The organism is Desulfatitalea alkaliphila (assembly GCF_022968795.1).
Taxonomy (GTDB): Bacteria; Desulfobacterota; Desulfobacteria; order Desulfobacterales; family Desulfosarcinaceae; genus Desulfatitalea; species Desulfatitalea alkaliphila.
Genome location: NZ_JALJRB010000018.1, coordinates 57,672 through 108,082 on the forward strand (window position 1 = coordinate 57,672; position 50,411 = coordinate 108,082).

47 protein-coding genes (1 of these 47 only partly in view) are annotated in these 50,411 nt (G+C 61.4%); 28 read left to right on the plus strand and 19 right to left on the minus strand.

Annotated features, from left to right (window positions below):
- Positions 1-598 carry the 5' portion of a polysaccharide deacetylase family protein gene (locus tag MRX98_RS14930; RefSeq protein WP_246911199.1) on the minus strand. Its footprint begins 425 nt before the window's first position, so 598 of the gene's 1,023 nt are visible here — the first part of the coding sequence; the start codon lies at positions 596-598; its stop codon lies off the left edge, out of view.
- Positions 588-2,324, minus strand: a complete 1,737-nt coding sequence (locus MRX98_RS14935; protein ID WP_246911200.1) for an adenylate/guanylate cyclase domain-containing protein — start codon at positions 2,322-2,324, stop codon at positions 588-590. Before MRX98_RS14935 ends, MRX98_RS14930 begins: the two co-directional genes overlap by 11 nt.
- A gap of 243 nt (positions 2,325-2,567) precedes the next feature.
- Between MRX98_RS14935 and MRX98_RS14940 the strand changes: the two genes are divergently transcribed.
- The 4 genes from MRX98_RS14940 (at position 2,568) to MRX98_RS14955 (ending at position 5,122) form a co-directional block, all read left to right on the plus strand.
- Positions 2,568-2,828 (plus strand): hypothetical protein, encoded by a 261-nt coding sequence (locus tag MRX98_RS14940; protein WP_246911201.1) that lies wholly within the window; start codon positions 2,568-2,570, stop codon positions 2,826-2,828.
- Positions 2,829-2,908: 80 nt separating this feature from the next.
- Entirely contained in the window at positions 2,909-4,294 is a 1,386-nt protein-coding gene (locus MRX98_RS14945; RefSeq protein ID WP_246911203.1) for a class II fumarate hydratase, read from the plus strand.
- A gap of 74 nt (positions 4,295-4,368) precedes the next feature.
- Entirely contained in the window at positions 4,369-4,578 is a 210-nt protein-coding gene (locus MRX98_RS14950; RefSeq protein ID WP_246911204.1) for a hypothetical protein, read from the plus strand.
- Between the two features lie 70 nt (positions 4,579-4,648).
- Positions 4,649-5,122: a ferritin-like domain-containing protein gene (locus MRX98_RS14955; protein ID WP_246911205.1), complete on the plus strand. Its 474-nt coding sequence runs from the start codon at positions 4,649-4,651 to the stop codon at positions 5,120-5,122.
- A 98-nt stretch (positions 5,123-5,220) separates the two neighbouring features.
- Here MRX98_RS14955 and MRX98_RS14960 read toward each other — a convergent pair whose 3' ends face one another.
- Positions 5,221-5,910: a Crp/Fnr family transcriptional regulator gene (locus tag MRX98_RS14960; protein WP_246911206.1), complete on the minus strand. Its 690-nt coding sequence runs from the start codon at positions 5,908-5,910 to the stop codon at positions 5,221-5,223.
- 471 nt (positions 5,911-6,381) lie between these two features.
- Between MRX98_RS14960 and hcp the strand changes: the two genes are divergently transcribed.
- The 6 genes from hcp to MRX98_RS14990 all read left to right on the plus strand — a co-directional run bounded on the left by hcp (position 6,382) and on the right by MRX98_RS14990 (position 11,806).
- On the plus strand, positions 6,382-8,007 hold the full coding sequence (gene hcp, locus MRX98_RS14965; RefSeq protein WP_246911209.1) for a hydroxylamine reductase: 1,626 nt from the start codon (positions 6,382-6,384) through the stop codon (positions 8,005-8,007).
- A 238-nt stretch (positions 8,008-8,245) separates the two neighbouring features.
- The gene (locus tag MRX98_RS14970) at positions 8,246-8,947 is read left to right on the plus strand and encodes a phosphohydrolase (RefSeq protein WP_246911211.1); all 702 of its coding nucleotides are present in this window, start codon (positions 8,246-8,248) and stop codon (positions 8,945-8,947) included.
- Positions 8,948-9,063: 116 nt separating this feature from the next.
- Positions 9,064-9,807, plus strand: coding sequence for an ATP-binding protein (locus tag MRX98_RS14975; protein ID WP_246911212.1), 744 nt, complete (start codon positions 9,064-9,066; stop codon positions 9,805-9,807).
- Positions 9,808-10,205: 398 nt separating this feature from the next.
- Positions 10,206-10,829, plus strand: coding sequence for an RNA polymerase sigma factor (locus MRX98_RS14980; RefSeq protein ID WP_246911213.1), 624 nt, complete (start codon positions 10,206-10,208; stop codon positions 10,827-10,829).
- Complete coding sequence (locus MRX98_RS14985) at positions 10,826-11,365, plus strand: anti-sigma factor (protein WP_246911214.1); 540 nt, start codon at positions 10,826-10,828, stop codon at positions 11,363-11,365. Before MRX98_RS14980 ends, MRX98_RS14985 begins: the two co-directional genes overlap by 4 nt.
- 12 nt (positions 11,366-11,377) lie before the next feature.
- Entirely contained in the window at positions 11,378-11,806 is a 429-nt protein-coding gene (locus tag MRX98_RS14990) for a periplasmic heavy metal sensor (protein WP_246911230.1), read from the plus strand.
- 439 nt (positions 11,807-12,245) lie between these two features.
- On the opposite strand, the gene MRX98_RS14995 is transcribed toward MRX98_RS14990, so the two are convergent.
- From MRX98_RS14995 to lepA, 3 genes are read right to left on the minus strand one after another with little or no spacing between them, the layout of a single operon-like run.
- Entirely contained in the window at positions 12,246-12,770 is a 525-nt protein-coding gene (locus MRX98_RS14995; protein ID WP_246911233.1) for a 3-isopropylmalate dehydratase small subunit, read from the minus strand.
- Positions 12,771-12,781: 11 nt separating this feature from the next.
- A complete protein-coding gene (locus MRX98_RS15000) occupies positions 12,782-14,083 on the minus strand; it encodes a 3-isopropylmalate dehydratase large subunit (protein ID WP_246911244.1) in 1,302 nt (433 codons plus the stop codon).
- 19 nt (positions 14,084-14,102) lie between these two features.
- Positions 14,103-15,899, minus strand: a complete 1,797-nt coding sequence (gene lepA, locus MRX98_RS15005; RefSeq protein WP_246911376.1) for a translation elongation factor 4 — start codon at positions 15,897-15,899, stop codon at positions 14,103-14,105.
- A gap of 139 nt (positions 15,900-16,038) precedes the next feature.
- Between lepA and MRX98_RS15010 the strand changes: the two genes are divergently transcribed.
- From MRX98_RS15010 to MRX98_RS15020, 3 genes are all read left to right on the plus strand, one after another.
- Complete coding sequence (locus MRX98_RS15010) at positions 16,039-16,980, plus strand: GGDEF domain-containing response regulator (protein WP_246911247.1); 942 nt, start codon at positions 16,039-16,041, stop codon at positions 16,978-16,980.
- Between the two features lie 86 nt (positions 16,981-17,066).
- On the plus strand, positions 17,067-18,107 hold the full coding sequence (locus tag MRX98_RS15015; protein ID WP_246911250.1) for a DUF6599 family protein: 1,041 nt from the start codon (positions 17,067-17,069) through the stop codon (positions 18,105-18,107).
- A complete protein-coding gene (locus MRX98_RS15020; protein ID WP_246911253.1) occupies positions 18,104-19,105 on the plus strand; it encodes a DUF362 domain-containing protein in 1,002 nt (333 codons plus the stop codon). The genes MRX98_RS15015 and MRX98_RS15020 overlap by 4 nt, the downstream gene beginning before the upstream one ends.
- A 65-nt stretch (positions 19,106-19,170) precedes the next feature.
- Here the strand turns inward: MRX98_RS15020 and MRX98_RS15025 are convergent, their stop codons facing one another.
- Positions 19,171-20,715, minus strand: a complete 1,545-nt coding sequence (locus tag MRX98_RS15025; protein ID WP_246911270.1) for a spermidine synthase — start codon at positions 20,713-20,715, stop codon at positions 19,171-19,173.
- Between the two features lie 315 nt (positions 20,716-21,030).
- On the opposite strand from MRX98_RS15025, the gene MRX98_RS15030 reads away from it, so the two are divergent.
- Positions 21,031-22,962, plus strand: a complete 1,932-nt coding sequence (locus MRX98_RS15030) for a 4Fe-4S binding protein (protein WP_246911272.1) — start codon at positions 21,031-21,033, stop codon at positions 22,960-22,962.
- 151 nt (positions 22,963-23,113) lie between these two features.
- Positions 23,114-24,349 (plus strand): aldo/keto reductase, encoded by a 1,236-nt coding sequence (locus MRX98_RS15035; RefSeq protein WP_246911278.1) that lies wholly within the window; start codon positions 23,114-23,116, stop codon positions 24,347-24,349.
- A gap of 15 nt (positions 24,350-24,364) precedes the next feature.
- Here the strand turns inward: MRX98_RS15035 and MRX98_RS15040 are convergent, their stop codons facing one another.
- The 9 genes from MRX98_RS15040 to MRX98_RS15080 form a co-directional block, all read right to left on the minus strand.
- Positions 24,365-26,536, minus strand: a complete 2,172-nt coding sequence (locus MRX98_RS15040; RefSeq protein ID WP_246911281.1) for an acetyl-CoA hydrolase/transferase C-terminal domain-containing protein — start codon at positions 26,534-26,536, stop codon at positions 24,365-24,367.
- Between the two features lie 32 nt (positions 26,537-26,568).
- Positions 26,569-26,910, minus strand: a complete 342-nt coding sequence (locus tag MRX98_RS15045; RefSeq protein WP_246911283.1) for a hypothetical protein — start codon at positions 26,908-26,910, stop codon at positions 26,569-26,571.
- A gap of 113 nt (positions 26,911-27,023) precedes the next feature.
- Complete coding sequence (locus tag MRX98_RS15050) at positions 27,024-27,407, minus strand: YajD family HNH nuclease (protein WP_246911284.1); 384 nt, start codon at positions 27,405-27,407, stop codon at positions 27,024-27,026.
- Positions 27,408-27,423: 16 nt separating this feature from the next.
- Complete coding sequence (locus tag MRX98_RS15055) at positions 27,424-27,867, minus strand: DnaJ domain-containing protein (RefSeq protein ID WP_246911286.1); 444 nt, start codon at positions 27,865-27,867, stop codon at positions 27,424-27,426.
- Positions 27,868-27,893: 26 nt separating this feature from the next.
- The gene (locus tag MRX98_RS15060) at positions 27,894-28,289 is read right to left on the minus strand and encodes a phage holin family protein (RefSeq protein ID WP_246911288.1); all 396 of its coding nucleotides are present in this window, start codon (positions 28,287-28,289) and stop codon (positions 27,894-27,896) included.
- Between the two features lie 18 nt (positions 28,290-28,307).
- A complete protein-coding gene (locus MRX98_RS15065; protein ID WP_246911292.1) occupies positions 28,308-28,691 on the minus strand; it encodes a response regulator in 384 nt (127 codons plus the stop codon).
- 236 nt (positions 28,692-28,927) lie between these two features.
- Complete coding sequence (locus MRX98_RS15070) at positions 28,928-29,701, minus strand: RNA methyltransferase (protein ID WP_246911295.1); 774 nt, start codon at positions 29,699-29,701, stop codon at positions 28,928-28,930.
- A 1-nt stretch (position 29,702) separates the two neighbouring features.
- Complete coding sequence (ndk, locus tag MRX98_RS15075; RefSeq protein ID WP_246911378.1) at positions 29,703-30,116, minus strand: nucleoside-diphosphate kinase; 414 nt, start codon at positions 30,114-30,116, stop codon at positions 29,703-29,705.
- A 562-nt stretch (positions 30,117-30,678) separates the two neighbouring features.
- On the minus strand, positions 30,679-31,170 hold the full coding sequence (locus MRX98_RS15080; RefSeq protein ID WP_246911298.1) for an FmdB family zinc ribbon protein: 492 nt from the start codon (positions 31,168-31,170) through the stop codon (positions 30,679-30,681).
- Positions 31,171-31,653: 483 nt separating this feature from the next.
- Here MRX98_RS15080 and MRX98_RS15085 point away from each other — a divergent pair, with 483 nt between their 5' ends.
- The 7 genes from MRX98_RS15085 (at position 31,654) to MRX98_RS15115 (ending at position 38,178) form a co-directional block, all read left to right on the plus strand.
- On the plus strand, positions 31,654-31,821 hold the full coding sequence (locus MRX98_RS15085; RefSeq protein WP_246911300.1) for a hypothetical protein: 168 nt from the start codon (positions 31,654-31,656) through the stop codon (positions 31,819-31,821).
- A 148-nt stretch (positions 31,822-31,969) separates the two neighbouring features.
- Positions 31,970-32,881: a TIGR01777 family oxidoreductase gene (locus tag MRX98_RS15090; RefSeq protein ID WP_246911309.1), complete on the plus strand. Its 912-nt coding sequence runs from the start codon at positions 31,970-31,972 to the stop codon at positions 32,879-32,881.
- Between the two features lie 40 nt (positions 32,882-32,921).
- Positions 32,922-33,095 (plus strand): hypothetical protein, encoded by a 174-nt coding sequence (locus MRX98_RS15095; protein WP_246911311.1) that lies wholly within the window; start codon positions 32,922-32,924, stop codon positions 33,093-33,095.
- A 40-nt stretch (positions 33,096-33,135) separates the two neighbouring features.
- Positions 33,136-33,681: a nitroreductase family protein gene (locus MRX98_RS15100; RefSeq protein WP_246911322.1), complete on the plus strand. Its 546-nt coding sequence runs from the start codon at positions 33,136-33,138 to the stop codon at positions 33,679-33,681.
- Positions 33,682-33,691: 10 nt separating this feature from the next.
- Positions 33,692-35,317, plus strand: coding sequence for a SagB/ThcOx family dehydrogenase (locus tag MRX98_RS15105; RefSeq protein ID WP_246911325.1), 1,626 nt, complete (start codon positions 33,692-33,694; stop codon positions 35,315-35,317).
- A gap of 93 nt (positions 35,318-35,410) precedes the next feature.
- Positions 35,411-37,231 carry a thioredoxin domain-containing protein gene (locus MRX98_RS15110; RefSeq protein ID WP_246911326.1) on the plus strand — a complete coding sequence of 607 codons (1,821 nt, stop codon included), beginning with the start codon at positions 35,411-35,413 and terminating at the stop codon, positions 37,229-37,231.
- A 137-nt stretch (positions 37,232-37,368) separates the two neighbouring features.
- Positions 37,369-38,178 (plus strand): rhodanese-like domain-containing protein, encoded by an 810-nt coding sequence (locus MRX98_RS15115; RefSeq protein ID WP_246911328.1) that lies wholly within the window; start codon positions 37,369-37,371, stop codon positions 38,176-38,178.
- Between the two features lie 28 nt (positions 38,179-38,206).
- Here MRX98_RS15115 and MRX98_RS15120 read toward each other — a convergent pair whose 3' ends face one another.
- Positions 38,207-39,862, minus strand: coding sequence for a response regulator (locus tag MRX98_RS15120; RefSeq protein ID WP_246911333.1), 1,656 nt, complete (start codon positions 39,860-39,862; stop codon positions 38,207-38,209).
- 209 nt (positions 39,863-40,071) lie between these two features.
- On the opposite strand from MRX98_RS15120, the gene mutY reads away from it, so the two are divergent.
- The 6 genes from mutY to MRX98_RS22195 all read left to right on the plus strand — a co-directional run bounded on the left by mutY (position 40,072) and on the right by MRX98_RS22195 (position 48,166).
- The gene (mutY, locus tag MRX98_RS15125) at positions 40,072-41,148 is read left to right on the plus strand and encodes an A/G-specific adenine glycosylase (RefSeq protein ID WP_246911338.1); all 1,077 of its coding nucleotides are present in this window, start codon (positions 40,072-40,074) and stop codon (positions 41,146-41,148) included.
- Positions 41,149-41,510: 362 nt separating this feature from the next.
- A complete protein-coding gene (locus MRX98_RS15130) occupies positions 41,511-42,962 on the plus strand; it encodes a hypothetical protein (protein WP_246911350.1) in 1,452 nt (483 codons plus the stop codon).
- Positions 42,963-43,025: 63 nt separating this feature from the next.
- Positions 43,026-43,520, plus strand: coding sequence for a hypothetical protein (locus tag MRX98_RS15135; protein WP_246911352.1), 495 nt, complete (start codon positions 43,026-43,028; stop codon positions 43,518-43,520).
- Position 43,521: 1 nt separating this feature from the next.
- Positions 43,522-45,219 (plus strand): C10 family peptidase, encoded by a 1,698-nt coding sequence (locus tag MRX98_RS15140; protein WP_246911354.1) that lies wholly within the window; start codon positions 43,522-43,524, stop codon positions 45,217-45,219.
- Between the two features lie 170 nt (positions 45,220-45,389).
- Positions 45,390-46,619: a YcjF family protein gene (locus tag MRX98_RS15145; protein ID WP_246911357.1), complete on the plus strand. Its 1,230-nt coding sequence runs from the start codon at positions 45,390-45,392 to the stop codon at positions 46,617-46,619.
- Complete coding sequence (locus MRX98_RS22195; RefSeq protein WP_246911360.1) at positions 46,616-48,166, plus strand: GTPase family protein; 1,551 nt, start codon at positions 46,616-46,618, stop codon at positions 48,164-48,166. Before MRX98_RS15145 ends, MRX98_RS22195 begins: the two co-directional genes overlap by 4 nt.
- Positions 48,167-48,197: 31 nt before the next feature.
- Here the strand turns inward: MRX98_RS22195 and MRX98_RS15155 are convergent, their stop codons facing one another.
- Both MRX98_RS15155 and MRX98_RS15160 read right to left on the minus strand, forming a co-directional pair.
- The gene (locus tag MRX98_RS15155; RefSeq protein ID WP_246911363.1) at positions 48,198-48,887 is read right to left on the minus strand and encodes an SOS response-associated peptidase; all 690 of its coding nucleotides are present in this window, start codon (positions 48,885-48,887) and stop codon (positions 48,198-48,200) included.
- A gap of 58 nt (positions 48,888-48,945) precedes the next feature.
- Positions 48,946-50,199, minus strand: a complete 1,254-nt coding sequence (locus tag MRX98_RS15160; RefSeq protein ID WP_246911365.1) for an integron integrase — start codon at positions 50,197-50,199, stop codon at positions 48,946-48,948.
- Positions 50,200-50,411 lie beyond the last annotated feature (212 nt).

Below are 50,411 nucleotides of genomic sequence, written 5' to 3' on the forward strand. Positions count from 1 at the left end.
CGACAGGCGCGAAAAGGGCGGCGGTGTGGCCGTGGCGTTCCAGAATCGGGTAGGCCACCTCGTGTACCCAGGTGTGAGCGGTATCGAATGTGATCACCACCGCCTTGGGCGGCAGCGGCTCCCCGCGATCGAAAAAGGCGTGCAAGCGATCCAGGGAGACAGTGACATAGCCCTTTTCGCTTAAGACGCGCACCTGTTCTTCGAAGGCCGCGGCGTTAAGGGCGTCCCCTTGCGCTCCGTCCGTTTGAAGGTCGGGGTAGTGCAAGACCGGGACGATTTGGTATCCGTCGCTGCGCAGACCACCGAAGGCCAAAGGGATCTTGGGAATCACCAGCCGCTGACCCGGCACCACCCGATCGATTTGGTGGTAGTCGGCGATCCAGCCGGCCCGGTCGCTGTGGCCCAGATGGGTTTGAGCGAGGCTTGCCAGGGTGTCTTGGGCGGTGACGGTGACGATGACAAATTCCGCTGTCTGGACGGGGTCGGTAGGGGGGGACACCGGGAGTAAGTGGCCCGTACAACTGGATAGCGCGAAGGCCCACCAGAAGGACAGCAAGAGACCGCCCGCCCAACGATACAAGTCGCGTTCAGGCCTCATGACGCGATCCCCTGATGCGTAGGATCTTGAACACTTCCACGGCATCGGCGCGGCCCTTGACCGCCTGCGGACCCAGGGAGTGGACATCGATCAGTCGCTCGATACTTTCCACCACCCGGCGGCTGACAACCACTTCCGACGGACCAGCAAAGGCATTGAGGCGCGAGGCCAGATTGACGCTGTCGCCGATCACGGTGTATTCCATCTTGGTTTGGGATCCCACGTTGCCGGCCAACACCTCGCCTGTATGGACGCTGATGCCCACCGCGGCCAGCAGGGTGTTGCCGTTGCGGCTCTCTTGCAGGAGGGCCTCCTGCAGGGCGACGGCGGCACGTACGGCGCGCTCCACATGGTCCTGGCGATACACCGGGACGCCGAACACCCCCAGGATGGCGTCTCCGATGAACTTGTCGATGTACCCGCCATGCTTGATGATCACCCGGGTGGCGATTTCCAAGTAGCAGTTCAGGGCGTCCACCACTTGCTCCGGCGGTTGGTCCGCCGCGTAGGCCGTAAAGCCGCGCACGTCGCCGAACAGGATGGTGGCCTCGTTGCGGGTGCCCTTGAGCCATCCGGTCTCCGGGTTGGCCAGAATCAAATCCAGCACCTCCGATCCCACGTACTTGCCGAAGGACTTCTGGGCCATCGCATTTTTGTACAGCTCCTGGCCCATGCGGTTGAAGGCGCCGGCCAAGGTGCCCAGTTCATCCTTGCGGCGAATGGGCACCCGATATTGGTAGTTGCCCATGGCGATCTCTTCGGTGGCACGCACCAAATGGGAGACCGGCCGGGTGAAGCGGATGCCGTAGAAAATGGCGATGGACAGGCCCACCACCAGCAGCAGCAGGGTCAAGAGCAGGATGGAAAGCCTTTCCTGGCGGATCAGCGCTTCGATGAAGTCCAGGGAGATGCCCACATGGACCTGCCCCAGCGCTTTTTCCTTGAACTGGATGGTGCGATACAAATTGATCAGCCGTTCGCCGTCCGGGCGGTTGTAACGGTAGTGGATCACCTCGTCCTGCTCCCGGGTGACCGGGTCTTCGACGAAGTGTTTGAAGGGCAGCCCGATGAGGTTCACGTCGGTGTGGGCCTTGATCAAGTTGTCCGGTCCCACGATCAGCGCATAGCGCAATCCCTCCACGCGGGCCGCTTCGCGGATCAGGGTGTTGAGGCGTAGAATATCGTCCTCCAGAAGGGGGATGGGCGCGTTGTTGGCGAAGTAGTTGATGCTCACCGTGCCCAGGCGAACCGTCTGGTCATAGAGCCGATCCTTTTGCTGATTCAATACCACCATGCCGAGCGTGAACATGGTCAGAACGATGATGATGCTGACGGCCGCCGCCATTTTGGCCCACATGGGCAGCCGCGGCTTGGGCAGTCGTTCGAAATAGGCCCCGTACTTGCCGGCCAGCAGCTCGCGAATATCATCGGCCAGCGATGTGACCTCTATCTGGTATTCGGCGTTGATGGTGCGGATGATCTCCGCTTCGTCGGCCAGCCCCAGATCCACGATCACCTGGCCCAGCCGCACGGCCCGGCCCCGTTGCTTGAGGATCTCTTGTTGACTTTCAAGGGCCTGTTTCAGTTGAAAATCGGTGATGACTTGGTTGCGTTTGAGCACTGCGCCGATGAACAGGTCATCGCGGGTGACCTGGCCGCGCTGCATGCGACCTCGCGCTTCCCTGAAAAGGGTGGTTATTTTGTGGAAAAGGGATTGCTTCCCCATGGCGGCTCCGCTGAAACGTTTTCAATGGTATCGGCGGTTTTCTTAAAAACTATAGGTGGATTCTACGGTTGTTGTCAAAGCAAAGGGCACTATTAAGGGCCATAATGGTTCCGTGTGTCCCCCGTCGGCGCGTCGGCTGTGGTGGTGGAAGCGGTAAAGTGGCGCGCGGGGCTTTCGTCGGGAGCAATCGTGATTATTGTGGTGGTCAATGACCGTTGACCCCCATAACGAAGGAGGACGACCATGATATCGAAAGAGGAGCTGTGCCAAAAAATCAGAGACATATATCCCGATATCGGTGAGTGCGGCATCGACGTGGATGTGGACTACGACAATGACCAAGGACGTTGGGTGGTGGATTTGAAAAAGGACAACCACGAGTTGAAAACCTACCTGGAAGACGGGGATGCCGAGCTGTGCCTGACCGGCAAACAGTGTGTCGGATTGGGTATCGAGATCGCCCAGTTGCGGGACAGCATCGAACGGATGCCGCCGCGGCCTTGAACACCGGAGCAAGGCAAATTCCCTGGTTTCCGCACGCCGCTTATGCTATCTTGCCGCATGGTTGAAGGGTGGATGGAGCAATGACCGTAGACACCGATTCGCAATCGTACCGTGAAGAACAAGACAGCATGGGCACGGTCCGGGTGCCCGCGGATGCCTATTACGGTTCACAGACCCAAAGGGCGGTGGACAACTTCATGCAAAGTGGTTTGAAGCCGCCCTTGGCCTTGATCCGCGCCTTGGCGCTGATCAAGCGCCTGGCCGCCGAAACCAATCTCGCCCTGGGCTTGCTGCCCGACCAATCGGCCCGAGCCATTGTGCAAGCGGCCCATGAGGTGGCGGCGGGTCGATGGGACGACCAGTTCGTGGTGGATCTGTTCCAGACCGGATCGGGCACCTCCACCAACATGAACATGAACGAGGTGTTGGCCGGCCGGGCCAACGAAATCCTCACCGGCCGGCGGGGCGGGCGCGCCCCTGTGCATCCCAACGACCATGTGAACCTGGGGCAATCGAGCAACGACCTGATTCCGTCAGCCCTGCACGTGGCGGCGGTGATGGCGATCCACAATGCACTGTTGCCCGCATTGACCCATCTTCAATCGGCGCTGGCGGAGAAGCGGGACGCTTTCGCCGCCATCCGCAAGATCGGGCGTACCCATCTGCAGGATGCGGTACCCATGACCTTGGGTGAGGCCTTCTCGGCCTTCGTGCGCCAGATCGAGCTGGGTGGGCGCCGGGTGGAGGGGGTGCTGCCGCGGTTGACCGAACTGGCCCTGGGGGGCACCGCCGTGGGCAATGGGCTCAACACCCATCCCGAATTCGCCGCCCGCACCATCGCGGCCCTTTCCAGCGAGACCGGCATCGTTTTCAAGGAAGCCGCTAACCGCTTCGAAGCCCAGGCCGCCCGTGACGCGGCGGTGGAAACCAGCGGCGCGGTTAAAACGGTGGCCGTCAGCCTGATCAAAATCGCCAACGACATTCGCTGGATGGGTTCCGGCCCACGCTGCGGCATCGGGGAGCTGCAGCTGCCGGCATTGCAGCCCGGGTCGTCCATCATGCCCGGCAAAGTCAACCCGGTGATTCCCGAGGCGGTGATCCAGGTGGCCTACCAGGTGATGGGCAACGATACGGCCATCGCCCTGGCGGGACAATCGGGTAATTTCGAGTTGAATGTGACCCTGCCCCTGGTGGCCCACAACCTGCTTCAATCCGTGGAACTGCTGGCGGGCGCCGCGCGGCTGCTGGCCGACAAGTGCGTACGGCATCTGGCGGCCGATCGGCAGCGTTGCGAGGGCTATATCGAACAGAGCCTGGCCCTGGCCACGGCCCTGGTGCCCCACATCGGCTATGACCGGGCCGCGGAGCTGGCCAAACGGGCCTACGAATCCGGCCGGACGGTGCGTCAGGTGGCCGCGGCCGAAAAGCTGTTGCCCGAGGAGACTTTGAATCGATTGCTGGGCTGACGGGATCGGTTGCAATCCCGATCCAACGGCCCGGCCCGAACCCATTTCGGAAAACCCCAAACAAGGAGGCGTGCATGAGTGCAAAACGCTATCGTATCGAATCGTCCTGCCCCCAGTGCGGCTGTAGTTTCGCCACCCATCTGACTCCGGAAGAACTCAAGAAAAAGTATGGTGACTTGCCCAATATCGAACTGGAGTGCGGCGAGTGCATGATCAAATATACCAAACCGCGGGAAGAAGCCTGCCCCGAGTGGGACAAGGAGTGCCGGATGAAAGGCCAATAGGCCGCATGACGTTTCCATATGTAAAACGGATCAAAAATATCAAAGGATTCACAGAAAGGAACACATTCAGATGATGTATGATTTCAACGCCGACGACATTTTCGAGATCGCCCTGCAGTTGGAGCGCAACGGGGCCGAATTTTACCGCACGGCCGCCGAGGCGATGAAAGATGAGGCCCACCGCAAGCTGCTGTTGGAGCTGGCGGCCATGGAAGACGACCACGAAAAGACCTTCGCCGCCATGCGCGATCAGCTCAAGGAGGCCGAAAAATCCGCCACTGTTTTCGATCCCGACGGCGAAGCCGCACAGTACCTGCGGGCACTGGCCGATACGCGGGTCTTTTTCCAGAAGCAGATCGACACCTCCTCCATGGAGGCGATTCTCAAGGATGCCATCACGGCCGAGAAGGATTCCATCGTCTTTTACCTGGGCATGCGCGAAGCGGTGCCTCCGGAGATGGGTCGCGAACGTTTGGATGATGTGATCAAAGAGGAGATGGGGCACATCCGGCTGTTGAGCAAGGAGTTGACGGCCCTGCGGTAGCGGCGGCATACGGCAAGCGGCTTCCCGGCGCACCGGTCGGTGCGCTTTCAGCAAAGCGGAAGCCGCTCGCACCGCTCGCAAACGAAACCACCACCACCTCAGGCAACCAGACGGCCGGTTTCGGCCAGCTCCTCCAGCGCCTGATGATCCCGCAGCACAATTTCCGCTCCCTGCACCTCGATATACCCTTGGGCCGACATCTTGTTGAAGATGCGTGACAGCGTTTCCGGAATGGTGCCCAGCAGACTGGCCAACTGCCCCTTGGACACCGGCAAGCGCACGCTGTCGGGGTTGTCTTGCTCCTCGGCCAGATAGATCAAATAGGAGGCCAGGCGTCCCGGCACCTCTTTCAAGGACAGATTCTCCACCTGCACCGTGAACTGGCGCAGCCGCATGCTCAGCACCGCCAACATATTGAGCGCCAAGGAAGGGTGGGCCGTGATCAGGTCGATGAAGTCCCGGCGCGCAATGAAGAGCAGGCGGCTCTTCTCCACCGCCAATGCGTTGGCCGGATAGTGCTGCCCGGCGAAGACCGGCACCTCTCCGAAGGGCTGGCCGGGGCCGTAAATATGCAGGATCTGCTCTTTGCCCTCGGCCGAGGTTTTGAAAATCTTCACCGTGCCTTGGACCACGATGTAAAACCCCGTGCCCGCCTCTCCCTCATGAAAGATGGGGGCGCCGCGGTCAAAATCCACGGTGCGTGCGATGGCGCGAATACGGGCCTGCTGCGCCGGGCTCAAGCCCTTGAACAGGGCGCTGTCGGCGATGATGGCGTCGATGGTGGTCATGGCCTTCTTTTGATCGATTGTCGGCGGGAAGTCAAGTTTTTGTATTTGTTGGTTGCGTCGGGTGTTGTGGGGTTGATTTGACAATGGAGGTGATTGGAGCATCGGGGTTGATAAGAGTTTTAAGTGTTAAGTGTTAAGTTTTAAGTTGAAGGTATGCTGTCGATTAGATTTGGTGGGTTGGAGGGGGTGGTGGTGTTTGGGTCCATCGAAGTCGAAATCGGTATTGCAATCGAAATCGAAACGCGGCGCAAAAAGAAGCGTAATCGATTTCGATCCCGATCCCGCTAGCGATTTCGATTTCCAACGGGGCAAGCCCCAACTTGGGTTTTGTGCATCACCGCAAAAAAATGGGGGGTTTTGACTTAGGTCAAGGTGTTTGGTTGGGGGACGGGGTAGGGTGGCGGTAAATCGAGCGGGTAAAAGGTTGGCGCAACGCAACTGAATCATCCACATAAATGAAGGAGGCAGACCATGTTTTGTTTTCAATGCGAACAGACGGCAAAGGGCGAAGGGTGCACCAAGATCGGCGTATGCGGCAAGCAACCCGACACGGCCGCCTTGCAGGATCTTTTGATTTTCGTGACCAAGGGGTTGTCCCAGGTGGCCCTGGCCGCCCGCCAGGCCGGGATCAAGGATCCCGAAACCGATCACTACATCTGCGAGGCGATTTTTTCGACCCTCACCAACGTGGATTTCGATCCGGACCGCTTTGTGGAACTGGTGCGCGAAGGGGTTCGCTTGCGGGACGGCTTGAAGGACAAGGTGCAGGCTGCCGGCGGGCGGGTACCGTCGGTGGGGCCGGCCGCCTATGTGCCGGGCGCCGACCGCCAGGCGATGGTGACCCAGGGCGAGCAGGTGGGCGTTCCGCCGGCCGATGCCCTCGATCCCGACGTTCGCGCTTTGCGGGAATTGCTGGTGTACGGCATCAAGGGTGTGGCCGCCTACGCCGACCACGCGCGCATTCTCGGCCAGGAAGACGATGCAGTGTACCAGTTCATCTATGAAGGCATGGCCGCCACTTTGAACGATGCGCTGGAGGTTAACGATCTGGTGGGGTTGGCGCTCAAGTGCGGTGAAATCAACCTGCGGGCCATGGAGTTGCTGGATGCCGGCAACACAGGCACATACGGCCACCCGGTGCCCACGGCCGTGCCCCTGGGACACAAGAAAGGCAAGGCGCTGCTGGTCTCGGGTCATGACCTGAAGGACTTGGAGATGATTCTGCAGCAAACGGCCGGCAAGGGCATTTACGTTTACACCCACGGTGAAATGCTGCCCACCCACGGCTATCCCGGGCTCAAGAAGCATGACCATTTCTACGGCCACTACGGCACTGCCTGGCAGAACCAGGCCAAGGAGTTCGCCAAGTTTCCGGGGGCCATCGTCATGACCACCAACTGCATCCAGAAGCCCCAGGAGAGTTACAGCGACAACATCTTCACCACCGGCCTGGTGGGATGGCCCGGCGTGCGGCACATCGCCGACAAGGATTTCGCCCCGGCCATCGAAAAATCGCTGGCCATGGAAGGGTTCAGCGACGACGACCCCGGCAAGAGTGTCATGGTGGGATTCGGGCGCAATGCCGTGTTGGGCGTGGCCGGGCAGGTGATCGAGGCGGTCAAGAACAAGGCCATCCGCCACTTTTTCCTGGTGGGCGGCTGTGACGGCGCCAAGCCGGGACGGGATTACTACACTCGATTGGTGGAGCAGATCCCAACGGATTGTGTCGTGCTGACCCTGGCCTGCGGCAAGTTTCGTTTCTTTGACAAGGATCTTGGCGACATCGGCGGCATTCCGCGCCTGCTGGACATCGGGCAGTGCAACGATGCCTACTCGGCGGTCAAAATCGCCGTGGCCCTGGCCGAGGCGTTCGAGTGCGGCGTTAACGACTTGCCCCTTTCCATGATTCTGTCCTGGTACGAGCAGAAGGCTGTCGCCATCCTGCTGACCCTGCTCCACCTGGGGATCAAGGACATCCGCCTGGGGCCCAGTCTGCCGGCCTTCATCACGCCCAATGTGCTCAACGTGCTGGTGGAGAACTTCAACATCATGCCCATCTCGACACCGGAGCAGGATTTGAAGGCCATATTGGGATAAGTGAAAAATGCCCGGCGGCAAGGGAGAGATCTTCCGGCCCCCTTGCCGCCGGTTGAACCGGCGCGACTTCGCCCATGTGTGCAAGAGGCCATGTACTTCAACCGCATGTTGCCATCCGGAAAATGTCTTGATGCATGCTTGCCCTGATTTCCGCGAAACCAAGCGATCATGACCTTCTGCCCAAATCGGCGAAGCAAGCGTAAAACGCAAAACAGTGTTGCCAAAACGGAGGTGACCGATGAAATGCCCCGGACAAGATACCCAGTTCTGGACCCAGAATGCGATTTTCGAAGCCCAATGCCCCGAATGCGGCCGCGCGGTGGAATTCTTCAAGGATGACACCACCCGCAAATGCGGCAACTGCGGCCATCGCTTCATCAATCCCAAAATGGATTTCGGTTGCGCTGCGTACTGCCCCTTTGCCGAGCAATGTCTGGGGGATCTGCCGCCGGAGTTGGTGGCCCAGCAGGAAAATCTGCTCAAGGACCGGGTGGCGGTGGCCGTCAAACGGCACCTGAAGGCGGATTTCAAGCGGATCGGCCGTGCCGGGCGGCGCGCCTACCACGCGGAAAAGATCTGCCCCGCGGAAGGCGGCCATCTGGCCCCGGTGCTGATCGCCGCCTTCCTGTACGATCTGGATGCCGATCCCGGCGCCGACGGCGATCTCCCCGTGGCACGCGACATATTGGCCGATTTGCGGGCCCCTGAGCCCCTGGTGGACAAGGTGGCGGAACTGATCGCGGCGGCCCGCGGCCGACGCCGTAACGGTGACGGAAATCCCGCTATCGTTGCCGATGCGGCCGCCATCGCCGACTGGGAAGAGACCCAAAAACAATCGGCCCGGCAGGCCGCTGAAACCGCGGCCGCCACCACGGACGCCCTGCAAACGGCGCAGGCCAAAAAGTACTTCCAGGAACTGAGCGCCAAAAGCATCAATTAGTCCAACGGTCAGGAAGCAGATCGCCAAAGGTGCACGGCGCAAATGCAAACAATTCCGACCTCGGCTGCAAATTTGAATGGAACACGTCCGGCTCCGCCGGAGAACAGGAGTCCCAAATGAAAATCAAGCGCAAAATCATCCAGATCGACGAAGAAAAATGTGACGGCTGCGGCAACTGCGTCATCGGTTGCGCCGAAGGTGCCCTGGCCATCGTGGACGGCAAGGCCAAAGTGCTTTCCGATAATTTGTGCGACGGTTTGGGCGCGTGTATCGGCGAGTGTCCCCAGGATGCCTTGAAAATCATCGAACGGGAGGCGGCACCCTTTGACGAGGAGGCGGTGGAGGCCCATTTGAAATCTGTTGAGAGCGAACAAGCGGCGCCGTCAAAAATGGCCTGCGGTTGCCCTTCCACCCAAATTCAAAGTTTTTCTCCCTGTGCGCAGGCCAATCCGCCGGTGCAACGGCCGGCGGGCGGTGAATCGGCCTTGTCCCACTGGCCGGTGCAGATCCACCTCGTTCCCCCCAACGCGCCTTTTTTGAAGGGCGCCGATCTGTTGGTGGCGGCCGACTGCGTACCCGTGGCCTTTCCCACCTTCCACCAGGACTTTCTGCAGGGCCGGACGGTCATGTTGGGATGTCCCAAGCTGGACAACGCCCAAGCCTACGTGGAGAAGTTCACCGACATCTTCAAAACCGCCGGCATCAAACGGATCACCGCAGTGGTGATGGAAGTGCCCTGCTGCGAAGGATTGCCCCGCATCATCCAAAAGGCCTTGGATGCGGCCCAGGCAACCATACCGTTTCACCAGGTGGTGGTCAGCACCCGTGGACGCATTCTGCAGGAGCGCAAAGTGGCTTGAACCGGTGTTCGTACCAATACCAAAACCGGCAACGGTTCGGCAGCGCCATGAAACACTGCCGCCCGATCGCATAGGACGGGAGTGCCGCTCCGGCGGCACTCCCTTCGTTCCGCATGATCCGCCGCCCCATCTTTCACCACATCCCCTGCACAACGCCAACTCACCCACGACCACCCACCGGCGGTCGCCGTTTCCATGCCGCCGACTTCCTTGCGTGCATCATCCGTAAACAAACCGTTGCCGCCGCTCGTCATATAAAACGAAGTCGTCGCGAAGGGTGCCATCGGAAGGTTTACACTGTGGATCCGGCTCCCCCGAACTTGACAAATGCGCCTTATTACCGGAAAAGGTGACTCCAGGTATCTTCAGGTGATGAACAGCCAAGGCGGATATGCGGGATGGGCCGGACGGACGCAGCGGACAACAAGGGCGCCAACAAGGACGGGTTCGATCCCGCGCCGCTGGTGATGCAGGCCCGCAACGGGGATCGGCAGGCGTTTCACCGCTTGGTGGATCATTACCAGCCGCAGATCTTGCGCATGATCCACTACCGGACAAGATCCCGGATGGATGCGGAGGATCTGACCCAGGATGTGTTCTTGAGGGCTTACAAACACATCGGCCGGCTCGAAGCGCCCGCCCTGTTCCGCAGTTGGCTCTATCGGATCGCCCTCAATCGGGTCCGGGACCACCATCGTTCGCAGCGGGTCAAGTCGCTGATCGGTTTTGTCTCCACGGCCTCGGACGATTTCAGGGAAACCGAAGCCACGGCGGATGCGCCCGAGGCGCCGGAGCGGCTGGAAGCGCATGCTTTCCGGGAACGCATGGCGCAACTGATGGAAAGTCTGTCACGCAAGGAAAAAGAAGCGTTCATGCTGCGTTTCTTCGACGAACTGAGCATCAAGGAAATGACCGCCGCCATGGGTAAGAACGAGAGTACCGTCAAAACCCACCTCTACCGCGCCTTGCGCAAGGTGAAAGCGGCGGCGGGGGATGGAGAGGCGTTTTGGGAGGTCCCATGAAAAATATGAAACCGGAAGATACCCATCTGAACCACGAAGAGTTGCTCCTGGCAGTGGTCGACCGTGCCGACCTGCCGCCGGTCCGGCGGCAACATCTGGAACAGTGTGCCCGGTGTCACCAGGCATTGGCGGACGCCGAGGCGGGATTGGCCCGCATGGGGCGCCGTGCCCGGGAACTGGCGCCGGCGCCCGGCCGACCCTTTCGATTGCCCGCATCCGTGGGCAGGGAAAGGGGGCGCCGCTGGATCCCGCTGTGGCTAACGGCGGCGGCAGCGGTCTGCGCGCTGTTCATCGCTGTTTGGGGACCCTCCTGGTGGGCCCGGCAAACCTTGCCCGAAGGGCCGACCGTGGCGGCCGTCGACGACGAACAATTCTTTCAGGTCGTGGATCAATTGGTGGCCAATGCGTTGCCGGCCTCCTACCAGGGGTTGGCCTCCCCGGGTGCGCCTGCTGTGCCCGTGGACCTGGATGCGGCGGATGATTTTTTCGATTGGGTGGTGCCCGCCATCGATGATGATGAGGACCTGTTGACGTAAGAGGGGGATGCAATGTTCAAACGATTGTGCGCATTGACGATGGTATTGGCCATGGTACTGGGTGTCGCCGGCACGGTGCCGGCCCAGGACAGCGCCCGGGGCCTGTGGTGGCGTTCGGCGGACACCGCAGCCGCCCTGGCGTTGACCGACAAAGAGATCCAACAGTTGGATCGCGCCTTCGAAAAAGCGCGCTTGAAAATGATCGACGCCAAGAGCCGCGTGGAAGCCGAACAGGCTAAATTGCAGGCCCTGCTCGAAAGGCGCGACCTGGACGAGGCGGCCGTCAACGCGCAGCACAAGCAACTGGAACAGGCCCGCACCGCCCTGGCCAACGACCGCCTGGCCTTCCTCATGGAAGTCCGCAAAATCATCGGTCACGACCGCTTCCAAAAGCTAAAAGAAATGCGCGAAGCCTCCCCCCGAAAACGCCCCCGACGCTAGACCGGACGAGTTTGAGGAAGAGATAGTTTTAAGTTTTAAGTTTTAAGTTGAAGGAATGCTATCGATTATAGTTGGTTAGGGTGGTCTCAGGGGGGGCTGCAAAGGTGCTGTGCTCAAACAGTGCGGTTTGAACATCCTGCGCCCACCCCATATCGGTCCCTAAGCGCTTGCACGCATCACAGCATCCCCCGCCTCCCTGCGGGCACAGACAATAATGGTTCAATAGGATGTGCTGACGAAGGAAGCGCATCAAAGCCCTGTTGAACGTTTATTGGTTTCCATACGCTTGTTGAGCGCAACCGGCCGGAAATTAGGGCACTGCGCCGGCACCCCAACAAACCCAACCATATCTAACCGCCAGAATTCCTTCAACTTAAAACTTAAAACTTAAAACTTTAAACTGCCCTATCGGGCCCGCCAGGGCCCAATAGGGCTATGGCTAATATCGTGCATCCGCATACTCCACCCAGCCGCCGGCCTGCACCAGGGCGCGGTCGAAGTCGGAGACGGTGAAGGGGATGGTTTCGCTGTCGCCTTCGCTGTGGAAGGTGAGGCGGCCGGCATCGAAGTCGGTTTCCAGGTGGGTGGGTTTGCCGGCGAATCGGCTGAAGAGGCGGTCGATTTCGGCCTCGGGCAGCTCGATGGCCAGCATGCCGCAGTTGAACATGTTCTGGCGGAAGATGCGGGCGAAGCCGGCGGCGATGACCACCGTGATGCCGTTGACTTCCAGCGCCCACGGCGCGTGTTCGCGGGAGGAGCCGCAGCCGAAATTGGCGCGGCTGACGACGGCCCGTTTACCGGCGATGTCGGTGGCGGCATCGAACTCTTCCAGGCTCAGATCCTCCAACAAGTGGGGCGCCAGTGCCTCTTTGCTGATTTCGGTCAGGTAGCGCGCGGGTATGATCTCGTCGGTATTGATGTCGGAACGGTCCAGAAAGAGGACCTCGCCGTTGAAATCTTTCATGACCCCTCCTGTTAGTTGCTTCCTTCGGTCGTCTTGAAGAGCGGTGATTGGGCGATGGCGCCGGCAATGGCGCTGGCGGCTGCCGTGGCCGGGCTCATCAGGTGCACCATGCCGCCCTTGCCCATGCGGCCGTTGAAGTTGCGGTTGGTGGTGGCGGCGCACACCTCCCCGTCGGCCAGCACCCCGTTGCTCATTCCCAGGCAGGCGCCGCAGGTGGGGTTGGTGACGCAGAAACCGGCCGCCATGAACGTGGCGATGATCCCTTCGGCCAGGGCCTGCTTGAAGATGTCGGGCGTTGCCGGCGAGACGATGCCGCGCACATTGGGATCGATCTGCTTGCCTTCGAGCACCTTGGCGGCCACCCGCAGATCGTCGATGCGGCCGTTGGTGCAGGAGCCGATGTACACCTGGTCGATGGGGGTGCCGGCCATTTCGGTCACCGGTTTGACGTTGTCCGGCTTGTAGCCGAAGGTGACCTGGGGCGCCAGCTCGGAAATGTCGTGATCGATCACCTGGTCGTAGACCGCATCCGGGTCGGGGGCGAATCGGGTGTACTCCGCCAGGGCCGCCTCGGGCGATTCGAATTCATCCTGGATGAAAGGCCACAGGTAGCCCACGGTGGTGCGGTCGGGCGGGCAGATGCCGCAGGTGGCGCCGGCCTCGATGGCCATGTTGCACAGCGTCATGCGTTCTTCCATGGTCATGGCGGTTACGGCGGGCCCTTCGAACTGGATCACCTTGTTGGTGGCGCCGTTGACCCCGATGCGGCCGATGATGGAAAGGATCACATCCTTGGCGTAGACGCCGGCCGGCAGGCTACCGTGGATGTTGAGCTTCAGGGTGGCCGGCGCCCGGAAGGCGCACACCCCTTTTAAAATGCCCACCTCCAGGTCGGTGGTGCCCACGCCGGCGGCGAAGGCACCGAAGGCGCCGTGGGTGCAGGTGTGGGAGTCGCCCATGATGACGGTGTAACCGGGGCGCACGAAGCCCTTTTCGGGAAACAGGGCGTGGCACACGCCGTTGCGGCCGATATCGAAAAAGTCCTTGATGCCGTGGCGGCGGGCCCACTGCCGCAGGATCTTGCCCTGGGCGGCGGTCTTGCCGTCCTTGGCCGGTGTCACGTGGTCGATGACCGCCTTGATCTTGGCGGGGTCGAACACCCGGTCCTTGCCCCGGGCCACCAGGTCGTTGATGGCCACCGGGGTGGTGATCTCATGGCAGAAGACCGCATCCAGGCGCAGCACCCAGGTGTCCGGCGTGGGTCGATCCACCGCGTGGGCCTCGAAAATTTTTTCGGCAATGGTCTTGCCCATATCGCTACCTCGCTGTTTGCTATTCACTATCGCTCTTGAGCACCGCCAGAAAGGCACTCTGGGGCAGCATCACCTTGCCCACCATCTTCATCCGTTTTTTACCCTTTTTCTGTTTTTCTAGAAGCTTGCGTTTGCGCGTGATATCGCCGCCGTAACACTTGGCGGTCACGTCCTTGCGAAAGGCGTTGACGGTGGAACGGGCAATGATTTTGCCGCCGATGGTGCCTTGAATGGCGATTTTGAATTGTTGGCGGGGGATCTCCTCGGCCAGTTTGTCGCAGGCCACCCGGGCGCGGGAGTAGGCGCGATCTTCGTGGACCAGCTGGGAAAGGGCATCCACCCGCTCGCCGTTGATCAGGATGTCCAGTTTGGCCAGCTTGCCGGGCCGGTATTCGATGATTTCGTAGTCGAAGGAGCCGTAGCCCTGGGTGACCGTCTTGAGGCGGTCGTAGAAATCGTAGATCACCTCGGACAGGGGCAGTTCGAAGATCATTTCCAGCCGGTTGCTGGTCAGATACTGGTAGTTTTTGTTGATGCCGCGCCGGTCGAGGGCCAGTTTCATCACCGCCCCCATGTAGCGGTCCGGCACGATGATGCTGGCGCGAATGTACGGCTCCAGGGATTGTTGGATGGTGGTGGGATCGGGGTAGAGCACCGGGTTGTCGATCATCATCTCTTCGCCGTCGTTGAGGATCAGCTTGTAACCGACCGAGGGCACCGTCAGGATGATGGATTGGTCGTACTCGCGCTCCAACCGTTCCTGGACCACATCCAGGTGCAGCAGCCCCAGAAATCCGCAGCGGTAGCCGAAGCCCAGGGCCGCCGACGTGTCCTTTTCGTAGATCAGGGAGGCGTCGTTGAGTTTGAGTTTTTCCAGGGCGACGGTCAACTCCTCGTAGGTGTCGGCCGCCACCGGGTAGATGGAGGCGAACACCACCGGCTGGGCCTCCCGAAAACCGGGCAGGGGTTGCGGGCAGGGGTTGGCGTGCAGGGTGATGGTGTCGCCGCAGCGGGTGTCGCTGACCGTCTTGATGCCGGCGATCAGATAGCCCACTTCGCCGGCGGCTATTGCGCGCTGGGGTTTGCGCACGATTTGGAACAGGCCCACCTCCTCCACCTTGTAGGTGTAGCCATTGGACAGGAACCGGATCCGGTCCCCAGGCTTGATGGCGCCCTGAAACACCCGGAAGTGCACGATGGTGCCCCGGAACGGGTCGTAGTGGGAATCGAAGATCAGGGCCTGCAGCGGGGCATCGGCATCCCCCTTGGGCGGCGGCAGGCGGTGCACGATGGCCTCCATCGCCTCGGCGATGCCGGTGCCCTCCTTGGCCGACACCAGCAGCGCCCCTTCCGGATCGAGCCCCAGGTCTTCCTTGATTTGCTGTTTGACCCGTTCGATGTCCGCCGAGGGCAGATCGATCTTGTTGATCACCGGAATGATTTCCAGGTCGTGTTCCATGGCCAGCATCAGGTTGGCCAGGGTCTGGGCCTCCACGCCTTGGCTGGCATCGATGAGCAACAGGGCCCCTTCGCAGGAAGCCAGGGCGCGGGATACCTCGTAGGAAAAATCCACATGGCCGGGGGTGTCGATCAGGTTGAGGGTGTACGCCTGGCCGTCGGCGGCCACATAGGGTAAGCAGACGGTCTGGCTTTTGATGGTGATGCCCCGTTCCCGCTCGATGTCCATGTTGTCGAGGATCTGGTCCTTGAAATCGCGGTCGGCGACGATGTGGGCCGTCTGGATCAGGCGGTCCGATAAAGTGGACTTGCCATGGTCGATGTGGGCGATGATGCTGAAATTACGGATACGTTTCATGGCCTTCAGAGACAGCGGATCCACAAGGGCGCCTTGCCAAAAGGCGATTGACTTCCCCCCGTCAACCCGCTATTATTCGATAATTGGTTAAATTTGCTTTAGTATCAAATCGTTTTGAGACATGTCAACCGATAAAGCTATGAATAACGGGGAATCCGAAGCCGTAATGGATGCGCACATCCTCATTGTGGATGACGACAGCGCTATCCGCACGGCCATGCAGGAATTCGTCGAGATGTCCGGTTTCACCTGCCAGACCGCGGCCAGCGCCGAGGCGGCACTCGATCTGCTGCGCGACGGCTGTTTCGACGTGGTGATCACCGACATCATGCTGCCCGGCATGGACGGCCTGGATTTGACCGATCGCATCAAGAACAACCACAATATCGATGTGATCGTCATGACCGGCTACAGCGGCGACTACTCCTATGAGGAGGCGGTCAGCAAGGGGGCCAGCGATTTCGTCTTCAAGCCGGTGCGCTTCGAAGAGCTGCTGTTGCGGCTGCGGCGGGTGCTCAAGGAGCGGCGCCTGACCCAGGAGCGCATCGACATGCTCGAGAAGCTCAAGCGCCTCTCCATCACCGACGGCTTGACCCAGCTTTACAACTCCCGTTACTTTTACAACCAGCTCAAGCTGGAAATTGATCGCACCACCCGCTACCAACGCCCCTTGAGCCTCTTGTTGATGGATATCGACCACTTTAAAGACTACAACGACAATTACGGACATCTGGAAGGGGACAGAGTGCTCGTGCGGCTGGGGCAGGTGATCCGCAGCTGTTTGCGTAAAATGGATTCGGCCTATCGTTACGGTGGCGAGGAGTTCACCGTCATTTTGCCCGAAACCGAAGGAGGCGAGGCGGCCACCGTGGCCGAGCGCATCCGAGCCGCCGTGCAGGCGGACCGATATCATCCCAAAGGGGATGACCAGCCCATCTCCATCACCATCAGCATCGGGGTCACCGAATACCATCGCCCCGAGGAGATCGCCCTGTTCGTCCAGCGGGCCGACAGAGCGATGTACCAATCCAAACAGGCCGGCCGCAATCGGGTTTCCTGTCTTTTCACCACCAAAGACTAAGTGACCGTTGCAGGCAACATCCTTCGCTGACCGTGCAACGGGCATCGCAAAAAAGGTTTGCCACCCCAACAGATCCCCGGACGAGCATGATGCAACCGCTTACCCACCCAACCTCCCGCAACCAACGGCAGGGGCCCACCCGCCGGGAGACCCTGTTGAGTTTCGGCATTCTGTGTGTTCTTGTGCTGATCGCCCTGGCCATGTTCGCCGCCCAGGCGCGTTACGATGCCGGTGCGTGGCGTGCCCTGTCCCACGAAACGGATCGTGCCGACGCGCCGGACCTTCCTTCCGACCGGGTGGAAGCCCTGGAACAGTCGTCCCGGGTGGCCGGCATGACACCCATGTCGCCGCCGGAACACTTCGGCGCCGAGACCCTTTCGGACAAGATCGACGGCAAGGCCGAACTCTATCTGCCTTCCGGGTTTGAGCACCTGGAGAGCCGCCGCCTGGCCATGGCCGACGATCCCGGCCGCTGGGCCGAACGGTTCGTCTACGACATGGGCGGCAGCTCCGGCGCCTTTGCCGTTTACAGCCAGCAGCGGCGCGAAGGGGCGCAACCCATGGAAATCACGCCCCATGGCTACCGCTCGGCCAATGGTATCTTCTTGGTCCAGGGTCCCTTTTACGTGGAGATCATCGGCTCCGACACCTCCGCGAGATTGATGGATAAAATGGTCGCTATGGCCGAAGCCTTTGTGGCGGCCCATCCCGCCACCGCCACCGCGGCGGCCGAGCCGGACCTGTTGCCGGCAGCCGATCGTCTGCCCGATTCGATTACCCTGACGGCTGCCAACGCCTTCGGTTTTGAAGGCTTCGACCAGGTGTACGCCGCCCGTTACCAGTGGAACGGCCGCACGGCCATGGCCTACCTGTCCCGTCGGGCGTCGGCCGAGGAGGCCGAATCCCTGGCCGATGCCTACATCGCCTTTCTGCAGGAGTTCGGCGGCCAAATCGTGGCGCCGCCGCCGGATGCGCCGCCCGTGCGCATCGTCGAAATGTTCGATCTGGTGCAGTTGATTTTCACCCATAACGAGTGGCTGGCCGGGGTGCACGAAGCCGAAACCTTGGCCGACGGGCTCCTGTTGGCCGAACGACTCCATCGCAATCTGAGCGAGGCGGCGCCATGAACCGCCCGTCCGAGCACAACAACACACTGCAAGACCGGCGCGCTTTTCTGCGACGCCTGGCATGCAGCGCTCTGGGCATTGTAGGGGCAGGGGCGTTGGGCCTGGCCTTCTGGGACCGCCAAGGGCCGCTGCCCGAGGCCGCTCGGGCCCTGGCCGCACCGATTCCTGACTTTTCCCTGCCCGAGCAGGCCGGCAAAGTAGCGCTGGTGCGGGGCATCTCCGACCGCATCCGCGGCGTGGAACTCGCCTTTCAAGCCCTGGGCGGCCTGGAAGGGTTCATCCGGCCCGGCGACCATGTGCTGCTCAAGGTCAATGCCGCCTTCGCCCTGCCGCCCGCCCTGTGCGCCACCACCCACCCCGATCTGGTGACGCGGGTGAGCCAACTCTGTTTGCAGGCCGGTGCGGACCGGGTGTGGGTGACCGACAATCCCATCAACGACCCGGCCAGCTGCTTCGCCCTCACGGGCATCGATGCCGCCGCCCGCGCCGCCGGCGCCCGCGTACTGCTGCCCACCGAGGACCGCTTCGCCCCCTACACCGTACCCGGCGCCGACCTGATTCGCCACTGGCCCACCCTGACCGCGCCGCTGCAACGCGTCAACAAGGTGATCGGCCTGGCCCCGGTCAAGGACCACCACCGCAGCGGCGCCTCCATGACCCTCAAAAACTGGTACGGACTGCTCGGCGGCCGGCGCAACATCTTCCACCAGCAAATCCACACCATCATCACCGAACTGGCCATGATGATCAAACCGACACTGGTGATCCTGGACGGCACCATGAGCATGATGCACAACGGCCCCACCGGCGGCTCTTTGGACGACCTCAAACCCACCTACACCCTCATCGCCGGCACCGACGGTGTAGCGGTAGACGCCATGGGCGCCGAACTGCTCGAGCGCACCCTGGACCACTTACCCCATTTGCGGATGGCGGAGGAGAAGGGGGTGGGGACGGTGGATTACGAAAGCTTGAAGCCGGAGGTTGTAACGATATAACGCAGTTTAAAGTTGGAGGTTTAAAGTTTAAAGCAAGGAAATGATATCATTATTATAAAAGAGGGTCACAACCGTAGCTGCCGCAACACCATGGAATCAATCAGGGGTTCAACCGGGGCCACTTGATCGGTGAAGATCACATCCGACGGTTCAAGGGGTTTGAGCCCGGCGTGAAAGACTTCCATGGCGCTTGGGATGATCTCGGTGTCATCGGTGACCAGGGCATCAAAGTTTTGTTGTACATTTTCGTGGCGGGTCGGCTTTACCGTGGCAACGATAATGGTATTGTCGCCGCGGGCGTCAATGGTATAGATGGACGGAAACACCCGCATGAGCGTTGCGACCATGGCATTTACCAGCCGGCGGTCGCGTCCGGGCCGGTAAACGTTGATCGCTATGCTGCCGCTCTCATTCAGCTTGCTCTTGACCTCCTCGAAATACTCGACGGTTGTCAAATGCCAGGGAATGTAGGGAGGCTTGTAGGCATCGATGACCACCACATCATAACCGCCCGCGAGTTTGTTCAGTTTGTAGCGGCCATCGCCCACGTGCACGTTGAGTTCGGGCTCATTCATGTCGAAGTATTTGCGCCCCACATCCACAATCTTGGGGTCCAGTTCAATGCCGTCAAAACGCATCTCGCCATAAACCCGGGTCATCAGCTTGGCAATCGTACCGGCGCCCAGTCCGACAATGGCCACATTCTGGACAGGATGATTCTGAAAGTCTTCCGGGTGGGCGAAAAGCGGGGCGATGGTCAAGGTCCTGTAAACGGAAGTTTGGGGCGGCAGGCTCCCATCGTCGCAGTAAAAGGAATGGATCGCCGCACCTTCATTGAGAAATAGATAGTAGCAGGATCGATTTTTAATCACCTCTATGTAATTGTAGGGGGATTCGGTTTCAAAAACCTGGCCCGGGGTCTGCTTGATCCCTCCCGGCGTCCATGCCACCACAAAGGGAATCAGCAACAAACAGGCGACAGCGGCGGCCGCTTTCGGCCTTACACTTTCAGCTTCTTGCCAAATGCCGATCAGCCCGACGACCAGTAGTACCGCTCCGAAGATCACTGCGGTTATGCGCGATCCGGCGACAGGAATGATCCACAATACCGGCAGGTAGGTGCCCAAAAGGCTGCCCCAGGTGGAGATTGCATAAATTCTGCCGCTGATGCGGCCGGCGTGTTCAACGTCCGGTACGCCCAGGCGGATGGCAAAAGGAGAGATGCAACCGAGCAAGGTTACCGGCACCGCAATGGCCATGAACACACCCGCAAAAGAGCCGATGATGGCGCCTGCGTTAAATTGCGTCAGGGTCAGGGTGGTGGTCCGCAAAATCAGGCTGGTCAATAACAGGAAAAAAATGCTGCTGAAACCTGCCGCGGTGATCAGCCCGTAAAACAACAGGGGCCGTGGATATCGGTCGGCAAGCCAGCCACCGATGAAATAGCCCATGGTTAAAAATAACAATGTCAGGCCGATGACGTTGGCCCAGACGATGTTTGAGGTGCCGTAAACGGTTTGGAGCATCCTGCTGGCGGTGAATTCCACCGCCAAAACGGTCATGCCGCACAAAAAGACGCTGAGAAACAGATACTTGCGGTTCTTTACCATAGGAGCTCCTATTTTAATTCAACAACACATCTACCATGCAGATGAGAATATCCTCATACCTGTAGCCTATGCCGTTACGCTCATCAATGGGAGACTTCCTAATAATTGCAGGATGAAAACCCTACTTTAGCAGAATGGAGGTCAATGCCGCATAATCTAAGGGTGTTCGGCAGCGACCAATGGCGTGAAGTTCATATTTGCTGTGTATTCAATATGGCCGGTTGCTCCTCGCACAAGCCGTGTGGTATTTATGCAAAATCGGGTTGACGCCAAATTAACTATTAATCCTTCTGCTTAAGACTTATAGCTGCCCCCATGTCTATTCTAACGGCCCGTCGCATCACTCAACTGTTCTTTTTCGCTCTCTTTCTCTGGTTTTGCATCGTCACGACCTTGGGAGAGCGGTGGTGGCAGTTGCGGGGGTGGCCGGTCAACTGGTTGCTGGAGCTCAATCCTTTGACCGGGTTGGGGGTGTTGTTGGCCACGCGGACGGTTTATGCCGGTCTGTTGTGGGGGGTGGTCACCATTGCCCTGACATTGGTGCTGGGTCGGTTTTTTTGTGGCTGGGTATGCCCCTTCGGGGCCTTGCAGCAAGCGGTGGGGTATCTGGGTAAACGGGGGTTGAACCGGGCGCGCAAGATCGCCCGCAACCGGCCCCATCCGGCCCAGCGGATCAAATATTGGCTGCTGCTGTTCATGTTGGCCGCGGCGGCCGCCGGCATGCTGCGGTGGGTGTTGGAGAGCGCCCGCCACGGCGGTTGGTGGTTCTGGGCCCTTTTGGTGGCCCTGCCGGCGGTGTTGGCGCTGCTGGCCGCTTTGCGGGTGGTTCGGCTGCGGCGGGACGCGGCGTGGGCGGCCGGCGGGGCCTTGGCGTTGGGCTTGTTGCTGGAGTGGCTGCTGCCGCGTGGCGGCTGGCTGGTGCCTTCGCTGCAGACAGGGTTGCTGGATCCCATCGCCCTGGTGCATCGTTCGGTGAACCTGGTGCTGTTGCCGCTGGCCGACGGCCCACTGAAGGTGACCGCAGCCTTGCCCCGTGTCTATCCCGGGGCCGCCCTGATCGGGATGTTCTTTCTGCTCTTTACCCTGTTGAGCCTGCGGGTGCCCCGTTTCTACTGCCGTTTCATCTGCCCCTTGGGCGCCCTGTTCGGTTTGCTCGCCCGCTGGAGTGTCTGGCGCATCGGCAAAGGGCAGACCCCCTGCACCGATTGCCGGCGTTGCGAGGCCGATTGCGAGGGAGCCTGCACCCCCACCGAGGCCTTGATTACGAGCGAGTGCGTGTTGTGCCTCAACTGTTTGGACGCGTGCCGCCACGGCATCATGGGATACCGGTTGCAGACCTCGGCGGCCGGCGAACAGTTATTGCCCGATTTGCAGCGGCGGCAGGTGGTGACGGCCATCGCCACGGGATTGGTGGCGGCGCCGTTGCTGCGGCTGGACGGGATGGCCGGCGCCGATTGGAATCCGGCCGTCATCCGCCCTCCGGGCGCCCTGGACGAGGCGGCATTTTTGGCCCGTTGCATCAAGTGCGGCCAGTGCATGCGGGTGTGTCCCACCAACGTGGTGCACCCGGCCACCTTGCAAAGCGGCCTGGAGGGGCTGTGGACCCCCATGCTCAATTTCCGTGTCGGCACCAGCGGTTGTCAGTTCAACTGCGTGGCCTGCAGCCGGGTCTGTCCCACGGCGGCCCTGCGCCCGATCAGCGTGGCGGAGCGCATGGGGACCGGCGCCTATGCCGAGGAAGGGCCGTTGCGCATCGGGATGGCCTTCGTGGACCATGGCCGCTGTCTGCCCTGGGCCATGGACACCCCCTGCATCGTTTGCCAGGAGAACTGCCCGGTCAGCCCCAAGGCCATCTTCACCCGCGATGTCCTGCAACCGGTGCGCGACGGCGCCTTCGCGCTGCATGCCGTGAACGGCGACCGTCTATCGGCGGCGGATGCCGACTGGGTGCCGGGACGATTTGCCACTGGGGACTATTTTTGCAGGGTGGATCAGATGGCGCCGCGGCCCATCGTCGCCAATACGGAACGCTCACTGACCCTGGGCGATCCGGCGGCTTGGCCGCAACACCCCGCGGCGGGTCGCAGCGCCGAGATCCTGGTGCGCCTGCAACAACCCTATGTGGATCCTCACCGGTGCATCGGTTGCGGGGTGTGTGAGCACGAATGTCCGGTGCAGGGCCGCCGCGCCATTCGCGTGACCGCGGAAAACGAGTCGCGCAACAGGGCCCACCGTTTGACCACATAGCCGATAGGGCCGGGGCCGGGCGCGTCGACCATCGCGGTGCGGCACCGTATTTATGCCCACGACCGTTTGGAAATGATGTAGGATGGAACAAAAAACGTAGGGGTGGCAACTCCGATGGCCGACCATTGGGGGGCACACCCGGGAGGGTATCATGGCTCATGACCGCAAAGGTTTTTCTCGACGGCAATTTCTCAAAACCGCCGGCGCCGTGGGCGTCGGTTCGCTGCTGGCTTCTCCGGCGGCCGCACGCAAACCGGAACCGCCCGGTTTCGGCCAACGCGCGGCGGCGGACGGCAAGGTGCCCACCCGGCCCTTCGGCAAGAGCGGCCGCCAGGTGTCCATCCTGGGGCTGGGGGGCATGTTCGATATTGCCGCCAACCAAATGATGCTGCGCCAGGCGGTGCAGTGGGGCATCACCTATTGGGACACCGCTTCCAGCTACCATGCGGGCAGCGAGACCGGCATCGGCCGCTTCTTCGACCGGCAACCCGAGGCGCGGGAGGCGATTTTCCTGGTGACCAAGTCGCGCTCCCGCGATCCGGAGGGTATCGGGCAGGAGCTGGAGCGTTCCCTGGCAAAGATGAACACCAGTTACATCGATCTCTACTTCATCCATGGGATTCGCAACATCAACGAACTCAACGATGCCACTCGCCGCTGGGCCGAGCAGGCCAAGGCCGCCGGCAAGATCCGCCTCTTCGGATTCAGCACCCACAACAGCATGGAGGCGTGCATGCTGGACGCCGCTCGCCTGGATTGGATCGACGGCATCATGATGACCTACAATTTCCGCAACATGCAATCGACCCGGATGCAAGAAGCGGTGGCCGCCTGTACCGAGGCGGGTATCGGCCTGACGGCCATGAAAACCCAGGCCGGCCCTTCCTGGTATGATTGGAGCGGCGCACGCCCCGAAACCGAGGCCCTTTCCGAGCAGTTCCGGCAAAAGGGCTGGACCGACGGCCAGGCCAAACTCAAGGCGGTGTGGGACAACCCGCGCATCGCCAGCCTCTGTTCCCAAATGGACACCATGCGCCTGCTCAAGGAGAATGCGGACGCCGCCCGCGACAGCGCCGCCCTGTCCACCGATGAGGCGCGGCTGCTGCACCGCTACGCCACCGCCACTGCCAGTCAGTACTGCACCGGCTGCGGCCGGATCTGCGAGGCGGCGCTCACCGCAGCGATTCCCGTCAGCGATGTGATGCGCTGTCACATGTACAGCCAAAGCTACGGCCGGCCGGAATGGGCACGGGAGCAATTCAATGCCCTGCCGGCAACGGTGCGCCGTCAGATGGCCCGGGCCGATTACGGCGAGGCCGAACGGCGCTGCCCCAACGGCATGCCCATCGGCCGCCTGATGCGCCAGGCGCTGGACGATTTCGCCTGAAAATAGGAAGCGTGTTTAGAAATAGCCCGCCAGGCGGAAGGCGGTCAGCAGCAACTGCCGGGATTGCTCTTCTTCGGCCGTGGTGGGATGGGACAACCCCATGCGTTCGATGAACGGCTGCAGGTCGGCCGGCGTTTCCTCGGGCAATGCTTTCATGATCGCCGGTATTTCGGCCGCCTCCGGACCGCTGGATTTGGCCTTGAGCACTTTGAGGGCGTGGGCGATCGTCAGCTCCGTGTCGGAAAAAATGGTGCCGAAGGGGAAAGCGGGAAAAAGGCCCTGCTGTTGATACTTTTTGAGGAGGCCGGCGAGCCGCTGGGGAGTGTTGTGGCGGTACGCTTCAGGGATCTGGTAATCTTCGGGGATCTTTTGGTATTTCTTGGCCTCGGCCAACAACTCTTCCTGGAAGCGGCTGTCGGTGATGTTGAGCATGGCCTTGATGATCTGCTGGTCTGATTTGCCGCGGATGTCGGCGATGCCGTATTCGGTGACAACGATATCCCGCAGGTGGCGGGGAATGGTCACATGGCCGTACTTGTAAACGATGTTGGAAAGGGTTTTGCCGCGCTCCGAGCGGGTGCTCTTGATCATCATCAGCAAGCGGCCGTCCGGCAGGGCGTGGGCCATGGAGACGAAGTTGTACTGGCCGCCCACGCCGCTGATCACGGTGCCGTCTTCCAGGGCGTCGGAGACGATGGCCCCCAGCAGGGTGGCTTTCATGCCGGTGTTGCAGAACCGGCCGTCCTTGCGCTCCAGGGAACGCAGCACCTCATCGCCGTATAAATGGTTGGCTACGTTCACGCCGGTCATCTCGAACTGCCGGCGTTCCGCCTCCGGCATTCGGCGCAGCGTTTCGTAGAAATCCTTGGGCCCGATGAAAAAGGCACCCGTGAGCAGCACGCCGTTTTTCAATCGATCCCCCAGGCAGTGGGCACTGACCGCCGCCAGGTTGGCCCCGTCGGCCAGGTTGGCAGAGTAGCGACGGTCACCGTCCACCAGGTACCCGTTGTCGTAGGCGATGGTGTCGCGGAACACGCCGAAGCGTTGCAGGCCTTCGAAATCCTTGCGCGTCAGGTAAGGATGCAGCACTTCCCGGTCGATCATCTGCTGCAGGATGTCGGCGGGAATCGTCTCCTGCAGCGCACCTTCGTTGATCAGGCGTTGAATGGCGATGTTGTGGTACACCTTGCGCTTCATGACGCCGCTGCGGTAGAGCTGCAGGAAACCGTCCACCAACATCTCCGTGGAACCGTAGAGCCCCTGCTGAAAAGGGGCCGTGCCGCCGATGGCGTCGATCAGGTCGCCGTTGCGCACCGGCAGGCCGCTGTCGGCCACCAAGGCCTGGTACGTTGCGTTATGATTCTGGCGCAGGTCCAGGGCGTATGCGATGGCATCGCCCAGGGCGCCGATGCCGATCTGCAAAGTGCCGCCATCCTTTATCAAGGTGCTGATGTTCAGGCCGATCATGTAGTCCGACGGGTTGATGGCCGGCCGCGGCGCACCGAACAAGGGATGGTGGTGTTGCGGGTCGTCGATGATCACATCGTAAAGGTCGGCGGACACTTCGGCATCGCCGTACATGAAAGGCAGCTGGGTGTTGACCATGCCGATGGTCAACCGTTTGTGCCCCTGCGCCGACAAACGGGTGAACTCATGCAATGCCTCCAAGGATGTGTCGGCGTTGCAGCTGCAACTGTAGCGGGTGCCCGTGTCCGTTTCCTGCTTGGCGATCATGTGGCAGAAGCAGTTTTCGCCCATGGCGGCGACATCACGGTGGGTGTGGGTGTAATTGACGCTCATGTAGTCCTGCTGCATCCGGGCGTCTTTGCGATAGGCACCCGCACGGCAGAACAGCTCGTGCACGGTCACGTTGGGCGGCAGCCCACCGCTGCGCAAGTCGCGCATGTAATCCAGGTCGGGCACACCGGTCCATTCCCGATCAACAATGGGTTCCAGCAAACGGCGCTCCAGGTCGCTGGACCAGTTCGGTTTCTCCAGGGAGAGGGCGGTGTAGAGGGTCAGCCGGAGCTCAGGGTTTTGTTTGACCCGCTGGTAGAGCGCGTTGACCAAGGGCACCGCCTTGCCCAGCCCCAGGGGCATCCCCATCCGGATGTCCTTGCCGAACATGCCGACGATGTGATCCACGCACTGTTCGATGTCCAGGAAAAGCGGCTTGCGGGGTTTCATCGGGATCCTACCTCACGGTGGGGCCTGACAAGCTATTTGGCGGCTTTCTTGGCCTTCTTGCCGGCTTTGGCAGCGGGTTGCGGCTCTTCTTTTTTCCGGCCCTTGGATGCACCTGCGGCCTTCTTCTCTTTTTTGGCAACGGCTTTTTCGGCTTTGGCTTCCGCTTTGCCGGCGATCAGTTGTTCCCGGGCGGCAACGGCGGCCAGGCGGCGATTGGCCTTGCGCACGTCGGCCTTGAGCTTCTTGACGATGGTATCCCGTGTCACCGCGGCGGCTTGCTCGCCTTTGGATTCGAGCAGGGCGATACGGTTGGCCAGCTTCTGTTGCGCTGTGGTTTTCTCTTCCAGAATGTATGCTTTGGCTTTGATGGTCATGCAGTTCTCCTTGTTCGTCGGGGTGGTCGTCCGGCCGGCACAGGCCGGTTGCAAAATTGCGCCAACCTACTGGGAACAGAACCGATTGTCAATATGCGATCCATCATGTGCGATCACTCTTTGTCCTTGAGCAGGGCGCCCAATGCGGCAAAAGGGTTGTCACCCAAGCCGCCGGCCGCGGGGCGGTCGGCGGCGCCGGGTGCATAGGCGTCGGCCACCTCCTGCCGGCTGTGCTCGTTGTCGTGGCAGTAAAGGCAGAGCAGCTCCCAATTGCTGCCGTCGGGAGGGTTGTTGTCGTGGTTGTGGTCCTTGTGGTGCACGGTGAGTTCCTTGAGGCGCTTGCCCTCGAATTCCCGCCCGCAGCGGGCGCAGATCCAGGGAAAGAGCTTGAGGGCCCGCTCGCGGTAGGTCTTCTCCTGGGCTTGGCGGTGTTTGCGTGCTTCGGCCACAATTTGCTGCAACCGCTCGTTATCAGTAGCTTTTTGGGTAGGGGGCATAACACTGTGTCTCCATTCAACGCCGCTTGGTCAATGTGTCGTAGGCCTGCTGGATCTCTTTGAATCGCTGTTCGGCCAGCTCTTGGAATTCACGGCCCAGGTGGGCTACTTTGTCCGGGTGATACTGGTTGGCGAGCCGTCGGTAGGCAGCGCGGATCTCGCCCGGATCGGCGCCCCGGGAGAGGCCCAGGACGGTGAAGGGATCCCGGGAGCCGTTGTTGCCTGCGGACCGGTCCTCGGTGTGTCCGCGGAACCGCCCATCTTCGGCCTGTTCCTGTGACTGCCCTTCGCCCTGGCGGTATTGCGCCGAGGATGTCTGCCGGAAGCGTCGCAGGTAGCGCCACAGCATGAAAGCGACAATGATATCGTCGATCCATCCGCGTACCGGAATGAAATCGGGTATCAAATCGTAGGGCGAAACGATATAGGCAAGCGCCAGTATGACCCAGAACCACTTCATCGCCGTGTCCGCACCGGGATCTCACTCTATTCCCAGTGATCGCCCCCTTTGTGCCGCAGATCGATGACCGTCACACGGCCGTTGTCGCTGATCAGGCTGTTGAGCCCGAAACTCACCAGGCTGATGATAAGGGCGCCGAACACCGCTGTCCAGAACCCGTGCACCTGAAAGCCGGTGATCACCCCCGAGACCATTTTCAGCATCAGCGCATTGATGATGAAAGTGAATAGGCCGAAGGTGAGGATGTTGATGGGCAAGGTGATCAACAAAGCGATGGGGCGGAAAAAGGCGTTGAGGATGCCCAGCATGGCGGCGGCGCCCAAGGCGGCGAAAAAGCCGCTCACCTGGATGCCGTTGATCAGATAAGCGGCCAGTATAATGGCCGCGGTCAGGGTCAGCCAGCGGATGAGCAGTCCGGGCATGGCAAGGTTCCTTCGAGGTCAGGCGGCGACCAGTTCGGCCACGGCATCCAGCAGGGCCTGACGGTCGACGGGTTTGGAAAAGGTGCGGTCGGCGCCCAGCTTTTCGGCGAGAAACAGGTAGTCCTCGGGCCGATTGCGGCCGCCGCCGGAGATGGCGATGACTTTGACGTCGGGGTTGCGCTTGCGTAACATGGTGATGGTTTCAATGCCTTCCATCTCCGGCATGATCAGATCGGTAATGACCACTTCGAAAGGCGCCGACACCTGCTGGTTGGACTCATAGAGCTTGAGCCCTTCGGCCCCGTTAGCCGCCGCCGCCACATCGTATCCCGCCCGTTCGAGGGTTTGTTTGAGCATGTTCTGGACATAATCGTCGTCTTCGATGATGAGCACTCGGTGCATGGGGCCCCTCTCCTTTTGCCGTGCGTTGGAAAATATAAGCGCCGCTTTACCATGGGCTGGACCTGAATGATGTTTTTCGCAAAAGGGCTGCGCCGAATGGAGCGAAGGCGACGGATCCATGCGGCGACAAACCGTGCAACTACCGGATTAAGCATGTGTGTTGGGTTCAATTAACCACAGCGGCAGGGGGATTTCAAGAGGCGAAGGGCATCGATGGCGAATGGCGATGGTGAGAATCAAACTGCGTCGTTGTTGGGCGGCGGAGCGCCCCGGACACCATCCTGATGGCATTTGCCGGCATACCAGTTCATTTGCCGGCAGATGCCGCGGATGATGCTCACTTCGCCGGCCCGCAGCTGCAGGCGGGTAAAGAAGTGACGCAGCTTGTTCATCCAGTAGTCGGGGTTTTCCGGCTGGATGTAATTGATCCGCACCAGGATATCCTTGACCTGGTCGTACATGCCGTCCAGTTCGGCCCGTGTTGCCAGGCGCGGTGCAAAACCGCCGCCGGTGGCGGTGGTGGTTTGAAACAGCTCGTAGCAGAGGACCATGACCGCCTGGGCCAGGTTGAGCGAGGAGAAGCGGTCGGTGGGGATGGTCACCAATTGGTGGCACAAGCGCAGCTCCTCGTTGGTCAATCCCCGATCCTCGGGCCCGAACAGCAGGGCGACTTCATTTTCCTGTGACAGGTCGGCCAGTTGCGCCGCCATGTGGGCCGGTGACATAACGGACCGCCGCTGTCCCCCCAGCCGCGCGGTGGTGCCCACCACATAGCGATAGGGCGCCAGGGCGGTCCGCAGGTCTTCGTGACATGCCATGTTTTCAACAACATCCATGGCGGCGTGGGTGGCGAGGGTCAATACCCGCGTCAGATCGCAATTTTCCGGTGCCACCACCGCCAGTCGGTGGATGCCCATGTTGCAGGCCGCCCGGGCCGCGGACCCGATATTCTCGGGATAGCGGGGCCGGTTGAGCACCACGGTAACGTTTTCCAGCCGCACACCGGGCATTTCAGTTGCGTTCCAACCCGCTGAAAAAGTAACCGGTTTCAAAGGCGGCGGTTTCCGGGGCATCCGAACCGTGCACCACGTTTTTCTCGATGTCGGTGGCAAAATCCCGGCGGATGGTGCCGTCGGCGGCATCCGCCGGGTTGGTGGCGCCCATCATCTCGCGCCAACGGGCGATGGCGTTTTCGCCCTGCAGGATCATCACCACCGCCGGTCCGGAGCACATGAAATCGGTCAAGTCCTTGAAAAACGGGCGTTCCTTGTGAACGGCGTAGAACCCCTCGGCCTGGGCGCGGCTCATATGGATCATCTTCATCGCCTTGATGGCCAACTGATTGCGTTCGATCCGAGCGACCACTTCACCGATCAGGTTGCGGGCCACTCCGTCGGGTTTAACGATGGCCAATGTCTGTTGCATCATGGAAATTTCCTTTTCATCGAATGGGTTCAATTTTGCGGCTGCCATAGCAGAAGGGGTAGGGCAAGTCAATGTGTGGGTGATTGGGGTGGATTTAACGGGATCGTAATTTAATGTTGGGCTTGGTGCTATTTAAGTGGTTGAAATATAGAAAAGTTTTAAGTTTTAAGTGTTAAGTTTTAAGTTGAAGGTATTCTACCGATTTATAGTATTGGTGGTTGGGGAGGGCGTTTGGGTGGGGGCGAAAAGTCTTGAGTTGTTTGAGTTGAAGGAATTCCGGCGGTTGGATGGGTTTTTTGAGTTGATTGTGCTGTCAGGTGGGTTGCACTCCGTAGGGGCACGGCATGCCGTGCCCGCGTTGCCACGATTGGCCCATTGGGGCACATCTGCAAACCGGGGATCAGCGCAATTATGACATACCACCCCCCAAACCCACCTCCCATCGTGCGAGAGCAGACAATATCACCTCAAGCCCCACCTCTGCACGCCCACCCTCAACCACCTATAATCGATAGAATACCTTCAACTTAAAACTTAACACTTAAAACTTAACACTACCTGTTTACAGGTCATACAGCGTATCGTCCCGCCGCGGCGCCGCACGCCGCGTGCCGGCCCCGCCTTTTTTGCCGGGCATCAGGAACGGGTCTTCATTTTCCAGCACATCTCCGAGCTCGGCTTCGATCTGCTCGGGGTCTTCGCCGCGCTCCATGCGCCGCAGCGCCTCCTCCATGCCGCCGCCCAGCTCCATGCCGGTCATGCGGGTCAGTTTGCGCATCAGATCGGCCGCTTGACGCGGGTCGTCCTCGTTGATCCGCTCCGCCTCGCCCGAGAGCATCTCCATGGCCTGCTCCATTTTGGAGGCATCGAATGGCGGATCGTCCGTCTCCCCGTCCTCCTTGGCCCGACCGGTGACCGCGAAGGTGGACATGCGGCGGGAGAGGGTGACGGTTTCGCACCGCGGGCATTGGGGGCGCTTGGTGGTGTTGACGCTGCGGGCAAAGAAGTTGAAAATGGTATTGCACTGGTCGCAATAAAACTCATAGATCGGCATGGCGTCACCTCTGATGAAACGTAGGTCTTTCCAAGTTTGGCATATGGTTGGTTTTCTAATAAGGTACGTCCGAAACAATGTCAATCTTGGCGCTGTCCGGTGCAATCGCGATTCCTCTGAGGGCCAAGCCGGCGCCCGGCGGTGGTATAGACCGAATTGATTTGACAAGCGAATTGGGATCGGGTATCCGAATCAGCTTGTGGCAACGTCGCTCCAATTTGACAATGTCGCCGACTGTGGTTACGTTTCCGAGCACTTCGCGACCCTATGTGTTGCCATCATGCGCCCCCGAGGCGATGAATCCAGTTTAAGGAGGATACCATCATGTTAGAAGTTACCCCTGCGGCCACCGAGCAGATCGCGGCCTACTTCCAGGGCAAGGAGATCAAGCCCATCCGGATTTTTCTCAACGAAGGCGGCTGAGGTGGTCCAGGCTTGGCCATGGCTCTGGATGAGCCGAATGACAATGACCGGGAATTTGATGTGAGCGGTTTCAAATACATCGTGAACAAGGAATTTCTGGAACGTGCCCAACCGATCAAGGTCGATTTTCACATGTACGGCTTCAAACTGGACTGCGGCATGGAGTTCAGCGCCGCCGGTGGCTGTTCCGGCTGCGGCACATCCGCTTCCAACTCCTGCGGCTGCTGATCGACGCAGCGCAGGGATCGTTGCATGAACAAACAAGCGCTCGTGTGTGCCCGCGGCACATGCGAGCGTTTTTTTTCGCGGCGGCGCGGCGCCTGGAAACGGTCCATCCATCTGATATCATACCCCATATCGGCAAAGGAGGTGTGCCATGCAATTGTTGATCACCGGTGGAACCGGTTTTGTCGGCAGCCACGCACAACACCACTTTTTGAACCAGGGACATGACGTCACACTGATCGGCACGCGTCCGGCCCCCGAGGGCCTGGACCATGCCCGCTGCCGCTACATTCGGGCCGATACCACCGCGTCCGGAGATTGGCAGGAGGCCGTCGGGCAGGCCGATTTAATTCTCAACCTGGCGGGCCGCACCATCTCCAAACGTTGGACCGCGCGTTACAAAACGCAGATTCGGGAGAGCCGCATCCTGACCACCCGCAATTTGGTCGCGGCCTTGCCCGCGGCCAGCCGCGCAGTGCTGATCAGCACATCGGCGGTGGGATTCTACGGTGACGGCGGTGAGATGGAACTGGCCGAGACTTCTCCCGGTGGCGACGATTTCCTGGCGGACCTTTCACGGGAATGGGAGGCTGCAGCCATGGACGCGACGGAGAAGGGGGCGCGGGTGGTGATCGCCCGCTTCGGCATCGTGCTGGGGCGCGACGGCGGTCCCTTGGCCGCCATGGTGCAGCCTTTCCGGGCCTTCATGGGCGGGCCCATCGGATCGGGGCGCCAATGGTTTCCGTGGATTCACATGGAAGATCTCCTGGCGGCCATCCAATTCCTTTACGACCACGCGGAGCTGCACGGTGCTTTCAACCTGTGCAGCCCCAATCCGGTGCGCAACCGCGAGTTGGCCCAAACCATTGGCAAAGTGATAGGGCGACCCGCCGTTATGCCGGTGCCGGCCCTGGCGCTCAAGCTGATGCTCGGGGAAATGGCCGAAGCGGTGATGGCCAGTCAGCGGGCCATTCCGGCCAAACTGCTTGCAGCCGGCTTCCAATTCCAGTACTCTGATCTGGAACCGGCCCTGGTCGACCTGCTGACCACGCCGGCGCGCTGACGCGCTATTCAATGACCATCAACAGGGGGCTTATCCCATTATGTTCTTTACCGTGCTCATCGTTCTGTTTGTTCTCGTGTTCGGTTTTCTCGGCTGGCGTATGATGGCCGCACCCGGCGACGCCTCCCGGGAGGAGGTGGACACCTATACTTGTCCACGCTGCAACGAACACCACTGTGACTGTTACAAGGAAGAGGAAGAGGAAAAATCCTGATCAATTCTATTCTATCCATCCTGCGGAAAGGAGCCGATGTATGTCCGACCTGATGACACTGATCCAGGAACGGCGCAGCGTGCGCAAGTATGAAGACCGGCCGGTGCCCGATGAGGCGCTGCAGCAAGTACTCGAGGCGGTTCGCTGGGCCCCCTCCTGGACCAATTGCCAATGCTGGGAAGTGATTGTGGTCAAGGATCCGGCCATTAAGGAGCAACTGCAGGCCAGCCTGCCGCCCAAAGGCAACCCGGCCGCCGGCGCCATGGTCGGGGCCCCGGTGGTGTTGGTGCTGTGCGCCAAGAGCGGCGTTTCGGGATTCTACAAGGATCAGGCGACCACCAAGTTCGGCGAGTGGATGATGTACGACCTGGGCTTGGCCACCCAGAACCTGTGCCTCATGGCCCACAGCCTGGGGCTGGGGACGGTGGTGGTGGGGCTGTTCGATCACGACAAGGCCCGCCAGGTGGTGGGGGTGCCCGACGGTTACGAACTGGTCACCATGATTCCCCTGGGCTATCCCGCCAAATCGGGAGCCGCGCCCAAACGGCGGGAGGTGACCGAATTCACGCACCACGAAAAGTGGTAGCAAGGCGCCGATGGCCATCAGCGCGCTTCAATACCACGACGCCACCAAGCACCACTTTCAGCGTTACGCCCGTTCGGCCGGTTACATGGATTGGGCCAACCAGCCCAATCCATTCCGCAGTTGGCAGGGCGCGGCGCAACACGCCTTGCCCCTGGCGGACGACCCGCCGCAGCCGACCTTTGACCGCTTGTTCGCCCCGGCTGTCGACATCGCCGCCGCGCCGCTGAGCGTCGCCACCCTGGGGCGCTTTCTGGGGCTCAGCCTCGGCCTGTCGGCCTGGAAAGCGGCGGGCGGCAGCCGCTGGTCCCTGCGCATCAACCCCTCGTCGGGCAATCTGCATCCCACCGAAAGCCATCTGATTCTGCCGCCCGCGGCGAACGATCTGCCCGGCGGGGTGTGTCACTATCACCCCTTCTTCCATGCCCTGGAACAACGCGCCCCGTTGCCCGAAGGCACTTGGCCGCTTTGGCAAGCCCATTTCGGCGGTGCGGGGTTCGCCGTGGCCCTGACCACCATCTGCTGGCGCGAATCATGGAAATACGGCGAGCGGGCTTTGCGTTATTGCCTGCTGGACGGCGGGCACGCCCTGGCGGCCCTCGGCCTGGCCGCCCGCCTCAACGGTTGGCGCCTCACCTGCCTTGCCGCCGCCGGCGACCGCCGGATCGAAACCCTGCTCGGGTGGGACCGGATCGCCTGGCCGGACGGCGAACAGGAGCACGTCGAACTGCTGTGCTGGGTTGCCACCGGGCAAACTGCCACCCCACCGCCCCGAACCCTTCCGGAAACGCTGGTGCAACCCTTTGCGCAGCTCCAATTCCAGGGGCGGCCCGGCCGGTTGAGTGCGCGCGCCGTCCATTGGCCCATCATCGATCAGGCCGTGGTGGCGACCCGCAAGACGTCCACCGCGGCGCCGGAATACCAACCCCCCTCGCTTCCCTTGGTTTTTCCGCCGCCTGCTGAATCCGCCGCGGCGGTGATAGGCCGTCGTCGCAGTGCCGTGGCCTTTGACCCGCGCGGCCGCATTGCCGCCGATACCTTCTACGCCATTCTGGACCGCACCCTGCCACGGGAAGGGGTGCCGCCCTTCGATGCCGGCCTGAAGGCGCCGGTGGTGGATCTGCTGCTGTTCGTCCACCGGGTGGTTGATCTGCCTCCCGGCCTCTACTGGTTTCAGCGGTCCGCCGACCGGCCTGTGTTCGGCGGCGGTCTGGTCGCCGAGCCGGTGCAAAGCGATTGGCCCCTTTGGCGCTTGCGCACGGGCGATGTGCAGTACGAAGCCATGGAGCTGAGCTGCCACCAGGAGATTGCCGGCCGCAGTGCCTTTGCCGTGGCCATGCTGGCCCCGCTGCGCCGGCTGGTGGCGCGGCGACCCTATCTGTACCGCCACCTGCACTGGGAGTGCGGCATGATCGGCCAGGTGCTCTACCTGGCGGCCGAGGCCCACGGCCTGCGGGGCACCGGCATCGGCTGCTTCTTCGACGAGCCGGTGCAAACCCTTTTGGGTATCGATGACGACCGATTGCAGAGTCTCTATCATTTTACCATCGGTCACCCGGTGGAAGACACCCGCATTGCCACCCTTCCGCCCTACCACCATTTGGCTCGTCCCCCCGACGCCGGCGCCGCCCGCGGTTGACGGGCGCCGTACCCCGGCGGTGCGGTTTGCCAACCATAAATGGCGTTCCTATATTGGGCTTTATTGCGTTCAGCTGCGCCAAGGAGGTTCGTCATGCCCAACCGCCTGATAAACGAACAAAGCCCCTATCTGCGCCAGCATGCCCACAATCCGGTGGATTGGTACCCCTGGGGGCCGGAAGCATTCGAAACCGCGCGGCGGGAGAACAAGCCCGTTTTTCTCTCCGTGGGATACGCCACCTGCCACTGGTGCCACGTGATGGAACGGGAGTCCTTCGAGGATCCCGAGGCCGCGGCGGCCCTCAACAACAGCTTCGTGTGCGTCAAAGTGGACCGGGAGGAGCGGCCCGACATCGACACGCTCTACATGACCGCCTGCCAACTGGTCACCGGCGGGGGCGGCTGGCCCATGACCATCGTGATGACACCGGACAAACAGCCGTTCTTCGCGGGCACCTACATCCCCAAAGAGAGCGGGGTGGGACGCCTGGGCCTCATGGACCTGTGCAGCCGGATCAGCGAATTGTGGCGGCAAAAGCCCGAGCGCGTGCTGGCTTCGGGCGAGGCCCTGATCGGGCATTTGCAGGAAGCCTTCGTCTACGACGACGATCCGTCCGGACCCGACCGGGCGGTGATCGATCAGGCCGTCAAGGCCACCCTGGATCGTCGCGACCCGCAATACGGCGGCTTCGATTCGGCCCCTAAATTTCCCACGGCCCACCGCCTGCTCTTCCTGCTCGACGTCCACCGGCGCACCCGGGCGCCGGAAGTGCTGTCGGCCGTCAAGGAAACGCTGACGGCCATGCGCCTGGGCGGTTTGTGGGATCATGTGGGGTTCGGCTTTCACCGCTACAGCACCGATCGGCAGTGGCTGTTGCCCCACTTCGAGAAGATGTTGTACGACCAGGCTTTCCTGGCCCTGGCCTACCTGGAGGGGTACGCAGCCGATGGGGATCCTCTGTTCGCGCGCACCGCGCAAGAGATTTTCACCTATGTGCTGCGGGACATGACCGACCCGCAGGGCGGTTTTTACACGGCCGAAGACGCCGACAGCGAAGGCGAGGAAGGCAAGTGGTGCGTCTGGACGTTGGACGAATTCCGGGCCCATGCGGCGGCCGACAAGGACGAGGTGCCCTGGGAGCGCATCATCAATGTGCAAGCCGAAGGCAATTTTCTGGAAGAAGCCACCGGTCACCGCACCGGCGCCAATATACTTCATCTGACCGCCTCTTGGGAAGAGTGGGCCCGGCGTTTGCAGATGGCGCCGGAAGAACTCTCCCGGCGCTGGGAGAATTTGCGGCAGCGGCTTTTGGCGACCCGCGTCCAACGGGTGCCGCCCTTGAAAGACGACAAGATTCTCACCGATTGGAACGGGATGATGATCGCCGCCATGGCTCGGGGAGCGGAGGTGCTGGATCGGCCGGCCTATCTCGCGGCCGCCCGCAAGGCGGCGACGTTCATCTGGGAAAATATGCGCGATGAAAAGGGGCAACTGCTGCATCGCCACCGTTCGGGGCAGACGGCCATCGACGCCACGGCCAACGATTACGCCTTTCTGATCATGGGCCTGATCGCTTTGCACCAGGCCGATCCCGGCGGCCCCTGGCTGGAGAGGGCGGCCGCATTGCAGGACGCCATGGACGACGACTTTCACGATGGCGCCCGCGGCGGCTACTTTTTGACCGCCGCCGACCGCAGCGATCTGCCGGTGCAACCCAAGGAGATCTACGACGGCGCCGTGCCCTCGGCCAATGCGGTGACACTGCACAACCTGCTGCACCTGCACCGCCTGACCGGCGACTTCCGATGGCGGGACGAGGCCCTGGTTCTGATCAACGCCTTCGGCGGATCACTGCGCCGTCAGTCGGTGGCTTATCTGCACACCCTGGCCGGTTGGGAGCTGTATCTGCGATAGGCCGATAGGTGTGTCCAATCGATTTCGATTGCGATGCCGATCCCGATTTGGATTTCGATCCGGATGCTGCTATAGCCCCCTTCCAATCTTAATTGGGCGTTGAAGATAACCGCTAACCGAAAGGAGAAGGTCCATCCATGAGCACCAAGCCTATCAGCCCGGAGGCGCTGCGGCGCTATATCCAGGAACATAAGGAGAAGCACTACCTGCTGGTGGACGTGCGCCAGCCGGAAGAGTACAGACAAGGACATATTCCCGGCGCAAGTTTGATTCCACTGCCCCAACTGGTGCAAGACATGGAACAACTGCCGGCCGACAAGGAGTTGATCTTCTACTGCCATGTGGGAGGGCGCTCCATGGCGGCCGCCGCCATGGTGGAAGAGGAGGGCCGGGAAGGATCGATCTACAATCTCACCGGCGGCATCGCGGCTTGGGACGGCGAGCGGGTGCCGGATATGCCGCGTTTGAAATTGTTCGCGGGGCAAGCGTCCCCGGAGGCCTTCCGCACCGCCATGGACCTGGAAAAGGGCGCCCAGATCTTCTACCAATCGGTGGGCGAACGTTACCCGGATCGGTCATGGGCAACGGTCTTCGCCCGCCTGGCCAAGGCCGAACGGGCTCATGCCAAGGCAGTGCACGGCTTCTGGCGGCAGGCGCAGCCGGAGCTGGAGGATTTCGACACCTTGTACGACGCCATGGCGGGCGATATTCTGGAAGGCGGCACACCGTTGCGGGAGGCCCTGGACAAGCTGCAGCATATCGGTGACGATCCCTTCTTGAGGCTGATCGAGGTGGCCCTGCAGATCGAGTACGCCGCTTTCGATCTCTACCGCGTCCTGGCCGACCAGCACCAGGAGACGGCGGTCCAGGAGGCTTTCATCAGCCTGGCCCAATCCGAGAAGGCGCACATGCAAAGCCTGATCGCGGCGCTGGACAACCAGGCGTAGTCAATGATCTTCCGGCAACTGCCGTGATTCACACTGCCCGCTGTTGGAAAGACCTGCCCAGATGGGTCTCCATGGCTGTCTGCAGCATGCTTGCGTTGAACGGTTTGTTGAGAATGGCATTGACGCCGGCCCGGTGAGCGGCTTCGTTGTCCTGACACTCGTTTTGGGTGGTGACCATGATGATGGGCAGGCGTTCCTTGGGGTGGCGCCGGCGCACCGCGCGGGTCAGGTCGATGCCGTTGATCTCGGGCATGTTCAGGTCGGTGAAGATCAAATCGGGAATTTCCGTTTCCAGCCGGGCGATGGCCTCGGCGGGGAATTCGAACACCACCGGCGTACAGCCCAGGTTGTGTAAAATACTGCGGTAGATGTTGAGCACCATGCGCGAGTCGTCCACGGCGAACACTTTCAGGGATTCGGGTGCCGGTGCGTTGATCCGGCCCCGGATGGCGGCGGCGAATTCGGCCATCCCGTTGGCCGCCAACAGTTGCACGAAGTGATCCCGGGTGTCTTCGTGAGCCTGGTGCCCCAGGTAGGTCATGGCGGTATCACGGAAATGTTCTTCCTGGATCACGTCCAGAAAGATGGTGTCGCAATGGGTGTCCATGATGGTGCGGCTGATGGGCCGGTCGACCGGGTCTTCGTCTCGCAGCATGTTTTTGATGCCGGCCGCCAGCACGGTGTTGTAGTTGTGGTCGATGGCCCCGGCGGCGGCGCAGCGCACGTTTTCCACCGGATCGGTCAACCCCTGGGCCAGGGCGAAGGCGCCTTTGGCCATGGGCAGCCGGCCCAGCGCCTCGTAGGCCGCGAAGCGCACGTTGGCATCCCGCGGTTCGTTGTGCAGCAGTTTGCGGATGGCGGCGATGGCCGTGACATCGCCGATGTCGCCCAGCACGTTGAGGGTGTGGATCAACAGGTCCGGGTCGTCGAAACGCAGATTGCCGATCAGCACCGGCACCGCCTTGCTGCCGATGTTCGTCAAGCGCTGCTTGGCGGCGTTGCGCAGCTGGGCCTGCTGGGCCGACAGCAGGGCGTTGAGCCGTTCCAACGCTTCCGGTTCCTGGGAGGCGGTGAAGGCATCCAGGATCATGGCGTCCAGATCGGGGTCGGCGCCCAGCTTCTGGGCCAGACGCTGGATGGCCGTGGGGGTGCGCAACAGGGCCAGGGCGTGGATGGCGGCGATCACCAGCTCGGCGCTGCCGGCATAGAGAAATTCCGAAACCGGGGTGGTGGCGGAGGGGTCGCCGATCATGCCCAGGGCCAGGATGGCGCTGCGCAGCACCCGTTCGTCATCGGCGCCGTTCAGGATGCCCAGCAGGGTGGGCGTGGCCGCCGCCAGCTTGATTTCCCCGGCGATTTCCGCCAGTACTTCACAGTGCGCCGGTTGGATCTCCCGCACCAACAGGCGGGTGACCATTTCGGGATTGTCCAGCGCCTTGGAAAAGAGCAGTTCGCGGATCGCCGGGCGGGATTCGGCGCCGTTCCCATCGGCTGCCAGAAGACCCACCAGCAGGGGCAGCACGAAATCGTCCGGCCCGCGGTAAAGCTCAAAGAGGGCCATGCGTTGGGTGGCGGCATCCATTTCCCTGAAATGGGCCATGACCAGACGTGCCTTGAGGGCATCCCGACTTTCGATATCAAAGCGCAGCTCCTCGATGAAATGGCGGGGGTTGATTTCCGTCATGCAATGTCTCCTTAATGGATCGAACCGTTGGTCGGCCCGACGCATGGGATCCGGTTGTCGCGGCGGGCCCTTTTTGTATCGGTCGGAAGGGGGTGGGGCTTGAGTTAAGGAAAAAAGAAGTTTTAAGTTTTAAGTTTTAAGTTAAGGCATGCTGTCGATTGGATTTGTTTGGGTTGGGTGGATTTTGGTGGGTGTGGGGGGGTGGTGTGGTGGATTGGGATGGTTTGCGGCGGGAGTTGGGGGATTGGTATGAGCGGGTGCGGCGGGATTTGCCTTGGCGGCGGACCCGTGATCCCTATGCCATTTGGGTTTCCGAGGTGATGTTGCAGCAGACCCGGGTCAAGACCGTTATTCCCTACTATGAGCGGTTCTTGGAGCGCTTTCCGGACGTGGCCGTTTTGGCCGGTGCCGATTTGCAGGCGGTTTACAAGCTTTGGGAGGGGTTGGGCTACTATTCGCGGGCCCGTCACCTGCACGCTGCGGCCGGGATGATCATGGCGCAGATGGGCGGCCGGGTGCCGTCCGATCCGCAAGTTTTGCGCCGCCTGCCGGGCATCGGCGACTACATCGCGGCGGCCGTGTTGAGCATCGCCTTCGACCAGCCCTTCGCCGTGGTGGACGGCAACGTGAAACGGGTGTTGGCGCGGGTGTTCCTGATGGAAACCCCCGTGAACCACCCGCCGGGCCATGCCCGCTTTCAAACCGTGGCCGACCGCTTGCTGGACCGGGAACAGCCGGGCCGTCACAACCAGGCCCTGATGGAACTGGGCGCCCTGGTCTGCACCCCCAAACGGCCGCTGTGCCCTCAATGCCCCTGGACCGCCCATTGCCGGGCGCTGCAAAGCGGTGCCGTCCCGGATTTTCCCCGACGCGTGAAGCCGCGCCGGCCGGGCGAACAGTTCTGGGTGGCCGGGGCGGTATTGAAAAAGGGGCGCCTGCTGCTCACCCGGCGGCCGGACCGGGGACTGCTGGCGGGCTTGTGGGAGTTTCCCTGTGACCGCATGGATGGGGCCGCCGATCCCGCGGCCGATTGTGCGGCCATGGTGCGGCGCCAGGTGGGCCTGCACTGCGCCCCGCCGCAGCATCTGGTCACGGTGCGTCACGCCTATACCCATTTCAAGCTGCGCATGGCGCTCTACCTCTGCCCCTGGCAAGGGGGGCGGGTGCGCCTGGACGGGCCGGACCACTTTGACTGGGTGCGCCCCGACCAACTGGACCGCCTGCCCCTGCACGGCGCGGTACACAAGGCATTGCCGGCGTTGCTGCAGGCGTTGCGCGGGCAGTGAGCCGGGAGACGGTTGCTTCATCTGTGTGCAGGGCAATTGCATGTAGAAATCAAGTGGAAAGGATTTTGATCAGGTAGGTATTGTCGCCCGCGAGGGCCCTGGCGGGCCGGTTTAAAGTTTGCAGTTTTAAGTTTTAAGTTAATGAATTCTGTCGTTTAGATGTGTGTGTAGGGTGGCGGGGGTGGCACCGGCGTCTCCAATGCCAAAACTGTATGCGATTGCCTTGCATTTGTGTGCTTCCCGTCTTGATCGTCATCCGGGTATGGGATAGGAAAGACCATACCCATGGTTTCGATACCCTGGTAATGGGATCGGAAAAGACCGTCGTCCGCCTCTGTGCGGGGCAAGGATTGGAGAAACAGATGATCGAGCGGATTTCCATCAAACGCACCTTGCACCTGCTGGCGCTGTCGGCGGTATTGTGGTCGGGCGCCGTGCCCACCCCGGGGGCTGCCACCTATGCCTATATTCCCGACTATGAAGGCCGACAGGTGATTCGGATCGCCACCGCCGCGCCGTCCACCGGGCGCGTCGCCGTTGGTTTGTCCTGCAAGCCTTACGGCGCCGCCGTGGCGCCCGACGGCACCTATCTGCTGGTCACCTGCCATGCGCCCGACGCCCTGGTGTTGCTGGGCGACGCCGACTTTGATGCGGCCGCGCCCTCTCCTTTGGTGGACGGGGCGTTGGTCGGCAACACCCCACTTGGCGTGACCATCGATCCCACCGGTTCCTTCGCCTATGTGGCCAATTCCGACGACCAGGATGGGCAAGGGCGCGGCACCGTCTATCGAATCGATACGCGCACCCTGGATGTCGGCAGCATCACCGTCGGTCGGGCGCCTTGGGGTATCGCCGCCCTTTACGACGAAATCAACGAGCGCATCAAAGTGTATGTGGCCAACCACCTGGACAACACCGTCACCGTGATCAGTGATGACGGTACGGGAACCTTTCCCCCGCCCATCACCGTGGATGTGGGGCAAGAGCCCATCGGTGTGGCCGTGTCCCCCGACGGCCGCTACGCCTATGTGGCCAATTTTCGAGGTGGCGGCCAGGGGTCGGTCTCGGTGATCCGCACCAGCGACGATGCGGTGATCCAGACCATCGCCGTCGATCACGGACCCTGGGGCGTGGCCGCATCCATTCACGCCTCTTTGCAGGGCGCGAACGGATACACCTTTGTGAGCAACAGCAAGAATGAGCTCCGTCCCGACATCGATCCGGGCAAAGTTGCCGTCCTGCGCCACGACAAGGATTGGGATTCGGATCCGCACATCCTGCTTTCGCCCTTGCCCAACGTCGGGGTGGCGCCCCTGGGGGGCGCCGCGCCGCGCAACGGCCGGTTCGCTTACCTGGTCAACGATCAGGGCACCATCAGCAAGGTGAGCGTCAGGGACGACCAATCCCTTGAAGTGACCACCATCCAGGTGCCGGAAATGGACAGGGCATACGCCCTGGGGGCCTTCATCGGCGGACGGCCGCCGGCGGCACCCTCCGGCTTCACGGCCGAGGCCACCTCCTATGACCGGATCCAACTGGCCTGGACCGACAACAGCAGCGATCCCTTGAAGGCCTTGGGGGTCAAAATCGAGCGCCGCCGCAAGGGGGCCCGGACCTTCACCGAAATCGTCCGGGTGCCCGCCGGCACTACGACTTACCGGGATGCGCCCCTGCAAAGCGACACCACCTTCGAGTACCGCATCCGGGCCTACAACGAAGCCGCCGATTCGGCCTACGTGACGCCACGGGAAACGGAAGTGACCACCGAAAAGGGCGGCTTCTCCTGGTGTTTCATCCAAACCCTGCGTCACTGAAATTCTCGCTCAAGAGTTTCACTCCGAAAGCCGATAGAAGGTTGACGTCTTGAGGAGGACACCATGCTGAACCACTCCGTCGTCGGCCTGCCGGCGCCCATCGCAACCCACATCATCGGCCTGCTGTTGGTCGGGCTGACCCTTTTCGCCTGCGGCGCGGGCCGTCCCCAGCCACCGGCCGATCCGCCCCTTTCGCTGGAGGCCCTGTTCGCCCAATGCGGGCTGCCGGCCGCCTGCGATGCCCCCACCCCCTGGGAGGGGCGTACCGTGACCATCGAGGCCCGTGTCGATCCGGCCAACATCTTCGAAAAGCGGCGCCATCCCCGGCTGCCCTATGAAAAGTTCAAGCTGCTGGACGGCAGCGGCCGCTCCCTCGAGGTGTGGCCCCGGGCCGCCGACAACAGTCCCATATTCGACAAGCTGGCCGCCCGGCCGTCGGACCGCATCGTGGTCCGGGGCCGCCTGGCCGCCATCAAAATGCCAACCCAATCCACCTGCCGTCTGGGCGTGAAACTGTTCATCGACCATCCGGACCGGATCCAGTTCCAGGAAAAGTAACATGCACTCTAAACATCCCGTTCTCTTGCTCTTACTGTTCGGTATTATCTGTATGATGTTCGGCATTGTAGGCCCCGCAGCCGGCAGTGACGTGCCCTACCACACCGCCCACCAGGTGGCCCAGCAAAAGCTGCAACACCACCTCACCCTTTACGGTGCCTGGAACGGCCACACGGCGCCTTACATCGGCGACGGCCAGGCAGTGCACTACAAGGAGCGGCTGGTGGCCTACAATTTCGCCATCGAACCCAGCGGCCACATCCTGGTGGCCGTGGATCGCGCCTTCAGCCCCATCCCCCTTTACTCCGAGCGGGGCCGCTTCGACCCCTCCCGCGCCGACCAGCCCGCCACCCTGGAGTCCTGGATCGTGCCGGAGTTGTACAACCGGGTGGGTGCGCTAAACGCCCATCGCCGCGACACCCGCTCTTTGCCCAGCACCCTGCGCAGGACCGTTTCCGCCGAGGGGACCCGCGTGCAAAGGGCTTGGGATTATTTCACAGGGACGGTCGCCGCTCCTACTGTCGACACGACCCGCTCGGCAGCTATGGATCAACCTGAAGTCAGTACCGTAACGGTAGGGCCCCTGATGGAGACCGCTTGGAATCAAGGCTATCCTTATAACACCTTGGCTCCGGAAATGGACGATTGCGATCACGCGCTCACCGGTTGCGTCGCCACCGCCTGGGCCCAGGCCATGTACTACTATCGGTGGCCGGACGCCGCGACAGGCAGTCACTGGTATCCATGGAACGGCACCATCGTGAGCGCCGTTTTTGAAGGGGTATCCTATGACTGGGATGCGATGCCGGTTATATTTAATGATTATGACAGCTACGATGAAATCGCCCATCCACCTGAAGCCGTATCGATGTTGATGCGTCATGCCGGCGTTGCGGCCGAAATGAATTACGGCTGCGATGAATCAGGTAGTGATTTTTTCGCCAACGATGTGCTGGATACCTATTTCAACTACAAAGCCATGGAGAGACATGATCGTTCGGCGCAGACTGATGCGGTTGAATGGTTTGAGTTAATAAGAAGTGAACTGGATGGTAAACGCATTGTGATCTTTTCCATTTTCGGTGTCAACGGCGGTGGACACGAAGTGGTGGTGGATGGTTACAAGTTGGAAACAGTGTCGGCAGAAGAACCGGAGGTGTTGACTAGAACAGTCCACATCAATCTGGGATGGGGTGGCTATGCTGATGCCTACTATGATATTTCAAATGATTTCGCCACACCGGAGGGCTTTGAGGCTGAATGGACGGCCTCCTCTCAGGTCGCCGTAACCGGCATTGCGCCCAACCAGGACCCTCGTCCAGTGGTAACTGCCGGTACGGACAAGCGGCAGGTCCGGACAGGCGACACCGTCACGCTGAGCGGCAGCACCACGCTGCAACAGGTGCCGGAGCCGCACTACCAGTGGCTCCAGGTAAGCATCGGTGATACAGGGAGCCGGGACGTACCCCCCGTGGTCGTTCTCAGCGATTACGACACCCTCAACGCCACGTTCCGCGCACCGGAGGTGGATGCCACCACCGACTTGGTTTTCATGCTCAAGGTCACCGATACCAATCGCAGCGTGGGTTTTGACAAGGTGACCGTGACTGTTCTTCCCAACAGGTCATCCCCTTCCAGCGGAGGCTCCGGAAGCAGCGGCCCCTGTTTCATCTCGACCCTACAGCGCCCGCGGCGCTGATCTTCCCTCAAGAAAAGCGGCCCGGTTGGAAGTAGCGCGGAGGGGCAAGTGCCCCTCCGCGTTTTCCTTCCTTGCCCACGCCATCCCAAGCCGTCGTTTGACATCCCCCCACCCATTCCTATAATTCCGACAATCGAAAAGCGCCAACCTGCAATCAAACGGGAGCTTCCATGACCACCGACGGCCGCACCGGTCGGGGCCTGCTGGGCCGGCTGCACGATACCCTGCTCCATCCCCGGGTGGACGAAGCGGCCCTGGACCGCGCCCTGCGCGAGGCCGCCGCCCACCATCCGCCGCCGGTGGTGTGGCTGCTGGGCAAGACCCAGGCCGGCAAGACCTCCATCATCCGTGCGCTGACCGGCAGTCCGCACGCCGAAATCGGTGCCGGTTTCCAGAGCTGCACCCGCACGGCCCGCTTCTACGACTTTCCCGAAACCACCCCCTTGGTCCGCTTCCTGGACACCCGGGGGCTGGGGGAGGTGGCCTACGACCCCACCGAGGACATCCGGTTCTGTGAATCCCGGGCCCACCTGATCATCGCCGTGGTCAAGGTGAGCGACACATTGCAGCAGGCCGTTTTCGAGGTGCTGCACGACGTGCGGCGGCGCCATCCCGATTGGCCGGTGGTGATCGCCCAGACCTGTTTGCACGAAACCTACACACCGGATCAGGATCACATCCAACCCTACCCCTATGGGCGGGAAGGCTGGGAAGCCGCGGTGCCCGCCGCCACGGGCCGCGCCATCATCGCCCAGCGGCGGACGCTGGGCGCCTTGCCGGGGGCGGGCGCCTGCACCTGGGTGCCCATCGACCTGACGCCCCCGGAAGAGGGTTACGAGCCGGCCGACTACGGCCTGGAAGCGCTTTGGGAAGCCATCGAGGCCGCCACCGCCTTCGGCTTGCAGGCCATGCTGCGGGACGATGCGGGGGTCCGCGATCTCTACAGCCGGGCGGCCCACCCCCAGATCATGGGCTACGCCACCGCCGCCGGGGCCCTTGGCGCCATGCCCCTGGCGGATATGGCCCTGGTGCCGGCCCTGCAAATGAAAATGTTGCACAGCCTGGCGCGGCTCTATCAAATGAGCTGGACCCGCCGCAGCTCATCGGAGTTTTTCGGCCTGTTGGGCGCCGGCTTCATGGCCGGTTACGGGCTGCGCTGGGCCGGCCGGGGGGCGCTCAAACTGATACCGGGCATCGGCCAGACCCTGGGGGCCGTGTGGGGGGCCACCGCCGGCGCCGCCATCACCTTCGCCCTGGGCAAGGCGGCCTGTTTTTACTTGGAAAAACGCGGGCAGGGCGCCACGGTGGATGGCGAAGCCCTCCGTGCGGTTTACGGCCGGGCCTTCGCCCGCGCCAGCGCGGTGATCCGCCCCGCCGATACCAAGGAGTCCCCACCGTGAAACCGGCCCAAACCCTGATTCGCCGTTTCGGCCGCCTGCGCCTGGCCGCCGCCCTGCTCACCGCCCTGCCGCTGCTGCTGCTGCCGCTGCTGGGCGTTCTGTGGCTCTGGCAAAACCGTTGGCAGTCCTACTGGATGATCGCCCTGGGCGGCTGCGCGCTGCTGGGATACGGTTTGCATCTACTGCTGGCGCGCCTGGAACGCAAGCGCATCATGGCCCGCACCACCGGTCCCGACCCGCTCTGGCCCCCCTCGGCCGATGCCGCCTGGCAATCCGTGGCGCAAATGGCTGACCGGGCCACCCCCCAACAGTGGCCGCTCAACGACGTGGAAAAGCTGGCCCGCCTGGGCCGGGACACCCTGGAACAGGTGGCCCGCCACTATCACCCCCATCGGGACGCCCCCCTGCTGGAACTGACCGTTCCCCACGCCCTGCTGATCATCGAACAGGCCGCCCGTGAGCTGCGCCGGGAGGTGGTGGATCACATTCCCTTCTCCCACCGCCTGACCATCGGCACCCTGTTGCGGGCCAACCGCTTGCGGGAGCTGAGCAAAACCTACGAACCGTGGTACCGCGCCGGGCGGGCCATCGTATCGCCCTACAGCGCCCTGTTCAGCGAACTGCGCCGCACCGTGGCCGGCACCATCGTGGGCTACGGGGTCGACAAGCTCAAAACATGGCTGCTGCAAGAGTATGTGCGCAAAGTGGGCTATTATGCCATCGCGCTGTACAGCGGCCGTATGCTGCTGGAAGACGCGCCGAGCGTCGCCGCGTCCGTGCCCCGAACGGACGCCGACCCTGCGGAAACGCCCGACGGAGCGGACGCTGAAGACGAACCGCTGCGCATCCTGGTCCTGGGCCGCGCCAACGCCGGCAAATCCAGCCTGATCAACGCCCTGTTCGGCCGCCTGACCAGCGCCACGGACATCCTGCCCCACACCACCCGCCGGATCACCGCCCACCGCCTCGAACGGGATGGCATCCCCCTGGCCGAGGTGATCGACGCCCCCGGCAGCGACACCGAGCTGCTGGACGACAAAGCTTTCAACAAAGCCGCCGCCGGCGCCGATCTCATCCTGTGGGTCACCGCCGCCCACCGCCCCGACCGCCAACCCGAGCGCGCCCAATTGGACCGGCTGCGCGCCCTCTACGCGGACAACCCCGCCCGCCGGACGCCGCCCATCCTGGTGGTGGTCAGCCACATCGACCTGCTCCGCCCCGCCCGGCAGTGGTCGCCGCCCTACGATCTGAGCCGGCCCGAGGATCCCAAGGCCCGCACCATCGCCGCCGCCACGGCGGCCGTCGCCCAAGATCTGAACACCCCGCCGGCCCGCACCATACCGGTCTGCCTGGCCCCGGAGCGCACCTACAATGTGGAAGACACCCTCTGGGCCGCCATCCTGGCGCACCAGGACGACGCCCGCCGCGCCCGCTTTCTGCGCTGCCTGGAAACCCGCCGCCGCCAGGAGAACTGGCACCTCGCCTGGCGCCAGCTCGCCAACACCGGCCGCCTGCTGCTGGAAGTCCCCAAGCGGCTGCTCTCCTGAACAGACCATGATTTGTAATTCTGGGAAGTAATCAGAAATCCAACTCGAGCTGCACCGGCTTGATATTCTCCGGCCCATTGTTGCGCACAACGTTGACCCGTCGCGCGACCGGCTGGAAAACCAGATCAACGACGGTTCGCTGCACCAGCATCTCGGAAAGGCCGGCGGTATCGGCGTTGGCCGGGTCCAGCCAGGCCGCGTAGTCGTCCGGGTGCAAAATAGCGGGCATTCGGTGGTGAATCGCTTTCAAATCCCCTTCGGCCGGGCGGGTGATGATGGTGCAGGAAAGGTAAGGCGTCTCCAGCCGACCCCGGTCCGTCCACGACGCCCAAAGGCCGGCGAAGGCAAACGGTGCGCCCCCGGGCAGGGTAATATATACCGGCTGCTTGTCGCCCTTGGGGCCTTTCCATTCATAAAAGCCGTCCGCCGGAATCAGGCAGCGGCGTTTTTTGAAAGCCTCCCGGAAACTGGGCTTGGCAGCCACCGTTTCCATGCGGGCATTAATCATTTTGGCGCCGATGGACGGCTCCTTGGCCCAATGGGGCACCAGGCCCCAATGCAACTGCTGCAATACATTGACCTCTTCCTGTCTCACGACGGCCAGAATCGGCTGGGACGGCGCCACATTGTAGTTAGCGGTCGCTTCCACCGGCGCACGGTCGATGGGCAAATAGCGTTTGAGTTCCTCGACACTCCTGAATCCGACGAAACGGCCACACATGGGTTGCATCTCCTTTGCAGCAGAAATGACGACAGTTTTATGGTAACCATCGCTTCAATCAGACGCAATTCACGTTTTGATCCAGCGGACTGCACACACCCAGCACATTCTTCCTGGCCACATGGGTGTAGATCATGGTCGTCTGCACATCGACATGCCCCAAAAGCACCTGAATCGTCCGGATGTCATACCCATTCTCCAGCAGGTGGGTCGCAAAACTATGGCGCAGCGTATGTGTTGTAACCCGCTTGGGAATCCGGGCGGTTGAGGCCGCATTTTTAACCGCCCGCTGAACAAAATCGGCTGACAAATGGTGCCTGCGGGTCAACTTGCTTCGCGGATCCACGGACAGCCTGTCGGAAGGAAATACCCAAAACCATATCCACTGCCGGGATGCATTGGGATATTTTTTGTCCAATGCACCCGGTAAAGAGACCCCAGGCGTACCGGCTTTTCGGTCGGCATCATAGATTTGGCGAACTTGTTCCAGATGAAGCTTTAATTCTTGCACCGCATTCTCCGGCAGCAGTGTCTGGCGATCCTTGTCCCCTTTGCCCGCACGTACCGTGATCGTGTTGCGTTGAAAATCCAAATCCTGAACCCGCAACCGCGTACACTCGTTCAGTCGAAGCCCGGCTCCATACAGGATTTTCACCATCAGACGAGGAAGGCCGTCAAGCGCGCTGATCATCTGTTTCACCTCCTCCTGGGTCAAAACCGTAGGCAACCGCTCGCCGCGTTTGGACCTCACCACGCTTTGTATGTCGCCGACTTCCCTTTCAAGCACATGCCTATAAAAGAACAGAATGGCGTTGAAGGCCAGGTTCTGAGTGGATTTTGCTACATGGCGATCCACAGCCAGGTAAGAAAGAAAATTGCGAATATGCAAATCCGTCAACTCGCAAGGGCCCACCGGTTTTACATACACAAAAAAATCCCGCAGCCATTTAAGATAGGTCTGCTCGGTGCGGTAGGATCGCTGCTTGAGTCTGAGCATGCGCACCATATCCTCACCAGCCTTTTTCCAATCACCAGCGGACACATTGCTTGCAGGCCCGGCAGCCGAAACGCTTCTACCGGCATAAAAACAGTACAGACTCAGCGCCTCCTTGGCCTGGTCCACCTGCCATTGCTCAAATCGTTTGCCGATTTGAATCAAAAAGGGACCAATCATCTGTTCAGGTTCGCCGGGGCTAACCTGCGATTGGCAAAAGCGGATAAACAGCTTTGTCCAGTGTAAATAGAAAGGCAGATGCTTTTTTGGTATATTGCGATTATTTTTCAAAAAGTTATGAAAATCATCAATCAGCATTGAATAATAAACCTCCGTATTATACCGCAGCCGTATAATATTGATAATTACGAGGAATTACCGCTAACCAAAAAGGGTCTCAAGAAGTCCTGGCCGGGTGTGATCTGAGCAGGGCGTGTGAAGGAGATGTAAAATAGATTGATTTTAATCGGAAAATATGCTGTAGGAGAAGGACTAACCAGCCAAGTTGCCGTTTCATAACCGAATCAAAT

Bases quoted from the DNA above. Each gene is read 5' to 3' on its own strand.
- MRX98_RS14935 (WP_246911200.1), bottom strand. From the start codon at position 2,324: ATGGGGAAGCAATCCCTTTTCCACAAAATAACCACCCTTTTCAGGGAA.
- MRX98_RS14940 (WP_246911201.1), top strand. From the start codon at position 2,568: ATGATATCGAAAGAGGAGCTGTGCCAAAAAATCAGAGACATATATCCC.
- MRX98_RS14945 (WP_246911203.1), top strand. From the start codon at position 2,909: ATGACCGTAGACACCGATTCGCAATCGTACCGTGAAGAACAAGACAGC.
- MRX98_RS14950 (WP_246911204.1), top strand. From the start codon at position 4,369: ATGAGTGCAAAACGCTATCGTATCGAATCGTCCTGCCCCCAGTGCGGC.
- MRX98_RS14955 (WP_246911205.1), top strand. From the start codon at position 4,649: ATGATGTATGATTTCAACGCCGACGACATTTTCGAGATCGCCCTGCAG.
- MRX98_RS14960 (WP_246911206.1), bottom strand. From the start codon at position 5,910: ATGACCACCATCGACGCCATCATCGCCGACAGCGCCCTGTTCAAGGGC.
- hcp (WP_246911209.1), top strand. From the start codon at position 6,382: ATGTTTTGTTTTCAATGCGAACAGACGGCAAAGGGCGAAGGGTGCACC.
- MRX98_RS14970 (WP_246911211.1), top strand. From the start codon at position 8,246: ATGAAATGCCCCGGACAAGATACCCAGTTCTGGACCCAGAATGCGATT.
- MRX98_RS14975 (WP_246911212.1), top strand. From the start codon at position 9,064: ATGAAAATCAAGCGCAAAATCATCCAGATCGACGAAGAAAAATGTGAC.
- MRX98_RS14980 (WP_246911213.1), top strand. From the start codon at position 10,206: ATGGGCCGGACGGACGCAGCGGACAACAAGGGCGCCAACAAGGACGGG.
- MRX98_RS14985 (WP_246911214.1), top strand. From the start codon at position 10,826: ATGAAAAATATGAAACCGGAAGATACCCATCTGAACCACGAAGAGTTG.
- MRX98_RS14990 (WP_246911230.1), top strand. From the start codon at position 11,378: ATGTTCAAACGATTGTGCGCATTGACGATGGTATTGGCCATGGTACTG.
- MRX98_RS14995 (WP_246911233.1), bottom strand. From the start codon at position 12,770: ATGAAAGATTTCAACGGCGAGGTCCTCTTTCTGGACCGTTCCGACATC.
- MRX98_RS15000 (WP_246911244.1), bottom strand. From the start codon at position 14,083: ATGGGCAAGACCATTGCCGAAAAAATTTTCGAGGCCCACGCGGTGGAT.
- lepA (WP_246911376.1), bottom strand. From the start codon at position 15,899: ATGAAACGTATCCGTAATTTCAGCATCATCGCCCACATCGACCATGGC.
- MRX98_RS15010 (WP_246911247.1), top strand. From the start codon at position 16,039: ATGAATAACGGGGAATCCGAAGCCGTAATGGATGCGCACATCCTCATT.
- MRX98_RS15015 (WP_246911250.1), top strand. From the start codon at position 17,067: ATGATGCAACCGCTTACCCACCCAACCTCCCGCAACCAACGGCAGGGG.
- MRX98_RS15020 (WP_246911253.1), top strand. From the start codon at position 18,104: ATGAACCGCCCGTCCGAGCACAACAACACACTGCAAGACCGGCGCGCT.
- MRX98_RS15025 (WP_246911270.1), bottom strand. From the start codon at position 20,715: ATGGTAAAGAACCGCAAGTATCTGTTTCTCAGCGTCTTTTTGTGCGGC.
- MRX98_RS15030 (WP_246911272.1), top strand. From the start codon at position 21,031: ATGTCTATTCTAACGGCCCGTCGCATCACTCAACTGTTCTTTTTCGCT.
- MRX98_RS15035 (WP_246911278.1), top strand. From the start codon at position 23,114: ATGGCTCATGACCGCAAAGGTTTTTCTCGACGGCAATTTCTCAAAACC.
- MRX98_RS15040 (WP_246911281.1), bottom strand. From the start codon at position 26,536: ATGAAACCCCGCAAGCCGCTTTTCCTGGACATCGAACAGTGCGTGGAT.
- MRX98_RS15045 (WP_246911283.1), bottom strand. From the start codon at position 26,910: ATGACCATCAAAGCCAAAGCATACATTCTGGAAGAGAAAACCACAGCG.
- MRX98_RS15050 (WP_246911284.1), bottom strand. From the start codon at position 27,407: ATGCCCCCTACCCAAAAAGCTACTGATAACGAGCGGTTGCAGCAAATT.
- MRX98_RS15055 (WP_246911286.1), bottom strand. From the start codon at position 27,867: ATGAAGTGGTTCTGGGTCATACTGGCGCTTGCCTATATCGTTTCGCCC.
- MRX98_RS15060 (WP_246911288.1), bottom strand. From the start codon at position 28,289: ATGCCCGGACTGCTCATCCGCTGGCTGACCCTGACCGCGGCCATTATA.
- MRX98_RS15065 (WP_246911292.1), bottom strand. From the start codon at position 28,691: ATGCACCGAGTGCTCATCATCGAAGACGACGATTATGTCCAGAACATG.
- MRX98_RS15070 (WP_246911295.1), bottom strand. From the start codon at position 29,701: ATGCCCGGTGTGCGGCTGGAAAACGTTACCGTGGTGCTCAACCGGCCC.
- ndk (WP_246911378.1), bottom strand. From the start codon at position 30,116: ATGCAACAGACATTGGCCATCGTTAAACCCGACGGAGTGGCCCGCAAC.
- MRX98_RS15080 (WP_246911298.1), bottom strand. From the start codon at position 31,170: ATGCCGATCTATGAGTTTTATTGCGACCAGTGCAATACCATTTTCAAC.
- MRX98_RS15090 (WP_246911309.1), top strand. From the start codon at position 31,970: ATGCAATTGTTGATCACCGGTGGAACCGGTTTTGTCGGCAGCCACGCA.
- MRX98_RS15095 (WP_246911311.1), top strand. From the start codon at position 32,922: ATGTTCTTTACCGTGCTCATCGTTCTGTTTGTTCTCGTGTTCGGTTTT.
- MRX98_RS15100 (WP_246911322.1), top strand. From the start codon at position 33,136: ATGTCCGACCTGATGACACTGATCCAGGAACGGCGCAGCGTGCGCAAG.
- MRX98_RS15105 (WP_246911325.1), top strand. From the start codon at position 33,692: ATGGCCATCAGCGCGCTTCAATACCACGACGCCACCAAGCACCACTTT.
- MRX98_RS15110 (WP_246911326.1), top strand. From the start codon at position 35,411: ATGCCCAACCGCCTGATAAACGAACAAAGCCCCTATCTGCGCCAGCAT.
- MRX98_RS15115 (WP_246911328.1), top strand. From the start codon at position 37,369: ATGAGCACCAAGCCTATCAGCCCGGAGGCGCTGCGGCGCTATATCCAG.
- MRX98_RS15120 (WP_246911333.1), bottom strand. From the start codon at position 39,862: ATGACGGAAATCAACCCCCGCCATTTCATCGAGGAGCTGCGCTTTGAT.
- MRX98_RS15130 (WP_246911350.1), top strand. From the start codon at position 41,511: ATGATCGAGCGGATTTCCATCAAACGCACCTTGCACCTGCTGGCGCTG.
- MRX98_RS15135 (WP_246911352.1), top strand. From the start codon at position 43,026: ATGCTGAACCACTCCGTCGTCGGCCTGCCGGCGCCCATCGCAACCCAC.
- MRX98_RS15140 (WP_246911354.1), top strand. From the start codon at position 43,522: ATGCACTCTAAACATCCCGTTCTCTTGCTCTTACTGTTCGGTATTATC.
- MRX98_RS15145 (WP_246911357.1), top strand. From the start codon at position 45,390: ATGACCACCGACGGCCGCACCGGTCGGGGCCTGCTGGGCCGGCTGCAC.
- MRX98_RS15155 (WP_246911363.1), bottom strand. From the start codon at position 48,887: ATGTGTGGCCGTTTCGTCGGATTCAGGAGTGTCGAGGAACTCAAACGC.
- MRX98_RS15160 (WP_246911365.1), bottom strand. From the start codon at position 50,199: ATGCTGATTGATGATTTTCATAACTTTTTGAAAAATAATCGCAATATA.